We start from the raw sequence: 57,671 nt of genomic DNA, 5'->3' as shown, positions 1-57,671 counted from the left end.
CGGTGGCAAAAACAAAGTTAACGCCCTGCGCAGTCAGCAGCTTTAGCGTTTCTTTAGCAAAAGGAGACAAACGGTGGTCGGGAGAGAGTAGCGTACCATCTAAATCGGATGCAACAACCTGATACATAAGAAAATTCAACCTCTGGTCAGTAAAGGAGTAATCAATGGTGTCGATCGAAAAAGTCGACGATGGCATGTAGCGCGACTGAGCGCATGGCGTCCTTTTCAAACAGGATCTCATGATATGCGCCTTCTATGACAAGCGGTTTACCTCCCTCGCAAGGATGGCCCGCCGCGGCGCGAATAGTACAGAAACGGTCGTGAACGCGATTATCGACAACGCGCTCTTCTTCCGCCTGAAGCAGCAGCATCGGAGTGGCGTCATCACCTGCGCCAGCCAGGACCTGCTCACCCGCCAGAATGCCTTCCCGTACCCAGTGATGAGTAGGTCCACCCATGCGTAATTTTGGCTCATCCGCATAAAAACGCAGGTTGCGCCGGTAGCGTGCGCGACTGTGGGTTAGTACGTTAACGCTAAACGGCAGCGCGTGCCAGCGCCCGGTTCCCAGCGCGTAGCTCTCCCGAAAACGCTGATGGCCCTCAGCCCAGTCGAGGATCTGCCGTACCATCCAGTCCGGCAGATGAATGATAATACCGAACATCGGCGCGCATAGCGCAATAGCGTCACAGGCGCCCGGCGTACGCTGTAAAAATAGTGTAGCAATAGTCCCGCCCATCGAGTGCGCCAGAATATAACGCTTACGCCAGGGGCCTGGCTGGACTTCCTGCTCCCAGAATGCGGCAAAATCGTCAACGTAGTCGCTAAAATTAACCACATGGCCGCGATGCGTATCCGATAGCATACGGCCTGAATGCCCTTGCCCCCGATGGTCGATGATGAGCACATCAAATCCCATGTGGAACAGGTCATAGGCCAGTTCTGCATATTTCACGTAGCTTTCGATTCGGCCCGGACAAACCACGATAACGCGGTCATTTTCCGGCGCATGAAAACGCACAAAGCGAACCGGGATGTTATCTACACCGGTAAATTCCGCCTCCTCCCGTTGCCGCCAGAAATCAGTTAGCGGCCCCATAGAAAAAGCCGCAAACGCGTTTTCTCTCGTTTCCCAGTTCCTTTTTTGCCGAAACATCGGGTTTCCACCCCTGCTCACCGTGTAAAATCGTTTTTTATATGATTCATCGCACAACGCGACGACACCAGGTTATTGTGGCATAAAAATAAACACGCAGGGAATTTCTCATGACTTTCGAATGGTGGTTTGCCTATCTGCTAACATCAATAATTCTTAGCCTTTCACCGGGCTCTGGCGCCATCAATACTATGACCACCGCCATCAGTCATGGCTATCGCGGTGCCGCGGCCTCGATTGCCGGTTTACAAACCGGGCTGGGTATTCATATTGTGCTGGTAGGCGTAGGTCTCGGGACGCTATTTTCACGTTCTCTGCTGGCGTTTGAGATCCTGAAATGGGCAGGTGCCGCGTATCTTATCTGGCTCGGCATTCAACAGTGGCGTACGGCAGGCTCGCTGGATCTTAATACACTCGCACAATCGCAATCGCGCGGACGACTGTTTAAACGGGCGGTCTTCGTCAATCTGACCAATCCCAAGAGCATTGTTTTCCTGGCCGCACTGTTTCCCCAGTTTATTATGCCCGCGCAGCCGCAGATTGCGCAGTATGTGGTGCTTGGCGTCACCACTGTTGTCGTCGATATCATTGTGATGATTGGTTACGCCACCCTGGCAAAGCACATCGCTGCGTGGATCAAGGGACCAAAGCAGATGAAGGCCATGAATCGGGTATTCGGTTCGCTGTTTATGATGATAGGCGCGCTGCTGGCTTCAGCCCGCCACGCCTGAAGAGAGCGCGCATTTTCCATTAATATGTTGCCGCGAGTCGCATAACGTTGCGGGATACATCGCAAGCGGTGAAAGACATTTTCTTTCCGCGTAGCCGACCTGCCTGACCAGTGCCAGAATGCCGTCCAGGATCGTTATACAGGGACGGCACAACATGGCAAAAGCCACTACACCGCATGATGCGGTTTTCAAAACCTTTCTCTCACAGGTTGAAACAGCGCGAGATTTTATCCAGTTACACCTACCTGCGAAGTTACTTAGCCTTTGCGACCTTAGTACATTGCAGCTGGAGTCCAGTAGCTTTGTCGAAGATGATTTACGCCAGTATTACAGCGATATTCTCTATTCGCTGACGACCGCTGACGGCCAGGGCTATATACATATAGTAATTGAGCATCAAAGTTCGCCCGACAAGCATATGGCGTTTCGCCTGATACGTTATGCCATCGCGGCCATGCAGCGCCACCTGGAGGCAGGGCATACCCGATTACCGCTGGTTATTCCTGTTTTGTTTTACCAGGGTGAACGCAGTCCTTATCCATACTCAATGAACTGGCTTGATGATTTTCACGACCCAATGATTGCCCGACATGTGTACGGTGGTGCATTTCCGCTGGTAGATATTACCGTTATCCCTGACGATGACATCATGCTTCACCGCAGCATGGCGGCATTAACGCTGGTGCAAAAGCATATTCGCCGGCGTGACATGCTCCGTCTGCTGGACCTGCTTGCTGAGCTTTTGATGATGGAGCAGATGAGCAGACAACAAATAATGGCGCTGGTAAACTACATGATGCTTGCAGGAGAAAAAAAGAGTATTCAACCGTTATTATACGAACTGGCACAGCGGGTGCCGAAACATGGAGAGACACTGATGACCATGGCAGAAGAATTGCTTCAGGAGGGCATCCAGCAGGGTAAGCGTAACACCCTTCTGGAGGTGGCAAAATCCATGCTAGAGCATGGTATGAATAAAGCCACGATCGTGGAAATCACCGGCCTGTCACAGGACGAACTGCAGCAGCTTGAACAGTAAAAATGACCCACCCGATAAATGCCGGGTGGGCCGGTTGTTAGCGCGAAATAATCAGGTGAATACCGAAGCCTGCAAACAACACGCCGGCAAACCCATCAATCCATTTCGCCAGACGCTGATAGCCGCGACGCATAGTCGGTAGCGCAAACAGACTGGCAACCAGCGTAAACCACGCCAGCGTTTCAATGGCGATTAACACAAAAATGCCCCAGCGCTCAGGCGCGCCTACACTGTCGCTAACAAAAAGCGAGAAAACGGAGCCGAAGTAAATAATCGCTTTGGGATTGGCCAGATTGGTCATTAATCCTTTGAGGAAACTGCGCCCGCTTGCCGCCAGTTCAACCTTCGGCGCTGGCGCATCGACGGCGTCTTTTTTCAACGCGCCGCGCAGCATCTGATAGCCCATCCAGCAAAGATACAGACCACCACCCACCATAATAATGTTATGCAGCCAGGCCATTTTTTCGAGGATCAGATGCAGGCCCAACAGGGCGACGCCTGCCCACACCATGACGCCACAGGTAATACCCAATACGCCCATCATGGCTTCTTTACGGGAGCGGCTGACAGCCGTTTGGGAGACAAAGAAAAAGTCAGGGCCGGGGCTCATCAGGGCAATAAAATGCACAAAAGCCACGGTGAGGAATAACATCAACATGATTAACTCACGAGGAAATGGTTAGTGAGCTATCATCCTGCCACTTTTTGAGTCGGCTGACTACTCATCGTCATCACCATCCACGTGCGAGCGGATGAGCGCCATAAACTCTTTACCAAAACGCTCCAGTTTACGTACGCCAACGCCGTTGACGCTGAGCATTTCGCTGGGTGAAAGCGGCATCTGCTCGGCCATTTCGATAAGCGTTGCGTCGTTAAAGACCACGTAAGGCGGAATATTTTCTTCGTCAGCGATGGCCTTACGCAACTTACGCAGCTTGGCAAATAACTTGCGATCGTAATTGCCTACTGCCGCTTTCTGCATCACGCGCGGTTTCAGGGCGATAACACGCGGCACGGCGAGCATAAGCGGCTCACCGCGCAATATGGGACGCGCGGCATCCGTTAATTGCAGGGCAGAGTGCTGGGCGATGTTTTGCGTCACCATGCCAAGGTGAATAAGCTGGCGGATCACGCTGACCCAGTGTTCGTGGCTTTTGTCGCGTCCCATGCCATAGACTTTTAGTTTATCGTGATCGAATTCGCGGATGCGCTGATTATTCGCGCCGCGGATCACCTCTACCACATAGCCCATTCCAAAACGCTGGTTAACGCGCCCGACGGTTGAAAGCGCCACCTGAGCATCGTTAGAACCGTCGTACTGTTTCGGCGGGTCGAGACAAATATCGCAGTTGCCGCACGCAGCCTGACGACCTTCACCGAAATAATTGAGCAATACCAGACGACGGCAGGTTTGTGCCTCGGCGAACGCGCCCATTGCGTTCAGTTTATGGCGTTCAATATCCTGAAGTTGTCCGGCAGGCTTCTCTTCCAGACAGCGGCGCAGCCAGGCCATGTCTGCCGGATCGTAAAATAACATCGCTTCCGCTGGCAGTCCGTCACGTCCGGCGCGTCCGGTCTCCTGATAGTAGGATTCAATATTACGCGGGATGTCGAAATGCACGACAAAACGCACGTTGGGTTTATTAATACCCATACCGAAGGCCACGGTCGCTACCACGATTTGCAAATCATCGCGCTGGAATTTCTCCTGCACCTCAGCACGCACGGTGTGTTCCAGCCCGGCGTGATACGCTGCGGCACTAAAACCACGGCTTTGCAGACGCGCGGCGGTGTCCTCTACTTTTGCCCGGCTGTTACAGTAGATAATACCGCACTTGCCGCGCTGCTCCTGGGCATAGCGCAGCAGCTGATCGAGAGGCTTGAACTTTTCCATCAGCATGTAACGAATATTCGGGCGGTCGAAGCTGCTGATTTGAATGAGCGGATCGTTAAGCCCCAGCAGTCTGACAATATCCAGCCGGGTAGTATCGTCCGCTGTTGCGGTTAATGCCATAAACGGCAGCGCAGGAAAACGCTGGCGAAGATGGCCGAGGAGGGCATATTCCGGGCGGAAATCATGGCCCCACTGGGAAATACAGTGCGCTTCATCGACGGCGAGCATCACCGGATTCCAGTGCCCGAGATGATCAAGAAAGTTATCCAGCATCAGGCGTTCTGGTGCAATATAGAGCAAACGAATTTCGCCGTTTCGACAGCCCGCCATCACCTGCTGTTGCTGCTCGCGCGTTTGCGTTGAATTCAAACAGGCGGCTGATACCCCGTTTGCCAGTAGCTGATCGACCTGGTCTTTCATCAGCGAAATCAGTGGAGAGACCACCACGGTCAGCCCGTCGAGCAGAAGAGCAGGGATCTGATAGCACAGCGATTTACCGCCGCCCGTAGGCATAACAACCAGACAATCGCGTCCCGCCAGCGCCGTATGAATAATCTCTTCCTGGCCGGGGCGAAACTGCTGATAGCCAAAGGTTTCCCGTAAAACCTGTTTAGCCAGCGACTCCTGATTCAATACTTCCGCCTGCGCCACATCGACTCCAACCGCCTAAAATAAAAACAGGCGCTATTTTCAGCGCCTGAGAGGGAAACTGCAATGCCTGACACACAATCATTCGAGGCTGTTTCCGGTTTTTTGTAAATTCGCCTGCAAAATCAATATGTCGCCAGGCAATAATTACAGTGAATTAAAAGAGGTCGTTAAGCATTACGCCCACGCCGACCCGCGTTTGATTAAAGTTATAATCAATGAGCGACTCACCGTAGCCGCTGTACACCTGAGTATAAAGGCGTACATGCTTGCTTACCGGGTAGCTTACGCCCAGCTCTGCGCCACCATAGCCGGTATTCCAGTTATATTGACCTTTCGCACTCAGGATGGCATCACCTATCTCATACCCAAGTTTAAGCTGATAATACCCCATATACTTTGTGATATCCGGATTGTCATCCGTACTGCCTATGACGTACCAGGGTTTAACTTCAACCAGCCAGTTACCATTCTGCGCCATTAAACGGGTATAAGCGCGATTCCAGCTGCGTGATGTTGGATCGGAGCGACCATTGGAGTCATGGTTAAACCCGACTTCTACGTCACGTAATGACCAGTCGCCGAGGCGATAATCGGTGGCGAAACCGAGAAAGAGTTGCGGCTCGTAGTTTGTCTCGCGAAAAGGCGAAGACTCACCGCTATTTGATAGCTGCCACCAGGATTTTTGCGTATAGGATGCGCCCAGCACCGAATTCGGCCCAAGAATGCCGCGCCAGAACGGGAATGCCAGACTAAGCTGGAATTTCACTTCATCTTTACGCGCATTATCGGCCCAGTTATAGGTGTTGATTGCTTCTTTATTAAGGTCGCTGGTCCATGTGTAAAGCACATAGTTTGAGTCATACGGATACAGCGTGAAAGGATTATCGTGCTCCTGCAAAAGGTTAGCGATGACACTGCCCCGCACCGCAGGCGCATCGTGAACCTTTTTAACAGTGGCCTCCTGCGCGCAGACAAAAAAGGGCGCTAGCGCCGCGAACGCGGTCAACCGGGCCAAAGACTTACGCTTCAATTGAGTGCTCCTGAATAAAATTATTATGCTTGCCTGTAACTCACTAACATCCATTCTACCTATTTCTCATTTTTATGCCTATCAAAGCTGATTCCGAGCTGCCACCCAACAAGTTACAATCATAAAATCAACATATGATTAACAATCAGGAAATGGCTTCGCTATGTCATCTGCACTTACTGCTGAAGAGACGCTTCGTCTGGTCGGCGAAATCTTCGTCTACCATATGCCTTTCAATCGCGCCCTTGGGCTGGAGCTGGATCGCTATGAGAAAGCGTTCGCTCAGGTCAGTTTCAATAACCAGCCGATGATGGTGGGAAACTGGGCGCAAAGTATTCTGCACGGCGGTGTTATTGCCTCGGCGCTGGACGTGGCTGCCGGCCTGGTCTGTGTCGGCAGTACGCTTACCCGCCATGACACGATTAGCGAAGAAGAGCTACGTCAGCGCCTTTCGCGGATGGGTACCATCGATCTGCGCGTCGATTACCTTCGTCCGGGGCGCGGAAATCGCTTTACCGCAACCAGCTCATTGCTGCGAGCCGGGAATAAAGTCGCTGTCGCCCGGGTGGAATTACACAATGAAGAGCAGGTCTATATCGCCAGCGCAACTGCCACTTATATGGTGGGTTGAAGGCGTGAATTCGGGTAGACTGGTTTAACTTTTTTGTAACGAGTTTTTCTGATGGATGCTAAACAAACGCGACAGGGCGTGTTGCTCGCGCTGGCCGCTTATTTTATCTGGGGCATTGCCCCCGCCTATTTCAAGTTGATTTACTATGTTCCCGCCAATGAAATTCTGACCCACCGTGTCATCTGGTCATTCTTTTTCATGCTGGCCCTGATCAGCATTAGCCGGCAGTGGCCCCAGGTCAAAAAATTGCTGGCAACGCCGAAGAAAATCTTTCTGCTGGCGCTTTCCGCGGTGCTGATAGGCGGTAACTGGCTGCTGTTTATCTGGGCGGTGAATAATCATCATATGCTTGAAGCCAGCCTCGGCTATTTTATTAATCCGCTGGTCAATATCGTGCTGGGCATGATTTTTCTCGGCGAGCGTTTTCGCCGGATGCAGTGGATGGCAGTTATCCTCGCAGCCTGCGGCGTGCTGGTACAACTCTGGACATTCGGCTCCCTGCCGCTGATCGCCCTGGGGCTGGCGTTTAGCTTTGCCTTCTATGGCCTGGTGCGTAAGAAAATTGCCGTCGATGCGCAAACCGGTATGCTGGTTGAAACGTTATGGCTGCTGCCGGTAGCGGCAATCTGGCTGTTCGGTATTGCCGACAGCGCAACAAGCCATATGGGGCAGAACCCATGGTCACTGAATCTGCTGCTGATTGCCGCAGGCGTGGTCACCACTATCCCTCTGCTGTGCTTTACCGGTGCGGCGACGCGTCTGCGTCTCTCCACGCTGGGATTTTTCCAGTACATTGGCCCGACGTTGATGTTCCTGCTGGCCGTCGTATTTTATGACGAGCATCCGGGGGCAGACAAAATGGTGACCTTTGCCTTTATCTGGGTGGCGCTGGCGGTGTTTGTGATGGATGCGATATATACGCAGCGCAGAACGCGCAGGATAAGATAACGTAGCCGCCAGGCCGGATTGTTAACCGGCCTGGCGGGATGCTGTAGTTTACAGCCAGTTTTTACGCTTAAAGTACAGATACGGCGCCAGCCCGGCGAGGATCATAAAGATAATCGCGCCAGGGTAGCCAAAACTCCACCGCAGTTCCGGCATAAACTCAAAGTTCATTCCGTAGCTGGACGCCACCAGCGTCGGCGGCAGGAATACTACGGAAACCACCGAGAAGATTTTGATGATGCGGTTCTGTTCGATGTTGATAAAGCCCATCGCCGCCTGCATCAAAAAGTTCACTTTCTGGAACAGTGATTCATTATGCGGCAGCAGAGATTCGATATCGCGCAGGATCTCCCGCGCCTGCTCCAGTTGCCCACCTGGCAGACGCGCTTTACGCACCAGAAAGTTCAGCGCACGCTGAGTATCCATCAGACACAGACGCACCTTCCAGCCGATATCTTCCAGTTCTGCCAGCGTAGACAGGGCTTCATCGTATTCATCACCCTGATGGCCTTCCATGATCACCCGGCTCAGCTTTTCCAGATCGCTGTAGATGTTTTCGATTTCATCCGCCAGCTGTTCGATTTTGGTTTCAAACAAATCGAGAAGAAGCTCGTAAGCGTTACCGTCCACCATCTCCTGACTACGGGCGCGCATACGATATAAACGAAACGCGGGTAATTCACGTTCACGCAGCGTAAACAGCCGGCCCTCACGAATGGTAAACGCGACGGTAGAGTTACCGGCGTGATCTTCCGCATCTTCGTAAAAGAAGAAGGAGTGAATATGCAGACCGTCTTCGTCTTCAAAAAAACGGGCCGATGCCTCGATGTCTTCCAGTTCAGGGCGGGTGGCCAGATTCTGGCCCAAGTCCGTTTGCACGCGGTGTCGTTCTTCATCGTCCGGCTCGACTAAATCAACCCATACCGAGCTGGCAAGGTGATTGATTTCATCAGCTTCGAGACGAATCAGACGATTTTTTTCCAGTTGAAATGCGCTCAGCATGACCGGGACTCCCAATGCAAAAAATGATCGGACAGTTCGGTGGGCACACAGAAACTATTGGGTTTCAGACCATTAAACAGCCTGACTCAGCGCGACGGGATAACGAAAAGTCGCTGACAACCGCTAAGGCTATCAGCAAAAGGGGATAGCCTTAGGAGTTGATCCTGGATGACAGGATAATGAGCCAGTATGTACTGGGTGTGTCCAAGGCGAATGTCCTCTTAGCGTAATCGTGCGCGCATGTTACGCCAGCAGAATTTTGACGTCAACACGCAACGGAACGCCAGTGAGCAATAATTGCCCCTCAGACATTAAGGCTAGCAGAATATTACAAAATAGTGATATTTTTCTTAAGGTTACACGTTTTCAAGTTTCGCGTAGGCCGCCACCAGCCATTTGATCCCTTGTCCCTTGAAGGCAACCTGCAGGCGGCTGTGCTCGCCGCTGCCCTCAAGATTCACAATAGTGCCTTCGCCAAATTTGGCGTGACGGACGCGCTGACCCAGTTTATAGCCGGTATCGTTTTCAGAGACAGGGGTACCCATTCGTTGATGGCTGACCGGTCGGCTGATACTGGCGCGCAGGCGAACCTCTTCTACGCAGTCCTCTGGTAGCTCGCCAATAAAGCGTGAAGGCCGATGATAAACTTCTTTACCATACAAACGACGAGTTTCTGCGTAGGTCAGGGTGAGCTTTTGCATCGCGCGCGTAACGCCTACATACGCCAGACGACGTTCTTCTTCCAGACGCCCGCCTTCTTCAAGCGACATCTGGCTGGGGAACATGCCCTCTTCCACACCAACGATAAACACCTGCGGGAATTCCAGCCCTTTGGCCGAGTGCAGCGTCATCAGTTGTACCGCGTCCTGCCACGTATCGGCCTGCCCTTCACCGGCTTCCAGCGCGGCGTGGGACAGAAAAGCCTGAAGCGGCATCAGATCTTCGTCTTCGTCGTTGTAGCTGAACTGGCGCGTTGCCGTCACCAGTTCTTCTAAGTTTTCGATACGTGTCTGGCCTTTCTCGCCTTTCTCCTGTTCATACATGGTCCGCAGGCCGGAGTCTTTAATCACCCGGTCGGTCTGGACGTGCAGCGGCATGTCAGATGTTTCCTGCGCCAGCGCGTCGATCAGTTCCATAAAACGCTGCAAAGCGCTGGCGGCGCGCCCGGCAAGGGCTTTGTTCTGCAACAGTTCGCGGCACGACTGCCATAGCGTGAGCTGACGCTCGCGTGAGGTCTGGCGCACCACATCCAGCGTGCGATCGCCAATGCCGCGCGTCGGGGTATTGACCACACGCTCAAACGCGGCATCATCGTTACGATTCGCAATCAGGCGCAGATAAGAAAGCGCGTCTTTGATTTCCTGGCGTTCGAAGAAGCGCATTCCACCGTAAATTCGGTACGGCATACTGACCTGTAATAACGCCTCTTCCAGTACGCGTGACTGGGCGTTACTGCGGTAAAGAATAGCGCAGTGCTCCAGCGCTCCGCCGTTCTCCTGCCAGGTTTTAATCCGGTTCACGACGAAACGCGCTTCATCCAGTTCGTTAAACGCGCAGTACAGTGAAATCGGCTCGCCGTCACTGCCGTCGGTCCACAGTTTTTTGCCCAGACGCCCATTATTATTTTCAATCAGGGCGTTGGCTGCGCTCAGAATGTTACTGGTGGAGCGGTAATTTTGCTCCAGACGGATGGTCTGCGCACCGGGAAAATCGTTGAGGAAGCGCTGGATATTTTCAACCTGCGCGCCGCGCCAGCCATATATAGACTGGTCATCGTCGCCAACAATCATGACTTTGCCGGTATCACCCGCCAGCAGGCGGATCCAGGCATACTGAATGTTGTTGGTGTCCTGAAATTCATCCACCAGAATATTGGAAAAGCGTTCCCGGTAGTGCTGAAGAATATGCGGTTTGTTGAGCCATAATTCGTGAGCACGCAGCAGCAGTTCGGCAAAATCAACCAGTCCGGCGCGGTCGCACGCCTCCTGATAGGCCTGATACACTTTTTGCCAGGTCTGCTCTACGGGATTACCGTAGCTCTGAATATGGTGCGGGCGCAGCCCTTCGTCTTTCTGACCGTTGATGTACCACATGGCCTGACGCGGCGGCCACTGTTTCTCATCCAGGTTCATGGCTTTGATAAGACGCTTCAGCAGGCGAAGCTGATCCTCACTGTCGAGGATCTGAAAATCCTGTGGCAGTCCGGCATCAAGATGGTGCGCCCGCAGCAGACGGTGCGCCAGCCCGTGGAACGTACCTACCCACATTCCACCCTGAGTGGTGCCCATCAGTTGACCAATGCGGTGGCGCATTTCTGCCGCCGCTTTGTTGGTAAACGTGACGGCCATAATGGAATACGGCGAGTTGTTTTCTACACTCAATAGCCACGCGATACGGTGCACCAGCACCCGCGTCTTTCCGCTCCCCGCGCCCGCCAGCACCAGCATATTGCTGCGCGTTGCGCCCACGGCCTCGCGCTGTTTGTCATTAAGGCTATCGAGCAGGTAAGAAACGTCCATTGGCACCGCCGCGTTGAAAACAAGAAAACCACGCCCTGCCTGCGGGCAGTTCGCTTATCGGGAGGAAATGAGCATGGTGCTCACCGCCGAACCCCTGGGAATTTATACAATACTGCTGATGATTATATCAGCGTCGAGAGGGATGCCAACTGTGAAATTTCAATATGAGGCAGCAGGCGGCTATCGGTTGCCTGCATCAGGTCAGCATTTTCCGGTTTGATCCAGCAAGCCTGCATTCCACAGCGAATGGCGCCAGCGACGTCGGTGGTCAGGTCGTCCCCCACATGCAGGATTTCACCAGGCGGAAGATCCAGCCGCTCTGCCGCCAGATGATACATATCATGGTACGGTTTAGAGCGCCCATCCGGCCCGGCACGCAGTACAAATTCAAAATAGTCGCCGAGACCAAACCGTTCCGGCTGCGCATTACCGTTAGTGATCGCCACCAGCGGCCATTTTTTAGCCAGTGCAGCCAGCGTATCGTGCGTCGTCTGCGGCACCTCAATACGGCTTCGCCAGGTGGCAAAGTTCACCATCGCCGCCTCGGCTCCCGCCGTGGCCTCATCCTGGTTAAGCCCGACGTCCAGCATCATCTGCTCGACAGAACGACGACGCCACTCGGTGACATCGTGATAAATTTCCGGCTCGGTCTGGCGAAGCGCCTGACGCAAGCGCTGGAAGTCGCTGTTCTCCAGCGTCACCAGCGCCGGATGATAATTGCGTAAAAATGCCAGCGTCTCCTGCTCGGTTCGCAGGATCACCGGACGATTATCATAAAGGGTATCGTCCAGGTCGAACGTTAGCGCTGAGATGTGGCCCAGCGGTCGATAAAAACGCATTATTTCCCCCGTTTGGCGCGCGGATGCGCCGCGTCATATACTGAGGCAAGGTGTTGAAAATCAAGATGAGTATAAATTTGGGTGGTAGAGAGATTGGCGTGACCCAGCAGCTCCTGAACACCGCGCAGATCGCCACTCGACTCCAGCATATGGGTAGCAAATGAGTGGCGTAACTTGTGCGGATGAACATGACTGTTCAGCCCCTGCTTAATGCCCCACTCGGCAAAACGCTTCTGAACATTTCGCGCCGAAATTCGCTTGCCGAGCTTTGATAAAAAAAGCGCATTGTCGTCACTGCCGAATAATCCGCGTAAATCGAGCCAGTGCTCAATCCAGATCCTGGCGTTACGTCCGATGGGCAGACGGCGCTCTTTACTGCCTTTGCCCACTACCCATACTTCGCCTGTGTCGAGATCCAGATGTTTAATATCGAGACCCACTAATTCCGAAAGACGCAGCCCGGCACCGTACATCACCTCCAGCATCGCCCGATCGCGCACCGCCAGCGGATCGTTAAGATCGATATCCAGCAGGCGGTTCATATCATCGACATCAATATTTTTCGGCAAGTGGCGCGGGGCTTTTGGCGTTGAAATTCCCTTCGCCGGATTTGCTTTTAAGATGCCCTGGCTAATCTGCCAGTCGAAAAAGCTGCGCAGCGCTGAAAGACGTAATGCGAGGCTGGTGGGACCAAGCCCTTTACGGCGGCTACGTACGGCAAGATTACGCACCATTGCAGCATCGCACTGCGGCCACTCTTTCAGTCCCGCGTCTTCAGCAAGCGCAATAATCGCTTCAAGCTGGCGCTGATAGTTGAGCAGCGTAATGGGACTTAGCTGGCGCTCAACGCTGAGATAACGCAGAAAACGTGCCACCGATTCATGTAGCCGGGGAGCGCTCATATCCGTTCAATCCAGCGTTGCAGCAGACCAGGAAGCATCAGCGCAATTTCCTGCAGCAGCTGCGTACCCTGCCCGTTTTCATAATGGTGCGGATCGCGGCTGCTGAAAATCATCACCCCAAGATCGCCCTCATGCCCCAGTAGCGACAGTGCTACCGAGCCAATGGCTTTCGCCTCAGGCAGTATTAGCAGCAGTTCGGGCCCGTTTAGCGATCCCAGATAGTGGTTGTTCTGGCCCAGACGCTGAATACGCAGCGGCTCAAAAGCCTGACGATTGAGCGCAAGATGAGTAAAGCGTGACGGCGCGCCAATGCGCCAGCGGTCGGCAAACAGGCGGATAGTCGCGCCTGCCAGCCCCATTTCACGCGCCCAGCGATGCAGACGATTTAACATATCGTCGAGACTTTCAGCCGCCGCCAGACGATTTTGTAAATTCAACAAACGATGAAACAGGCTTTCGTTTGCGCAGGCCTGCTCCATCAGCAGCGTCATATCATCTTCCATCTGGTTGATGTAGTTACGTGCGCGAACCATATGCCACTCAACCAGCGAGACCGCACCGCGTACGGGGTGCGGCACCTGCATTCGCTCAACCAGCTGGGCATTGCGAATGAAAAATTCAGGATGTTGCAGCAGATAGTCCGCCACGATACTGTCGTCCAGTTCGGCCAGCGTATTCTGTTGCTCTTCCCCAATCTGTTTCATAAATGGATAAATCCGTCGTAAACATGTGTCGCCGGGCCGGTCATAAACAGCGGATGCCCCGACCCTTTCCAGGCAATATCAAGACGCCCACCGGGCAATTCGACCCGAACTTCTTCAGCCAGAAGACCTTGCAGGATACCAACGGCAACAGCCCCACAGGCACCGCTTCCGCAGGCTTGCGTCTCACCCGCCCCGCGCTCATAGACGCGCAGACGAATATGTTCCCGGCTAACGATCTGCATAAAACCCACGTTTGCCCGCTCCGGAAAACGTTCATGATTTTCCATGACTGGCCCTAACATTTCTACCGCCGCGGTAGCAACATCATCAACCTGAATCACACAATGGGGATTTCCCATTGATACCACGCCGCACAGTATGGTCTGCTCCGCCGTGCGCATAATATAGGTCTTTTCCGCCTTATTAGCGCGAAACGGCACCTGCGACGGCTCAAAATTGGGTTCGCCCATATTCACGCGCACCAGCTCGTTTTCCGTGACCGTCAGGACCATTCTGCCATTGGCCGTGCTGACGCGAATATCACGCTTATTGGTTAGCCCTTTCAGGCGCACAAAACGGGCAAAACAGCGTGCGCCATTGCCGCACTGTGAGACTTCGCTGCCGTCGGCATTGAAAATGCGGTAATGGAAATCAAGCTCGGGATCGTAAGGAGGCTCCACCACCAGCAGTTGATCGAATCCTACACCCAGATGCCTGTCCGCCAGACGACGGATCAGCTCTGGTGAAAAAAAGAGATTCTGCGTTACCGCGTCGACGACCATAAAATCATTGCCAAGGCCGTGCATTTTTGAGAACTGCATTATCTGCTCCATATGCGCGGTTACAGAATAAAACGATCAGTAGTTAACCTGTGAAGGACCGTCACCCGTTGCGCGATCGTTACGATCTGGCGTGGAGCTTTGCGTTTGCGGCTCGACCTTTTTCGTCGGCGGAGGCGCTTTATCATCAGCCGGTGGGAAATAGAGTGGTCCTTTCAGACCGCAGCCCGTCAGGCTGAAGAGCGTGAGTAAAACAGCCAGTGAACGGAAAACGTTTTTCATTGAGAGTTGCCTGTAAGTTCATGCTTTCTGTTGTCTATCATCGCAGGAGAAGAGGTAAAAGCAAGCGTTTAGCCACGATCTTTATAAAATCCGAAAAGCATCTTTAAACGGCAATTTTAACGAAAAGGTATAAAGCCGTAGGCGCTACAGCTGAAAAAGCATGATGTTAGGTTGTCAGGATGACGGGCGGAAAAATCTCAGCTGTTCGTGTAAAAATCTGATAACGCCTCACACGGCGTTACGAGTATGCATGCCTCTGTCGCCACGCTAACCTGTCCGCTTTTCCTGTATACTCTTGCCACAATTGATCAACGGGATGTCACTATGAACGACAGTGAATTTCATCGCCTTGCCGACGCGCTATGGCAAAACATTGAAGAACAGCTTGATGACTGGGATGGCGATAGCGATATCGACTGCGAGATTAACGGTGGCGTGCTGACGCTGACCTTTGAGAACGGCAGCAAAATTATTATCAACCGCCAGGAGCCGCTGCATCAGGTATGGCTGGCCACTAAACAGGGCGGCTACCATTTTGATCTGAAAGACGATGAGTGGGTATGCGATCGCAGCGGCGACATGTTCTGGGATCTCCTGGAGCAGGCTGCAACGCAACAGGCGGGTGAGGCGGTCAGTTTTCGCTAAGGTTGTTTATCCAAAGCGTGAGCCTCACCGTCGCGTGGCGAGTGAGGCTCAGGAAAAATACTGCTGCAGGAGCGGCGCGTCGTTATCCTGATTCGCAGGTGGAATAGTAATAGACTGGTTACGGAACGGGATCACCTGCATCCGGCCGTCGATTTTCACAATCTGGTAGAACTGCGGCAGGTTAAAGTTGATAAAACTGGAGCCGTAGGTAAAACGGTCATGCGATGAGGAGTAGAAGCGACTCACATCACGCACCAGCTCCTCTTTGCTGCCTTCACAGTGGTGATAAACTTCGGCGCGATTACTCTCATCAAGAATATAAATGTTGAAGCCGTTATCGTCGTTCGTTCCTTCAAAAAAGAACTGAATAATCCCTTCGCTGGCAAAACCGTCAACGACTGCCGGAAGTTCAACCTGGTGGGTTTCCACCTGAACGGACAGGCCGTGCAGTTTGTTATGAGAAATCGCACCGTAAAACTCAATAGCATTTTCCAGCTTTTGCACGGAAACGTTAAGGCGTTCAAAGAACAATCCCCACGTCTGACCGGCGACGCGCAGCGCTTTAAAACGGCCAGTCTCCTGACGAGTGCTGGAAAGGCGCAGTTCGATACACTCGGAAACCAGCTGCTGCACGCGGGTGCGGATCAGGCCACGCAGATGCTGGCTGTAGCAAAAGACGTCAACGCTGTCAGGCGGCGCGGCATCCTGATGCATTTTACCGAGAATCGTTTTTAACGCTTCGATCATGGCCTGCTCGCCGTTAAAGTGCAGCGTACGCACCTCGTTCCACGAGTTGCGATACAGCAAATCGACGCTGCCAACCAGGCAGTTTTGCTTCTCGCCAAAGCTGAAGACATCCAGCTTGCGGAAGTCAAAATGCACCACCTGATTGCGAAAAGCCGCCGTTGGATCGTATTCAAGGTTAACAATGATGGCCAGATGGCGGATCTCACACGGGCTGTAGAGCGCTTTCGGCGTTGGCGCAGGCAGGCGCAGCGGAAAATGATGAGAAACGTCGGCAACCATCTCCTGCAACTTCGCCAGATCGACAATGTCATTGCCTTTAATGAACAGGCGGGTGCGCGAGGTCAACAGACCGTTAAACCAGGCCCAGGCCACTAACTTGTTCAGATAGCGGTTATACTCCAGCGGCTGATGGCTGACGATAGATTCCATGTTCGGCGCACGATTGTACAGATACCAGCCGGTTCGGTTGGCACGGCCCGGCGGCACATGAATAAAGGTCAGATTTGGCTCTGAGAGATCCGGCGAGATTTGCGGATTAACCAGGGTGACTTTGCCAGGCAGCGCTTCAAAAGCGGCGTACAGCTTACGCGTCAGCACGCCAATATCCTGCGGACTGGCAGACACGCTCAGATTATTGCGGCGGGCAAAGCGGATAAGATTACGATAGCTTTGCATCATGGCATCAAGCAGTTCGTTATGCGCTTCGCGGACCTGATCGATTTTCCAGTTAGCCCGGTTATCCAGCATGGTGAGACGCTCTTCGTCCCATCCCCAACCGCTGACTAAATGACTGATAACTTCACGACGCCAGCCGACGCAGGCGCGCTCCCGGCTGAGCTTTTCACAGACTTTTAAGTAAAAACATCGACGCACGAGGTCGAGGCGCGTGGTGTCTTCAATGGCCGTCAGATAATGCGTGACGCGTTCCAGCATCATGCAGTAAGGGTCAAGACCAAAGGAGACAATTTCGCCATCGTGCAGGCGCTGTTTAATGTCTTTTGCCAGCAGGCGCGTATTGGGATACTCCCATGAATACGCCTCAAGCAGCAGGGTTTTCAGCACCGCTTTATACGGTGAGTCGATGCTCTTATAGAGCTGCCACAGGCTGGCACCGAAGTATTCCTCAGCGGACAGTGAGCTAAGCCCGCCCAGGTCCATCCACTCGTTCGGCGTCAGTACGCCCTGCGCATAAAGCGTCATAACGTAATCGTCGTAATGCTCTTCTTCATCGCCCGGCACCATATTCCACAGAATACGCTTGCCCGCGAGACGCACCGAGGTACGGTAAAATTCATCCAGCAGGAGGATATGCTGAGTCGAGCCGCAATCTTCGCCGCCCAGACTCCCGCTTTCATTATGACGGAAACGATTTTCGTCGATCAGGAAAAAGCTGACCTCAACGCCGAGGGAGGCAGCCCAGGATTCAAGCAGGCTACATTTGCGTTGCAGGAGCTGGCGTTCTTCGTTGTCGAGCCAGGCCTGGTGGCATACCCAAATGTCGAGATCGGATGAGCAGCTTTGCCCGACGGATGAGGTACTGCCCATGGAGTAAATGCCGGTGATCGGCAGTTCGCCTTTTGCCGTTTGTTGCGGCGGCATTCCCTGGTGCAGTTCGAGTTCGTCAAGATAGTGGCGTTGGGTTTCATCAGGCGTGTAGAAGCAGATGCCATGGGGAACGCTACCGTCAAGGTAACCCGGCATCAGCGGATGGTGATAATGCAGCAATGTCGGCAGTAGACTGTAAACCTGCTGAAAAGCGGGTCCCATAGCAGCAAGTGCGCGATCGACGCGCAGTTGGTTAATGGCATCCAGTCTCTGTTTTAACGTCTCAATATAGAGGTACAAGACATCTCGCCTGATGTTTGAAACCCGACTCTCTGAACACATAAACCGGCTCAAAGAAGGCTTCAGTGATTCAAATAAACGTCTTCGCTTGTCGTCCCTCTGATTCGGATGATACAGACGAACAAATGGCTTAAAACGTGATCAATCTAACACCTTGCGCATTGACCGTAAAGAAAGAAGCACGATATCCCCTTGCAGCATTGTTTGCAGGGTGTAAATCCTGGGCTACGCTTCCCCCTTCCCTCCCGCGAAAACTGACATCTCTGAGACAACAGTGTTAGGATGGGCCGGAGGTAATAATGACGGTAACAACCATGTTAGACAACGTTTTAAGAATTGCCACACGCCAGAGTCCGCTTGCGCTATGGCAGGCCCATTATGTTAAAGATCGCCTGATGGCTTGCCATCCGGGGCTTAATGTTGAACTGGTGCCGATGGTCACAAAAGGCGATGTGATCCTGGATACGCCGCTGGCGAAAGTGGGTGGTAAAGGGCTGTTCGTTAAAGAGCTGGAACTGGCGCTGCTGGACAACCGTGCCGATATCGCCGTCCACTCTATGAAAGATGTACCGGTTGAATTTCCGCTTGGGCTCGGGCTGGTAACCATTTGCGAACGCGAAGATCCGCGCGATGCTTTTGTCTCTAATCGCTATGACTCGCTTGATGCCCTGCCGGAAGGCAGCATCGTCGGCACATCGAGCCTGCGCCGTCAGTGCCAGATAGCGGCGCGGCGGCCGGATCTGATCATTCGTTCACTGCGCGGAAACGTGGGTACGCGCCTCGGCAAGCTGGATAATGGCGAATATGATGCCATTATTCTTGCCGTGGCTGGCCTGAAACGGCTTGGTCTGGAATCACGCGTGCGCGTTGCGCTGCCTGCGGAGCTGTCTTTGCCTGCGGTGGGCCAGGGCGCGGTCGGAATTGAATGCCGCATGGACGACGATCGCACCCGTGAATTGCTCGCGCCGTTAAACCACGTTGAAACCGCAATTCGGGTAAAAGCGGAGCGCGCGATGAATACTCGCCTGGAAGGAGGATGTCAGGTTCCGATTGGCAGCTATGCTGAGATTGTAGAAGGTGAAATCTGGCTGCGCGCGCTGGTCGGTTCGCCCGATGGCGCTCAGATGGTGCGCGGCGAACGCCGGGGTAAGCCAGAAGAAGCAGAGCAAATGGGCGTTTCACTGGCCGACGAGCTGCTGGCTAATGGCGCACGAGACATTCTGAACGCCGTTTATGATGGAGAATCACCGGCATGAGTATTCTGGTCACTCGCCCTGCCCCGCAGGGGGAACAATTAGTGAGCCGACTGTGCGCACTTGGGCAGGTGGCCTGGAACTTTCCGCTGATTGAATTTATGCCGGGCCGCGAATTGTCCGTATTGCACGACCGGCTGGCATGCCTTCGCGCTGATGACCTGGTCTTTGCCCTTTCCCGACATGCGGTCGAATTTGCCCAGGCGCAGCTTCAGCGCCAGAGCGCATCATGGCCCGGCCCGCCACGCTATTTTGCAATTGGACGGACGACGGCGCTGGCGCTGCATACCGTGAGCGGATACGAGATTCATTATCCTAAGGATCGGGAAATTAGCGAAGTGTTGCTACAATTACCTGAATTACAGGATGTTGCGGGCAGGCGTGCACTGATCCTGCGGGGCAATGGAGGACGCGAATTACTTGGGGAAACGCTGATGTCACGCGGCGCAGAAGTCATCTTTTGCGAGTGTTATCAACGTAGTGCAAAGCATTATGATGGTGCAGAAGAGGCCATGCGCTGGCAGCGCCGAGGTGTCACTACGCTGGTCGTCACCAGCGGAGAGATGCTGCAACAGCTCTGGTCACTGATCCCGGAATGGTACCGTGAGCACTGGTTACTCCGCTGCCGGCTTATAGTCGTCAGCGAGCGTCTGGCGCACCTCGCCCGGGAACTGGGCTGGCAAAATATTCAGGTCGCCGATAACGCTGACAACGATGCGCTGCTACGCGCACTACAATAAATCTCATAATGGGAAGCCATAATGACGGAACAACAACACTCCTCTGACGTGGTTGAAGAAACCAGGGAGGCCGTGGACACCGTGCCACAGCCACAGAAAACTGAGAAGAAACGCAAAACGAATACCGCACTCGTGCTGAGTGTGGTTGCGATTGCTATTGCGCTGGCATCCGGCGTCGGTTTATACAGCTGGGGAAAGCAGCAAGCGTCTAAGCAAACAGCAAACAGCGATACGCTGGTAGACCAAATTGCTGCCCTGCAAAAAACGCAGACGTCACAAAAAGCCGAGCTGGAAAGCGTTATTAAACAGCAGGCGGCCCAGCTCGCTGAGGCGAACAATCAGCAAAGCGAGCTGGCAAAGCAGCTTGATGACGTTCAGCAAAAAGTGGCCACCATTTCCGGTACCGATGCCAAAACCTGGCTGCTGGCGCAGTCCGATTTTCTGGTCAAACTGGCCGGGCGTAAGCTCTGGAGCGATCAGGATGTTATGACAGCAGCCGCATTATTGAAAAGTGCTGATGCCAGTCTCGCAGATATGAACGATCCGAGCCTGATTACCGCTCGCCGGGCAATTACCGAAGACATCGCCAGTCTTTCTGCGGTTTCGCAGGTGGACTACGACGGTATTATTCTCAAACTTAACCAGCTGGCGAACCAGATTGATAACTTGCGTCTGGCAGACAGCAACGACGATGGCACCCCGATGGATTCCGACAGCAGTGAGTTGTCCAGCTCCCTCGGCGAATGGCGCGTTAATCTGAAAAAAAGCTGGCAGAGCTTTATGGATAGCTTTATTACTGTCCGCCGCCGCGATGAAACCGCTGTTCCCCTGCTTGCGCCAAACCAGGATGTCTACCTGCGTGAAAACCTGCGTTCACAGCTGCTGGTAGCGACACAAGCCGTTCCGCGTCATCAGGATGAAGTGTATAAGCAAGCGCTGGATAACGTTTCTACCTGGGTTCGCGCCTATTATGATACGGATGATGCCGCCACTAAAGCGTTTCTGGAACAGGTAGAACAGCTCAGTCAGCAAAACATCACTATGGACATACCGGATACGCTGCAAAGCCAGCCGATCCTCGAAAAGCTGATGCAAACGCGCGTCCGTAACCTGCTGGCACAGCCTGCTGCCGATGCATCAGCGCCTGCACCGGCTGCTGAAACACCGCCTGCCGCTGCGCCACAAGGAGAGTAATCATGATCAAGGTACTCTTACTTTTTGCATTGCTGTTGGCGGGAATTGTGCTTGGCCCTGTCGTTGCCGGGCATCAGGGATATGTCCTTATCCAGACTGATAACTACAACATTGAAACCAGCGTAACGGGGCTGGTCATTATCCTGATCCTCGCGATGGTGGTGTTGTTCGTCGTAGAGTGGCTGCTGCGCCGTATTATGCGCACTGGCGCGCATACGCGCGGCTGGTTTACCGGTCGTAAACGCCGTCGGGCGCGCAAACAAACCGAGCAGGCGCTGTTAAAACTGGCAGAAGGTGATTATCAGCAGGTTGAGAAGCTGATGTCGAAAAATGCCGACCATGCTGAACAGCCGGTAGTGAACTATTTGCTGGCAGCAGAAGCGGCTCAGCAGCGCGGTGATGAAGCGCGCGCAAATCAGCATCTGGAACGTGCTGCCGAACTGGCTGGCAACGACGTGATCCCGGTGGATATCACCCGTACCCGCCTGCATCTGGCGCGTAATGAAAATCATGCTGCGCGCCACGATGTTGATCGTCTGCTGGAAGTGGCGCCGCGTCATCCGGAAGTGCTGCGCCTGGCCGAGCAAGCCTATACCCGTACCGGCGCATGGGGTTCCCTGCTGGAAATTATTCCGTCAATGGCGAAAGCCGACGTGGGTGATGATGAACATCGTGCCCTGCTGGAACAACAGGCGTGGATTGGCCTGATGGATCAGGCGCGTGCCGATCAGGGTAGCGAAGGGCTGAAAGCATGGTGGAAAAATCAAAGCCGTAAGACGCGTCGGCAAACGGCACTCCAGGTTGCCATGGCCGATCACTTAATCGAGTGTAACGATCATGATACTGCTCAGCAGATCATCATCGACGGACTAAAACGTCAGTACGACGATCGCCTGACCCTGTTGATCCCACGTCTGAAGACCAATAATCCGGAACAAATAGAAAAAATCCTCCGACAGCAGATTAAAACCGCAGGCGACCGGCCTTTGCTGTGGAGCACCCTCGGTCAATCATTGATGAAGCACGGCGAGTGGCAGGAAGCGAGCCTCGCTTTTCGCGCTGCGTTAAAACAACGTCCTGATGCTTTTGACTATGCGTGGCTTGCCGATACGCTCGATCGCCAGCGCAAACCTGAAGAAGCAGCGGAAATGCGGCGTGACGGGCTGCTGCTCACCCTGCAAAACAATAAACAGCCGTAATTTCTCCCGCCTCCGGCCATAAAAAAACGCCTGCTCTGAGTTCAGAGCAGGCGTTAAAACAGGTCTGTTTGACAACATAAATGGGTGCTTCACTCAACGTTATGTCCATGATGTTTGATGAGGCCGAAGCGACATCTGGCAGGTGGACGATAAGCACCATAAGTGGCTCTGCATCATTCCTGGTTTATGAGGCCCTGAGGCGAGCATAAGAGATGGAATGAGCATCTACGTTCGGAATTATCGCACAAGGCGCAGTAATCTGTCATCCTGCGTCAGCAAATCCGGAGTATTCTGCATTCACGCCATGGCGTACTGGCCTGAAACCCTGTTACACCAGTCTGCTAAATAACTTGAGCACACTCCCGGCCTCATCCTTCCCTCACTCGCGCCACTATCGTTAACAGCCACGCAGGCTCACCGCTCAGCAGGTGAGTGCTATTCGTTGTTTGCTGTTTATGGATCTAATGTGAATGATCGTTGCGGCAGGATGCCGATGCGGCATTTATTACGGAGGAAAGATCTCAGAAAACAAAAAACCCCGCCGAAGCGGGGTTCAAAATTGGTCGGCGAGAGAGGATTCGAACCTCCGACCCACTGGTCCCAAACCAGTTGCGCTACCAAGCTGCGCTACTCGCCGAAATACTGCTTTTTGACTTTTTAGTTCAATTTAAGTAGTGGTGCGAGGGGGGGGACTCGAACCCCCACATCCTAAGGACACTAACACCTGAAGCTAGCGCGTCTACCAATTCCGCCACCTTCGCATTCCACAAAACTCTTAAACTGTATAAAACTTTTAAATCTAATGGGGTGGCTGATGGGGCTCGAACCCACGACAACTGGAATCACAATCCAGGACTCTACCAACTGAGCTACAGCCACCACTGTAATCTTTTACGCGGTATTGAAACCACCGCAGCTCAAGCACCGGGTTATTGGTGCGCCCGACAGGATTCGAACCTGAGACCTCTGCCTCCGGAGGGCAGCGCTCTATCCAGCTGAGCTACGGGCGCTTAGCGCCGTTGCGGGGCTGGATATTACGGACTTACCCACCCCCTGTCTAGCCCCTTTTTTAAATAAAATGCGCGACCGACTATATTTTGCGCATTTTGTTGCTTATTACTTCACTTTTCGGGCAGAACTAACGTGATTAAGACCAAATACCTTATAAATAAGCGTAACGGCGGCCATAAACAGAATGCCGACCAATAGCGACATTCGCGTGTCTTCGTTAAAGCCCATGCCAATAAGCACACAAATCAGGAAAGCCATCGTTAAATAGTTAGCCCACGGGAACAGGATTGAGCGGAACGGATGGCTGGCAATCGCTTCTTTGTGCGCACGCCGAAAACGCAGCTGGCTTATTAGGATCACAAACCACGGTACCATCCCCGGTAACACGCTGGCGCTGTAGACATACACAAACACCCGCTGCGGATTCGGAATAATATAATTGAGGCACGAGCCAATCAGCAAAATCGCGATTGAGACGGCCACGCCCGCGACCGGCACGCCGCTGCGCGAGACTTTCCCCATCGCGGCAGGCAACTGACGATTATTTGCCAGCGCGTAGAGCATCCGTCCGCAGCTGTACATTCCGCTATTACAGCCAGAAAGCGCCGCGGTCAGCACCACGAAGTTAATGATCCCCGCTGCCGCCGTAATTCCAATTTTCGCAAAGGTCAGCACGAACGGGCTACCGTTCGAACCAATTTGATTCCATGGGAAAATGGTGACGATAACGAAAATTGCGCCAACGTAGAAAATCAGGATGCGCCATAACACTTTACCAACCGCACTACGCAGGGTGACCTGCGGATTTTTCGCCTCACCCGCAGTAATACCAATGAGCTCGACGCCCTGGTAGGATGCCACAACAATACACAGCGCCGTCAGGAAGCCTTTCCAGCCGCCAGCAAAGAAGCCGCCGTGCTCAGTCAGATTACCAAAGCCGATGCTCTGGCCGCCGTTACCAAAACCAAAGAAGATGACGCCCAGACCCACGACAATCATCACAATGATCGTGGTGACTTTGATCATCGCAAACCAGAACTCTATTTCACCGTATAAACGCACGGCCGCGAGGTTTGCCATTGCCACCAGCGCGACGGCAATCAGCGCCGGTATCCACTGCGCCATCTCCGGGAACCAGAACTGGACATAAACCCCTATCGCAGTAATTTCCGAGATGCCGACGGCCATCCACATAAACCAGTATGACCATGCGGTGAGATAGCCAAAAAACGGGCTCATATAGCGATGGGCATAGACCGCGAATGAACCGGCTACCGGCTCAAGGAAAAGCATCTCGCCCATTGAGCGCATGATAAAGAAGACGAACAGGCCGGCAATGATATACGCCAGCAGAACCGACGGTCCGGCCCATTTCAGGGTGCTGGCGGCCCCCATAAACAGGCCCACGCCGATGGTGCCCCCAAGAGCGATAAGTTCGATGTGACGGGCTTCAAGTCCTCGCTGAAGCGCCGGTTGTTTCTCAGACATAAATCCTCTGTGCTTGCAAATTTCCGGGCAGTGCCGGTTCTTGTTATGAGTGAAAATCATTCTTATTGCGCATAAACGCGCACGAATGGTTTAACAATTTTTGCAAAATGGCAAACAAAGGATGAAAAGAAGTGAGTGAATTGAACACTAAACAGCCAGAATGGGGAGATTACTACGGCGTCGGTTGAATAATGCCGACGCCCATTGAAAGAGGCCGGATACGCGGCGCGCTATCCGGCGGGGTGAAGCCGCGTTACATCTTGCCGGTATAGTGCCAGCCTAAATAGCGCAGCAGACGGATCTGGCGGCTAATACGGCTGGGCTGGGACAATAAGCGGTACAGCCACTCCAGTCCCAGATTCTGCCAGACCTTTGGCGCACGTTTTACATGACCGGTGAAGACATCATACGTGCCACCCACGCCCATATACAGCGCATCAGGATGGATCAGACGGCAATCGCGCATCAGGATCTCCTGCTTCGGCGAACCCATCGCGACGGTGACGATCTGTGCCCCGCTGTCGCGAATGCGCCCGAACAGCGCCTGCTTTTGTTCCGGTTTGAAATAGCCGTCCTGGCTGCCGACAATATTCACGTTCCACTGCGCACGCAGCTTTGCTTCGGTCTGCGCCAGTACCTCAGGTTTCCCGCCCAGCAAAAAGACCGGCGTACCTTCTGCACCCGCGCGTGCCATTAACGCTTCCCACAGGTCTGCGCCCGCCACGCGTGATACCTGCGCATCAGGATATTTTTTGCGCACCGAGCGCACTACGCTGATCCCGTCAGCATACTTAAACTCTGCCGCCTCAATCAGGCCGCGCACTTCGGCGTTGTCTTCCACTGCCAGCATTTTTTCCGCGTTAATGGCGACCAGCGTTCCCTTGCGTAGCGCACCATCGGCATAGAGGTAGTCCAGCGCATGTTGCATATCGCGCCAGCCTATCAGCTTCAGGCCGCGCAGAGTGTAAGACGGTGCAGCAGTCATATTCGTCATGAGTATCCTTATCAGACTTGAGGTTGCGGCAGCGAGCGAAAACGCCGGCGGATCAGACCTGCGCTTTCGAATAGCCAGTACAACAGTTTAGCGGCCAGCAGGCAGAGACCGAAAATCGCGAGGAAAAAGACCACCCGCGATACAAACGAATCCAGCCCCTCACGTGCCAGCACAATCATATTGAAGATAGCGCCAAAGCAGAAACTGTGCAGGATCGCTGCTTTATAGCGGTTTGTCTCGCAATTGCCCAGGGTGTACAGCCAGTCAAACCACTTAATAATCAGCCCCACTGTTACTGCACCCAGCGGAATAAACCACGCTCCACCCATAACGACCAGCGAGCCGATCAGCGTGGGTGAAATCGCCAGCCCGGAGTGGTTATTGAGCACTTCCCAGGTAAAGTAGTTTGCCGTATTTAGCACAATTCCCGGACGGTCTGGCCATAGCCAGGTGGGAATAAATACATAGAAATCACGCACGATCGGGGCCAGTCCCTGAAACTCGATCTTATCGTAATTTTGCAGCAGCAGCGCCAGGTTCTCCCACGGCGAAAAGGTGTCCCGCGTCAGATACAGGAAAGTATAAAATGCTTCATCACCGCTAACGTTCAGCCCATAGCGGCGCAGCGCCAGCCAGAACATACCCACGATACCAAACGCCCCAGCCGCCGCCAGCATCCACAGCGAAATCCAGCCGCGAATAATGCCGATGAACAGAAAAATGGCGAAGGCAATAATGATATTGGCGCGTGTACCGCCGACAATCATGTAGGTCAGCATGCCGAAGGCAATTGTACTGACGAGGAAAAATAGCCACGCCTGCTTGTCTTGCCGCAGGAAATAGAGCACCAGCATCGCCGGAATGAAAAAGTAGAAGAAGCGTTTGAGGGCAACGCCCGACACTTCGCTGGAGAAGATTTCACTGTACGAATGCAGCCTGAACAGCAGGAACCCGTTATGCATAAAGAAGATGCCGACGCTCAACAACGCAATACCCATCAGCAGGAGCCAGGTAAGATGCGTCTCTACCCGATTCATGGTGAATAACGGGCGGCGCGGCGTGACGCTGTCAGCAGCGCGTAATCGCGTTTTATACGTCACGTAGTAGACCGCATAGAAGCAAACCGCAGCCAGCAATGCCTGAAGCAGAATTTCTGGCGGCGCCACGCCAACGTCGAAACGGAATACCAGGATGCAGGTCAGCGGAAAGCCAAAGAAAAAGGTCAGCAGAAACAGCAGTGAGAAAAAGACGTTGAAGTTAAAGCGCACGCGACGAAACTCGAAGTACGTCAGCGTGGCAATAAACAGCGTCGAGAGCAACCAGACTATCAGCAGGCCGCAAAATTGCATCTGGCTCATGCTTTCTCTCCTGCCGCGATCCGCAGTGCGCGGTGCCACGGCTGTAAATAGTTTGGCCTGAAAAAGGTAATGCTGTTTTTATCTACGCGGGTAAGCTGGCGCTGAGCTTCACGTACTACTGCCTCATTGAGCGTATCGGTAGTAAACAGCACGGGTATATGGTTTTCCGTCATATCCTGCCAGAACGGATTTTCCCGATTCAGAACGCAGGGTACACCGGCCTGGATGAGCAAGCATAATGTGCCAATCCCCTGCTGACGGGCAAAAATAAAATAGCCCAGATCGCAGCGCGTTAGCAGCGCCAGATAGTCATTAAACTCCAGCTTCTCGCTGAGGATCTGCAAATTCTGCTCGCTGAACAACGCCCGTCCGGCCTGGCGAACCTCATCAATGTAAGCCTGATTATTGGGCGGGTAGCCCATTGGCACGATCGCATTTACCGTATCGCCAAACTGCTGGTGCACCGCGTTTAACGCAGCAATATGGTCGTTGCTACGGTCTCCCGAATTGCCAATCAGGATGGTTAGCTTGCCCTCACGGTGTATGGCATCTGCCATTGTATTCAGCGACGGCTCCATACGGGTCGGAAAGTAAAGCAGCTCACCGCGCACGTCCGGGTGACGCTTCGCAAACTCGCTCAGATCGCCACGGGTGGCGAAAACAGTGCCGACCCGGCCCTGCGCCAGTCGGCGAAGAGGGTAAAACAGACGGAATTTCAGCCCGCCAGAGACTTCATAGAGATCAGCACCCCAGATGTGCCAGCTCACCTGCTGCGGCTTAATGCCGCCGCTCAGCAGCGCCAGCCACAGGGCGGTATTAAACTGGCCGTGAAAGAAGAAGCGCTGCGCCCGGTCACCTTTTGCTCTGGCAATTACCGCTTCTGCCAGCGCCTTTTTGCCTGAATAGCAGGTCACTGTCAGCGCCGGGAACGCCGTTCCGGCGTCCGCAATGTTTCCCGCGACCATAAATTCGCGCGCATGTTCGCCAGTGGCGGCAAGCTCATCATTGAAGAACCGCAGAACGGTTTGGTTGTGATGCGGGATATCCGATCCCAGTACGTGTATCAGTGCTGTCATGCCCGTCTACGCCAAAGTAAAAATACGCCGCTACACAGCGTGAAATAAACGATATACGTTGCCATGTAGGCTTGTGCCGCGCCCAGTGCGCCATGCGCCGGGATTAACCAGTGTGAAAATGCCATGAGCAGGACAAACTGGCTGACTTCCGCCAGTATATAGAATCGCAGCGAGGCTTTGGCAATCACCAGATAGCCATAAACGTAGGCCCCCACTTTCAGCACATCGCCTACCAGCTGCCAGGCAAAAAGATCGCGCATGGCCGCAAATTTTGTTGAAAACAGTAGCCATATCGCAAAATCGCGCAGCAGCCAGACGGTTAAGCTCGCTACCGCTACCGCAGGCAGCACAAACTTTAGCGATCGAACAATTTCCCGGCTTATCTCCTGCTTTGTCGTAAGCCTTGAGAGGGTAGGCAGCAGATAAACGCTGAACGACGCGGTGATAAATTGCAGATATGCATCCGAAATACTGCTTACACCCTGCCAGATACCCACGTCATCCCAGCTGTAATGCGCTGCCAGCAGGTTTCGCATCACCACATAGGCGACCGGCAGCGTAACCGATGTAATTAGCGCCATCAGGGTAAACTTACCCAGCTGGCCCGCCAGCCATGAATCCCACTGCGGTTTGAGATAACGTAGCGGGACGGTGCCGCGTTTGATCAATACCAGCGCGGCCGGAATAGCCACCAGCGCAGGCACCAGTGCCAGCCCCAGCAATGCACCTTCGTAGCCGCCAAATCGATAGCAGCCGTAATAGGCGATAACGCCAATAATACTGCCGGCAATGAGCGCCAGCGCGTTACCGGCCGCGTCACGAAATCCCTTAATAAATGCCAGCAGCAGGTTTGCCCAGGCAATGCCCATCTGTACCAGCGCGACCAGGCGTACCAGGCCCTGGTAATGGGTATGGCCAAATAGCGCCTGACTGACGGGAGCCGCGGCCAGAAGAAATACCAGCGCCAGCAGCGTAGAGAAGCCCAGCACCATTGCGCTCGATGTGCCGACAACGTTACGCAGCTGCACCGGATCGTCATGGGCCTGCGCAACAAATTTCGTCACGCCGTTAAAGATCCCCGCCCCGGCGAGTACGCCAAGCACCGTTACCAGTTGGCGGAAGTTACCCGCCTGGCCCACACCTGCCGGGCCGTAAGAGACGGCCAGCAGTTTGACGACCAGCAGACCCGTACCGATTTTCACCAGCGTGGACGCGGCAGTCCACACTGAAGCCTTCGCCAGCGACATCTCAGGCGAAGTAACTTAATAACGAATTGATCACCGTGCGCTGATTGACGGGAGCCAGATTGAAGAACAGCGGCAGACGAAGTAAACGCTCGCTTTCACGGGTCGTGAAGCGGTCTTCACCCACAAACTGTCCAAAACGCTCGCCTGCCGGACAGTCGTGCAGAGGTATGTAATGGAATACGGCCAGAATCTCGGCTTCTTTCAGCCAGGCAATCAGGCGGCTGCGATCGTCAATGTCCCGCAGCTTGATATAGAACATGTGGGCATTATGCTCGCAGTCTGTCGGGCAGGACGGCAGTTCAATACGCCCTGCTTTTGCCAGCGGCAACAGCGCATCGTAGTAAGCCTGCCATAGCGTCAGACGCTGCTGATTAATGCGGTCCGCCGCTTCGAGTTGTCCCCATAAATAGGCCGCCTGTAAATCGGCCATCAGATAGCTGGAGCCAATATCACGCCAGGTATATTTATCAACCTGTCCGCGGAAAAACTGGCTGCGGTTGGTGCCTTTCTCACGGATGATTTCCGCCCGCTCAATCAGCTTGCGGTCGTTAATCAGCGTTGCTCCGCCTTCGCCACCCGCCGTATAGTTTTTGGTTTCGTGGAAGCTAAAGCAGCCTATGTGTCCGATGGTGCCCAGCGCACGGCCTTTATAGGTCGACATTACGCCCTGCGCCGCATCTTCGACCACAAACAGATCGTGTTTTTTAGCGATTGCCATAATGGTATCCATTTCGCAGGCCACACCCGCATAATGGACCGGCACAATGGCGCGGGTTTTCTCTGTGATGGCGGCTTCAATCAGCGTTTCGTCGATGTTCATGGTGTCCGGGCGGATATCCACGAAGACAATTTTCGCGCCACGCAGGACGAAAGCGTTGGCGGTGGAAACGAAGGTATAGCTCGGCATGATGACTTCATCATCCGGCCCGATATCCAGTAACAGGGCGGCCATCTCCAGCGACGCGGTACAGGACGGCGTCAGCAGCACTTTTGCGCTGCCAAAACGCTGCTCCATCCATTGCTGGCAACGACGCGTATAGCCGCCATCGCCGCACAGCTTGCCACTGCCCATTGCCGATTGCATATAATCGATTTCGGTTCCCACCACGGGAGGCGCATTAAATGGAATCATCTTGTCACCTGTATAGCCAGAAAGCGGTGCTTTCCACATTTGCACCGCTTTGAATGTAACGTTTAAGTGCGGCGGTGTTGCCCATTTGGGTCGCCACCCGCACTGTTTTTTTGCCGCGAGCCTGCGCCCAGTTCAGCGCGGCCTGCATCAGTTCGGCTCCCGCACCATGCCCGGCCAGCAGGCCGATACGCACGTCGGTATCATTCAGTTCACGTAGCGAAACATAGCCGCGAATATCACCATTAGCCGCCCGCAGCAGCAGGCATTGATGATCGAACGTGCCACGCACCGCGTTTTCTATCCACTGCGCGTAAAAGCGGCCGCTGGCGTCAGGCGCATACCACGGCGCGCGAAAACGGCTCAGCGCAAAAGCGTCTGCCGCTTTGTGGCGCAGGACCGGAATATCTGCCTCTGTTGCCACCGCAGCGTCAACGTCATCGCCTGCCGTTACCGGGACGATCAAATCAACTTCACCTTCCACCAGCCGAAAACCCAGTTGCTGAAATGCATCCAGCCAGTCAGGGCGATTAGCCGGAATTTTAGCCTGCACGCGTTCCCAGCCGGAGAGTGTTTCAGCACTCAACGCTGCAGCGCCTTCATCAACGCGCACAATGGCGCTTTGCAAACCAAAAAATTGGCTTTCCCAGTCGAGCGGCTCAACGCGGGCGTGAAGAATCAATGCCAGACGCCTTTGGTATCAACAATAAATTGTTGCGTCAGGCTGTCACCGTCGATCGCTTTAAATTCGTTATGATCGACCAGCATCACCAGCACATCTGCATCGTTCAGCGCCTGCTGTATGTCTGCCAGGGTACAGTGACCGGCCAGCTTTTTCGGTAACTCATGGATATTCGGCTCGACGACCAGCGTTTCGCCGCTGTGCCACTCGGCAATCAGCCTGGCAATTTCCATGGCGGGGCTTTCACGCAGATCGTCAATGTTGGGCTTAAAGGCCAGCCCAAAGCAGGCAATTTTGATGTCACCGGCCCGTTTTCCGCTGGCGGTCAGGCAGTCCGCTACCGCGGCTTTTACCTGATTGATAACCCAGTGCGGTTTATGGTCGTTGACTTCGCGGGCGGTACGGATAAGCCGCGCCTGCTCAGGATTTTGCGCGACGATAAACCACGGATCGACGGCGATACAGTGACCGCCAACGCCTGGCCCTGGCTGAAGAATATTCACCCGGGGATGACGGTTCGCCAGACGCACCAGTTCCCAGACGTTAATCCCCTGATCGGCGCAGATAAGCGAAAGCTCATTGGCAAATGCGATATTGACATCGCGGAAGCTGTTTTCAGTAAGCTTGCACATCTCGGCGGTGCGGGAGTTGGTTATCACGCACTCACCTTCAAGGAAGATGTTGTACAGCTCGCTGGCACGCGCGGAGCACACCGGCGTCATCCCGCCAATCACGCGGTCATTTTTAATCAGTTCCACCATCACCTGGCCTGGCAACACCCGCTCCGGGCAGTAGGCGATGTTAACATCTGCGTGCTCGCCGGCCTGCTGTGGAAAGCTCAGATCCGGGCGCATTTCTGCCAGCCACTGGGCCATTTGCTCAGTCGCACCCACCGGAGAGGTGGATTCGAGGATCACCAGCGCGCCTTTTTTTAGCACCGGCGCAATGGATTTCGCTGCCGCTTCAACGTAGACCATATCCGGCTCGTGATCGCCTTTGAAGGGCGTAGGCACGGCAATCAGCCAGGCATCGGCTTCAACAGGTGTGGTGCTGGCACGTAAATAGCCGCCTTCCACGGCCGCTTTAACCACGTTGTCCAGGTCTGGCTCGACAATATGAATTTGCCCGCGGTTGATAGTATCAACGGCGTGCTGGTTAATATCGATACCAATAACCTGTTTCTGTCGGGAAGCAAAAGCCGCAGCGGTAGGCAGGCCGATATAGCCCAGGCCAATAACAGAAATCGTATTAAAACTCATAGTGTTACCTGATTATTTTTCAGTGCATCCAAAATGCGTTTACACGCGTTGCCGTCACCGTAAGGGTTATGGGCGCGGCTCATCGCCTGATATTCGTCGTCGTCATGCAGCAGACGCGTTACCTGCTTAACGATGTCTTGTCGATCGGTACCCACCAGCCGCACGGTTCCCGCTTCAACAGCTTCAGGGCGCTCGGTAGTATCACGCATCACCAGTACCGGTTTACCCAGCGAGGGTGCTTCCTCCTGGATCCCACCGGAGTCGGTCAGGATCAACCAGGCGTGATTCATCAACCAGACAAATGGCAGGTAATCCTGAGGTTCAATCAGGATGACGTTATCAACGTGTCCGAGAATGCGGTTTACCGGCTCGCTAACATTCGGGTTCAGGTGAACCGGATAGACAATTTGCACATCGCGATTCTGCGCCGCAATCTCCGCCAGCGCCTCGCAGATCTGCTCGAAACCTTTACCGAAGCTTTCGCGACGGTGGCCGGTGACCAGAATCATCTTTTTACCATTGCCCAGGAAAGGATAACGGGCGGTCAATTCACCGCGCAGCGTTTCATCTGCCATAACCCTGTCGCGTACCCAGAACAGCGCATCAATCACGGTATTGCCGGTGACGAAAATTTGCTCATCAGCGGTGTTTTCATCGCGCAGATTCTGGCGCGAATTTTCCGTCGGCGCAAAGTGCCATGTGGCCAGGCGTCCGGTCAGCATTCGATTGCCTTCTTCAGGCCAGGGAGAATTCAGATCGCCGGTGCGCAGTCCCGCCTCAACGTGACCCACGGCAATCCGCTGGTAAAACGCCGCCAGACTGGTGGCAATGGTGGTGGTAGTATCACCATGGACCAGCACGACGTCCGGTTTGAACGATTCAAGAATAGGTTTTAAACCCTGCAAAATGCGGCAGGTGATCTCAGTCAGTCCCTGGCCCGGACTCATAATATTGAGATCATAATCCGGGACAATAGAAAAAAGGTGCAGCACCTGATCGAGCATCTCCCGATGCTGCGCAGTGACGCATACTTTTGCCTCAAAATGAGGATCCTTTGCCAGCGCATGAACCAGAGGAGCCATCTTGATAGCTTCTGGTCGTGTGCCAAATACAGTAAGTACTTTCACATCGATTCTCTTCGATTACGTAATGAAGGCCTCAGGGCCTTCATTACAGATGCGGCGTTTAGCGAACACGGCGGCGCACTAATGCCACCCCGGACCCCATTAACGCGCCGACAATGCCCCACATGATCATCAGGAAAGCACGACGTGGGCTATCACGTTTTACAGGTTCTTCCGGCGTTCGCAAATACCGGTAAGCCTGAAAACGCGGGTCCAGTACAGGGCCGACATTCAGCGTCGTTAACATGGCCCGATTCTGATCGTAATCCAGATCAAATTGGGGCCCTACAGCCTGCAAGTTTTCCAGCCTTGCCTGCAACATTGGCCGTCCCAGTAAAAACAGTTCTGAATCCGGTAACTCTTCGGCCGGGACATCCGTTTCACTGCGGGAGATATTATGCTGCTGCGCCACGTTTAACGCCTGCTCAATATTTTTCACCCGCCGTTCGTAAATCGTTTTGGCGACTTCTTCCTGACGCTTGACCTGCGCTTTCATTTGAATGGTGCGCGCAGCCCATGCGCCTTTAAGTTCATCATTCAGATGACCTGCCGCACGCTGGCTGGCGAAAGCCACATACTGACGCAATAAATTATTGGCGTCCGGCGCAGTTTCTGCCGTCAGCTTGACGCTATCACTGACGCTTTTAAGCGAATCACCCGGCATAAACTGAATATCGTTGATCAGATCGTCCAGCAGCGCGGCATCTGCCCGGGAATTACCCACCATACGTTGTTTGTAATAGTCGGTTTGTGACCAGAAATCCCGACGGGTATCCCAGGAGGCAAGCTGCATAATAAACTCTTTATACGCATCATCCATTACCGAAGGCTGCTCGACGGGTGCCTGGTTCGCTCTGGCATCCAGATTGCGTAAAAACTGCTGCTGCGAATAGTAACCGCCCAGCATATTTACGGTCGGCCTGTCAGTGATCGCCGTGGCACCCCACTCCTGACGAGCAAAGAAGGTATAAAGCAGAGCAATCAGGGCAAACAGCAGCGCCATTCCCACTATCCAAAATTTCCCTGCCCACAATGTACGAAACAGACCGCGAATATCCAGTTCATTCTCAGCGCTCACTGCCCGTGCTCCTGATAATGGTTGAGTCATCTCTTCCTCAGATTTATTTGGTTAATTTTGGATTGCTACCGCTGAGCCGACGTGCCCTGCGCTTCATACGTTTAATAAAACGTGCGACTTTCCAGGCCCGCTTGATGCAGTAGCCATACAGGAAGAATGCTAACAAAAACAGTATCAACATGACCCATTCTGGGACAATATGAGTCGCTTCGGCAATCACTCCAATGGCGGCCAGTAGCGCAGCGGCAAGCGTAATAAGAACAAAAGCCTGACGAGAAGTAAAACCGGCACGCATAATAAGATGATGAATGTGCTGACGGTCTGGTGAAAAAGGACTCATTCCTTTGCGCAGGCGGCGGTACATAATGGCCACCATATCCATCAGGGGAATAGCGATAATCCATAGCGCGGTAACCGGGCTGATAGGATGCGTTTTACCCTGGGTGGTTTCCAGCAGGATCCAGATAACCGTAAAACCAATCAGCGTGCTTCCTGCATCACCCATGAAGACTTTATAACGGCGACCGAGCGCGCCCAGGTTAAGTAAGATATAGGGAAGAATGGAGGCAATCATGGCGAAACACCACATCGCCAGACTGGTTTGCCCGTCAAACAGCAGGATCAGACCAATCGCCCCGAACGACACGCTCGACAGTCCGCCCAGCAGCCCGTCAATACCGTCAACCATGTTAAAAGCGTTAATCGCCGCCCAGACGGCAAACAGCGTGAGCAGAAAACCAAAAGGACCGAGCACCAGTTCCCACGGACCAAAAATATAGCCCAGGCTACTCAGGTGAAGATTTGCAATGCTTATCATCACAATGCCGACAATCGCCTGCACTGTGGCACGGAATTTAACGCTGATATCAAATCGATCGTCCAGCGCACCGACAAATACCAGTACGCCAGCACATATCAGATAAAGTGAGGCGTGAGGAATATAATAATTGATGATTTCGAAAGTGAAGCAAATTCCTGCGAAAACGGAAATCCCTCCCACAAGTGGGATCAGTCCCTGATGCCGTTTGCGAAAGTTAGGCTTATCAACCAGCCCTACCCTTATAGCTACCTTACGCGCAAAAAAAAGAAATAAGGTAGTGAACAGAAATATACTGATCAGATCAGCTGCTGCAGCCAGTAAATTCACAATTCACACTCTCAAAAAATAGTTGTATCAGAAGTATAACCACGAAGTAACCTATTCAGAAGGAAAACTCTAATCTGAACTCAGGATAATCTCAAAGATTTCAGTCAGACAGCGCCTTCTGCAGGCTCCTTGCCCTTTTAGTTTTATCTTTTAAAGCGTAGGCAACCAGAAACAAAAAAGCCACGCAAAAGCGTGGCGATTTTTTTGACAAATATTAACTTATGAACGTTTCATCATATCGAAGAAATCATCATTCGTTTTGGTCATTGCCAATTTATTAATGAGGAATTCCATTGCATCAATTTCGCCCATCGGGTGAATGATTTTGCGCAGGATCCACATTTTTTGCAGCTCTTCCTGCGTGGTGAGCAGCTCTTCTTTACGGGTACCGGAACGGTTGTAATCAATCGCCGGGAAGACGCGTTTTTCAGCAATCTTACGGGCCAGATGCAGTTCCATGTTACCGGTGCCTTTAAACTCTTCGTAGATGACTTCATCCATTTTAGAGCCGGTATCCACCAGCGCCGTTGCGATGATAGTCAGGCTACCGCCCTCTTCCACGTTACGCGCTGCGCCGAAGAAACGCTTCGGACGGTGCAGCGCGTTAGCGTCCACACCACCGGTCAGGACTTTACCTGATGCCGGAACAACGGTGTTATAAGCACGTGCCAGACGGGTGATGGAGTCGAGCAGAATGATCACATCTTTCTTGTGCTCAACCAAGCGTTTAGCCTTCTCGATCACCATCTCTGCAACCTGAACGTGGCGAGATGCCGGTTCGTCAAAGGTAGAAGCAACCACTTCCCCTTTCACCAGACGCTGCATCTCAGTCACTTCTTCCGGACGTTCGTCAATCAGCAGCACCATCAGCACACAGTCAGGATGGTTGTAAGCGATGCTCTGGGCAATATTTTGCAGCAGCATCGTTTTACCGGCTTTCGGCGGCGCAACGATCAGACCACGCTGACCACGACCAATTGGCGATGCCAGGTCCAGTACACGCGCCGTTAAATCTTCAGTAGAACCGTTACCACGTTCCATACGCAGACGAGAGTTTGCGTGCAGCGGGGTCAGGTTCTCAAAAAGGATTTTATTACGGGCGTTTTCCGGCTTGTCGTAGTTAACTTCATTGACTTTCAACAGCGCAAAGTAACGTTCGCCTTCTTTTGGCGGGCGAATCTTACCAGAAATGGTATCACCAGTGCGGAGGTTGAAACGGCGGATTTGGCTGGGGGAAACGTAGATGTCATCAGGACCGGCGAGGTAGGAGCTGTCTGCGGAGCGGAGGAAACCAAATCCGTCCTGCAATATCTCCAGGACACCGTCACCGAAGATATCTTCGCCACTCTTAGCATGCTGCTTCAGGATGGCAAAAATAATGTCCTGCTTGCGCATGCGAGCCTGGTTTTCCAGTCCCATATTTTCGCCGAGAGTAATCAGCTCAGAAACCGGCGTATTCTTTAATTCGGTAAGATTCATAATGGTGTGGGTTCTTAAACTCGGGGTAAATCTCGAACTTAGTGTTGTGAATGGTATGGCAGGGTCATCCATGCCTGTTAACGGCCATCGACTCATGTCTGTTCGCTGTCTGGTCACAGGAGAGTACGCAGAACTGAAACGACAAGACGGATTGAGCGACAAGCCCGGAAATTCTCTGCTTCTCTCGCGAATGACTTAAGACATCGGAAGCAGCGGGTAAAACAAGATATGTTTAAAACGAAGACAAAACTAACTTAGCACGACTCGGGCCGGGCGTCCAGAGATCCTGTCAATTTAAGGATCGCGGACGCCACGAAAAGAACAGCCTTACGCTAAGTTAGCGTCAAGGAACTCTTTCAGCTGACCTTTGGACAGCGCGCCCACTTTGGTCGCAGCCACTTCGCCATTTTTGAACAGCAGCAGAGTCGGGATACCGCGAATACCGTATTTCGGTGCGGTGCCCGGGTTCTGGTCAATGTTCAGTTTGGCAATAGTCAGTTTGCCCTGATACTCGTCAGCGATTTCATCCAGGATCGGGGCGATCATTTTACACGGACCGCACCACTCTGCCCAGAAATCTACGAGAACCAATCCTTCTGCTTTGAGTACATCCGTGTCAAAACTGTCGTCAGTCAGGTGAATAATTTTATCGCTCATATTTAACTCCACAGGAATAGGCCTGGCATGTTGGTGTAGCATTAAACAGCAACTGTTGTTGCATTAACCAACTAAAGGTTGACTTTATTTCACCGGATACGCTTTCGTAAAGCAATAGTAAGCTGATATTCTACCACACTATGAGCAAAACACATTTAACAGAACAGAAGTTTTCCGACTTCGCCCTGCACCCTAAGGTGATCGAAGCCCTTGAAGTTAAAGGGTTTCATAACTGCACGCCCATTCAGGCACTCGCCCTCCCGCTAACGCTGGCAGGTCGTGATGTTGCAGGGCAGGCGCAAACCGGTACCGGGAAAACGATGGCGTTTCTGACGTCAACGTTTCATTATCTTCTCTCTCACCCGCCGATCGACGGTCGTCAGGTGAATCAACCGCGCGCATTAATTATGGCTCCGACCCGCGAATTAGCGGTGCAGATCCATGCCGATGCAGAACCGCTGGCGCAAACCACAGGCCTGAAATTAGGTCTGGCTTACGGCGGTGACGGCTACGACAAGCAGCTTAAAGTGCTGGAAAGCGGCGTTGACATTCTGATCGGTACTACCGGTCGACTGATTGATTACGCTAAACAGAACCATATCAACCTGGGCGCGATTCAAGTCGTGGTGCTGGACGAAGCCGATCGCATGTACGATCTCGGCTTTATCAAAGATATTCGCTGGCTGTTCCGCCGTATGCCGGCAACGAACCAGCGCCTGAATATGCTGTTCTCCGCTACGCTGTCGTATCGCGTACGTGAACTGGCGTTTGAACAAATGAACAATGCTGAATACGTTGAGGTCGAACCGGAACAAAAAACCGGCCACCGTATTAAAGAAGAGCTGTTCTACCCGTCTAACGAAGAAAAAATGCGCCTGCTGCAAACGCTCATTGAAGAAGAGTGGCCGGATCGCGCAATTATTTTCGCCAATACCAAGCACCGCTGTGAAGATATCTGGGGCCACCTTGCCGCCGATGGTCATCGCGTTGGGCTGCTGACCGGCGACGTTGCGCAGAAAAAACGCCTGCGTATTCTCGACGAGTTTACCCGTGGCGATATCGACATCCTGGTGGCCACTGACGTTGCGGCCCGCGGTCTGCATATTCCTGCCGTAACTCACGTCTTTAACTACGACATGCCGGACGATTGTGAAGATTACGTCCACCGCATTGGTCGTACGGGTCGTGCCGGAGCAAGCGGTCACTCTATCAGCCTGGCGTGCGAAGAGTACGCGCTGAACGTTCCTGCGATTGAAACCTACATCGGTCATTCCATTCCGGTAAGTAAATACAATCCAGATGCGCTAATGACTGAGTTACCAAGGCCACTGCGTCTGACACGTCCGCGTCCGGGAAATGGACCGCGCCGTACTAACGCACCGCGCAACCGCCGTCGTCAGGGTTAACGAAAATGCCGTCTGCCGCTTCGCTTTACGCCGCCATCGATCTGGGATCGAATAGTTTTCATATGCTGGTCGTGCGCGAGGTGGCGGGAAGTATCCAGACCGTTGCCCGTATCAAACGGAAAGTCAGGCTGGCTGCGGGCCTGAGCAGCAGCAACGTGCTCGCGCCTGACGCGATGGAGCGCGGCTGGCAGTGTTTGCGCCTGTTTGCCGAGCGGCTGCAGGATATTCCGCAGTCACAAATTCGGGTTGTCGCCACGGCAACGCTTCGTCTTGCCGTCAATGCGGGCGAGTTTATCGCCCGGGCAGAGGAAATTCTCGGCTGCCCTGTGCAGGTCATTAAAGGCGAAGAAGAAGCCCGTCTGATTTATCAGGGTGTCGCCCACACCACCGGGGGTGCGGACCAGCGGCTGGTGGTCGATATTGGCGGGGCCAGTACCGAACTGGTCACCGGTACCGGCGCGCAAACAACGTCGCTCTTCAGTCTTTCAATGGGCTGCGTCACCTGGCTTGAGCGCTATTTCTCCAGTCGTAACCTGGGCAAAAGCAATTTTGATGAGGCAGAAAAAGCGGCACGCGACGTCCTGCGCCCGATTGTCGATGAATTACGCTATCACGGCTGGAAGATTTGCGTCGGCGCGTCAGGCACGGTGCAGGCGCTACAGGAAATCATGATGGCACAGGGAATGGACGAGCGCATCACGCTTCCCAAACTTGAGCAGCTGAAACAACGAGCGATTCAGTGCGGCCGGCTTGAAGAGTTAGAAATTGAAGGGTTGACCCTGGAACGCGCGCTGGTGTTCCCAAGCGGCCTTGCGATCCTGATTGCAATTTTCAGTGAGCTGAATATCCAGTGTATGACGCTGGCTGGCGGCGCACTGCGCGAAGGTCTGGTGTATGGAATGCTGCATCTTACCGTCGATGAAGACGTTCGTAGTCGCACCATGCGTAATATCCAGCGCCGTTTTATGGTGGATAGCGATCAGGCACAGCGTGTCGCCAGACTCGCATCCCATTTTGCCAGCCAGCTCGAAGAAGCATGGGATCTGGAGCTAATCAGTCGCGAACTGTTGGTAAATGCCTGCTTGTTGCATGAAATCGGCCTGAATGTCGATTTTAAATCTGCGCCACAGCACGCCGCTTATCTGGTCAAAAATCTCGATCTGCCCGGTTTTACACCGGCACAGAAAAAATTATTGGCTACGTTATTACTGAACCAGACAAACACGATCGATCTTTCATCGCTGCATCAGCAGAATGCCGTTCCGCCACGGGTTGCCGAGCATCTGTGCCGCCTGCTGCGTCTGGCTATTTTGTTTGCCAACCGCCGTCGGGACGATCTGGTGCCGGATATCGCGCTGAATGCCAGCGGTGAAAAGTTAACGCTGCGCCTGCCTGAGGGCTGGTTGAATAACCATCCGCTGGGCGCCGAGCTTGTCGAGCAGGAAAGCCAGTGGCAAAGCTATGTCCACTGGCCGCTGGACGTGGTTTAGTGGCTAACCAGCACCTGCTGCGGTAACCAGCCTTCAACGATTTTCTTTGTGACGGGATGAGTATAGCGACTCCAGACAAAGCCCTGGCTTTGTCCCCATGACAGCGCCTGAATTTTATCGCCGTTCACAAGAAAGGCATTAACCGGACAGTTTTTATTGGGTGCCCAGTAGAAGGGTTGGCGCTTTTCGGTACTCTTTATATAACGTTCGCTGGCATCCCCCGCTACGTCGAAAGGATTTGGAGTAAATCCGCCGGTCGGATCGTCATGTAGGTTTTGAATAGCCTGAAAACACTGATTATCCAGCGCACGACAGGTGCGATATTCTTGTAAGACGTTAGCATCCGGGGTGAGTTTGACGGGATGTTCCGCATCAGCACTTTCATCCCATAACTCGCCGCTGTCCGGATGATAAACCACCCAACCGTACTGGCCTGCGCCAGGCGCACCTTCCGTTTTCGCCTCGCGCTTATTGAAGATTTGAATAAACTCCACGCCTTTACGATCGTCATGCTCTTCAATAAGAAAGTCGAGATCGTCCGGTTCTGGATGCAAACTGGCGATCATCTGCTGATTAGTACTGGCCAGCAGCTTCTTTAGCGGAAGACTACAGCTTCTGGCCGGCTGCGCGCCGGGAGCATCACTTAGCACCACATTAGTGATCGTTGCACTTAACGCAGAGAACGCCACGAACGGCATGGAAAATGAGAAAATAAAAATGGCTTTTTTCATGTATCTTCCCTACTGACCTTTCGCTTTGGCCATCATTGCCCGGATGTTAGCGATACTCGCCTGCCCTTTTTGCATCCGCTCTTCAGCCGTGACCACTTTACGCTCCTGCTCCCACAATAAATCATCCTGGGGCAGCTCCAGTAAAAAGCGGCTCGGCTCCGGACGTATCAACTCGCCATATTGACGGCGTTCTTTGCACAACGTAAAGATAAGCTCTTTCTGGGCGCGGGTAATGCCGACATAGGCCAGGCGGCGCTCCTCATCCACATTATCTTCATCAATACTGCTTTGATGCGGTAGCAATCCTTCTTCCATGCCGACCAGAAAGACATACGGAAATTCCAGCCCTTTGGAGGCGTGTAGCGTCATAAGCTGAACCTGATCCAGTTCTTCATCTGATTCGCCGCGCTCCATCATGTCACGCAGGGTAAAGCGCGTGACCACCTGGGTCAGGGTCATTGGCTCGTCGATTTCACTTCCTTCCAGCATTTCAGTCATCCAGCTAAAAAGCTGATTAACGTTTTTCATGCGCATTTCTGCGGCTTTTGGGCTGGGAGAAGTTTCAAACAGCCAGGATTCGTAATCAATCCCGTGGATCAAATCGCGCACCGCTGCCACTGGCTCCCGCTCCGCCAGGCGCTGAACATCGCCCAGCCAGTGAGTGAAGCGGGTGAGGGATTCGTAGCCGCGTCCACTAAGCGTCTGGGTCAGTCCCATATCAAAACTGGCGCTAAACAGACTTTTGTTACGGCTATTCGCCCATTCCCCCAGCTTTTGCAGGGTTGCCGGACCGATTTCACGTTTGGGCGTATTCACGATGCGCAGAAATGCGCTGTCATCATTAGCGTTGGTCAGCACGCGCAGATAAGCCAGTAAATCTTTAATTTCCGGTCGGGAGAAAAACGAGGTGCCGCCAGAAATTTTGTACGGAATGCGGTTTTGCATCAGGAATTTTTCAAACACCCGCGACTGATGATTACCGCGATACAAAATCGCATAGTCTTTATACTGCGTTTTATTAATAAAGTGATGGGCAATAAGCTCGCCGGTCACCCGTTCCGCTTCGTGCTCTTCATTATTGGCGCTGAGCACTTTCAGCTCGGTACCGTACCCCAGTTCGGAAAACAGACGCTTTTCAAACACATGTGGGTTATTGGCAATCAGGATATTCGCCGCTTTCAGGATACGTCCGGACGAACGGTAATTCTGCTCCAGTTTTATCACTTGCAGTGCCGGGAAATCTTCATTCAACAGCACCAGGTTTTGCGGTCGCGCACCGCGCCAGGAATAGATGGACTGATCGTCATCGCCGACCACGGTAAAACGTGCACGACTGCCCACCAGCAGCCTGACCAACTCATACTGGCTGGTATTGGTGTCCTGATATTCATCCACCAGCAGGTAGCGGATCTTATTCTGCCAGCGCTCGCGTACTTCTTCATTACGTTGCAGTAACAACGTTGGCAGCAGGATCAGATCGTCAAAATCCAGTACGTTACAGGCTTTCATATGCGCATCGTACAGGCCGTAGCAGTGAGCAAAGATCCGATCGCGCTCGCCTTTTGCCTGGGCTGCCGCCTGCGCGGGGGTCATTAGATCGTTTTTCCAGTTTGAGATCGTCGAGATCAACTGTTGCAGCACGACCTTATCATCCTCGATTATCCCCTCACTCAGATCCTTAAGCAGCGCAACCTGATCGGTATCGTCGAAGAGTGAAAAACTGGATTTCATGCCCAGCGCCGCGTACTCGCGCTTAATAATCTCAAGCCCGAGAGTATGGAACGTGGAAATCATCAGCCCACGTGCTTCTTTACGCCCCAGCGTCTGGGCCACGCGCTCTTTCATTTCGCGGGCCGCTTTATTGGTAAACGTAACTGCCGCGATGTGCCGTGCCTGATAACCGCAAACGCGGATCAAATGGGCAATTTTGTTGGTGATCACGCGGGTCTTGCCGGAGCCAGCACCCGCCAGCACCAGGCAGGGGCCGGTGACGAATTCGACGGCTTGTTGTTGTCCGGGGTTTAAACGCATAGAGTCACTCAATGAAAGTCGGGAGGGAAGAAAAAGTGCGTGGTAGTATAGCGACTGAAATCTTTATGACTCAAGGCACAATCATGGCAAAAACAGCGGCAGCAATGCATATCCTTGTAAAGGAAGAGAAACTGGCTTTAGATCTTCTGGAGCAAATTAAAAACGGCGGCGATTTTGAAAAGCTGGCGAAAAAGCACTCTACTTGTCCGTCAGGTAAAAAAGGCGGTCACTTAGGTGAGTTCCGTCAGGGCCAGATGGTACCGGCATTCGATAAAGTCGTGTTCTCCTGCCCGGTGCTGGAGCCGACCGGCCCGCTGCACACTCAGTTCGGCTATCACATCATTAAAGTGCTGTACCGAAATTAAAATAAAGCCCGGGGGTGTGAACCCCCGGGCTTCATCCTCCCGGAAAACTTTATATCGGGGGACCCCACCCCCGCCAGTATGCGTATTTTAACCCGCGACAGCGATACGTTTCATATCCGTCATATAGCCACGCAGCTTTTTACCCACCTCTTCAATGGCATGGTTACGAACGGCTTCGTTAACATCACGCAGTTGCGCGTTATCAACTTCAGTCCCTTCGGTCGCTTTACCCAGATCGCCCGGTTGCAGCGTGGTCATAAACTCTTTCAGCAGCGGTACACACGCGTAAGAGAACAGATAGTTGCCGTATTCAGCGGTATCAGAGATCACCACGTTCATTTCATACAGACGCTTACGGGCAATAGTATTGGCGATCAGCGGCAGCTCGTGCAGTGATTCATAGTACGCCGATTCTTCGATAATGCCGGAATCGACCATGGTTTCGAATGCCAGCTCAACGCCCGCTTTTACCATCGCGATCATCAGGACGCCCTTATCGAAGTACTCCTGCTCGCTGATTTTGCCCTCAAACTGCGCGGCAGTTTCAAACGCGGTTTTACCGGTCTCTTCACGCCAGGTCAGCAGATTTTTGTCATCGTTTGCCCAGTCAGCCATCATGCCGGAGGAAAACTCACCGGAGATAATGTCATCCATGTGTTTCTGGAACAGCGGAGCCATGATCGCTTTTAACTGCTCAGACAGGGCATAAGCACGCACTTTTGCCGGATTAGACAGGCGGTCCATCATCAGAGTAATGCCGCCCTGCTTCAGGGCTTCGGTGATGGTCTCCCAGCCGAACTGAATCAGTTTCTCGGCATAGGCCGGGTCAGTCCCTTCTTCCACCAGCTTATCAAAACACAGCAGTGAACCGGCCTGCAACATACCGCACAGGATGGTCTGCTCGCCCATGAGATCGGATTTTACTTCCGCAACGAAAGACGACTCCAGTACGCCTGCACGATGACCACCGGTCGCCGCAGCCCAGGCTTTCGCAATGGCCATACCTTCACCCTTCGGATCGTTTTCCGGGTGAACAGCAATCAGCGTTGGCACACCGAAACCACGTTTGTACTCTTCGCGGACTTCAGTACCCGGGCATTTCGGGGCCACCATAACCACGGTGATGTCCTGGCGAATTTGCTCGCCCACTTCAACGATGTTAAAACCGTGCGAGTAGCCCAGCGCCGCACCGTCTTTCATCATCGGCTGTACCGTGCGTACCACGTCAGAGTGCTGTTTATCTGGCGTCAGGTTAACCACTAAATCGGCCTGCGGGATCAGCTCTTCGTAAGTCCCTACTTTAAAGCCATTTTCCGTCGCTTTGCGCCAGGAAGCGCGTTTCTCCGCGATGGCTGCTTTACGCAACGCGTAAGAAATATCCAGACCGGAGTCACGCATGTTCAGGCCCTGGTTCAGGCCCTGAGCGCCACAGCCGACGATGACCACTTTTTTACCCTGAAGATAGCTTGCGCCATCGGCAAATTCGTCGCGGCCCATAAAGCGGCATTTGCCCAGCTGTGCCAGCTGCTGGCGCAGATTCAGTGTATTAAAGTAGTTAGCCATGATGGTGTACTCCGTGATGTTGTGTCTTATTGTTCGCTTTTGCGATATTGAACTTACTATATGACAGGAAATTTATTGCGGAAATTGATATATTCACAACGTCACGTTGCAATTTATGCAACGTAAACGGGTGAGGAGCAACCTGTGGATTTACGCGATCTCAAAACGTTTTTACATCTGGCCGATAGCCGCCATTTTGGCCGTAGCGCCCGGGCGATGCACGTCAGTCCCTCCACGCTTTCACGCCAGATCCAGCGGCTTGAAGAGGATTTGGGGCAGCCGTTGTTTATTCGTGATAACCGTACCGTCACGCTGACCGAGGCGGGGGAAGAATTGCGTGTTTTTGCGCAGCAGACGTTGCTTCAGTATCAGCAGTTGCGCCATACCATGGATCAGAAAGGTCCGTCGCTCTCCGGCGAGTTACATCTGTTTTGCTCTGTTACCGCCGCTTACAGCCACCTGCCGCCGATCCTTGACCGCTTTCGCGCCGAACATCCTTCCGTTGAAATCAAGCTCACCACCGGAGACGCCGCCGACGCCATGGAGAAGGTCGTCACCGGCGAGGCCGATCTGGCGATTGCAGGTAAACCGGAAACGCTACCCGGCGCAGTTAACTTTGCCATTCTGGAGGATCTGGCGGTGGTACTTATTGCACCGGCCCTGCCTTGTCCGGTACGTAATCAGGTTGTGGTGGCAGCGCCAGACTGGTCGACCGTTCCCTTCATCATGGCCGATCAGGGGCCGGTACGCCGCCGCATAGAATTGTGGTTCCGGCGGCATAAAATCAGTAATCCGGTGATTTATGCTACCGTTGGCGGTCATGAAGCGATGGTTTCAATGGTCGCGCTCGGCTGTGGCGTAGCACTGTTACCCGAAGTCGTGCTGGAAAACAGCCCGGAACCGGTACGTAATCGCGTCATGATCCTGGAGCGTAACGATGAAGAATCGCCGTTTGAGCTGGGCGTTTGCGTACAGAAAAAACGGCTGCACGAACCGCTTATTGAAGCCTTCTGGAAAATTGTTCAGAGTTAATAGGGAACTGAAATGCATAAAAAAACAGTGCTGTTATCGGTGTTAATGGCGATTTGCTTTGATGTACAGGCTAAACCAAAAGGCATTACTGTGCAGGATGTAAAGCATCTGGCATTGAAGCAGTGTCTGAGCCAAAATTATGGCGATCTGACGCCCGCTGATACGTTTTCCGCCCCCTCTCATGATGCTTCCTTTAAGGTGGAAAGCTACGCGCTGGGGAATGCCGGCGTCTGGGACGCGTTTTCACAGTTTGTTTCCAGAGAAACCCAGGACTTCGATAAATTAACGATGTCGCTAAAAGACGAAAGCGGCAAAGCGAATAACGTGCTGGCACAGTGCATGGCGTTTTATGAGTCACAGACGCTGGATAAGTACGTGCGCGAAACAGTAATGAAGTGACACACTCTCCGCAAGGCCGGAGAGTGTGATGACGTTAAAAGGGCGCATTATGCCAGGAAAAAGCGAAACGCCGGGTTGGTGGTTTCGTCATGGCACTCATAGCCCAGTTCTTTCAACCGGGTTTCGAAGTCCGGCTCGTGCTCGCCCAGCTCAAACGCGGCCAGGACGCGACCATAGTCCGTACCGTGGCTGCGGTAATGAAACAGCGAAATATTCCAGTGCGTACCGAGAGTATGCAGAAATTTCAGTAGTGCACCGGGGGATTCCGGAAACTCAAAGCTGAACAGCCGTTCCTGAAGCGGTTTTGACGGACGACCGCCGACCATATAGCGTACGTGCAGTTTTGCCATTTCGTCGTCGGAAAGATCGACTACGCCGTAGCCCCCCTCGGTCAGCAGTTGCAAAATTTCCCTACGTTCTTCTGTCCCGCGACTTAAGCGGACGCCAACAAAAATACAGGCGTCTTTAGCATCGGCGAAACGGTAGTTAAATTCGGTAACCGAACGCCCGCCCAGCAGCTGGCAAAACTTCAGGAAACTGCCCTTCTCTTCCGGAATAGTGACCGCCAGCAGCGCTTCCCGCTGCTCACCCAGCTCGCAGCGCTCGGAAACATAGCGCAGACCGTGGAAATTCACGTTTGCGCCGGACAGCACATGCGCCAGACGTTCACCGCGAATATCATGTTGCGCGATGTATTTTTTCATTCCTGCCAGCGCCAGCGCACCGGACGGTTCCGCCACTGCGCGCACGTCCTCAAACAGATCTTTCATTGCCGCGCAGATGGCATCGCTATCGACGGTAATAATATCGTCAAGATATTCCTGGCACAGGCGGAACGTTTCATCACCGATACGTTTCACCGCAACACCTTCAGCGAAGAGACCGACGCGCGGCAAATCCACCGGATGCCCGGCGTCCAGCGCGGCTTTCAGGCAGGCTGAGTCCTCTGCCTCAACGGCAATCACTTTGATCTGCGGCATCAACTGTTTGATCAGTACGGCCACACCCGCTGCCAGCCCGCCGCCGCCAACCGGAACAAAAATGCGGTCAAGGTGTGCATCTTGCTGAAGCAGCTCGAGCGCCAGCGTACCCTGCCCGGCAATCACCATTGGATGATCAAACGGCGGCACCCAGGTAAGCCCGTGCTGCTGCGCCAGATCAATCGCTTTGGCTTTCGCTTCATCGAAGTTTGCCCCGTGAAGCAGAACTTCGCCGCCAAAACGACGTACGGCATCGACTTTGATATCTGCTGTAGCCACCGGCATGACGATCAGCGCTTTCACCCCCAGACGCGAAGCGGAGAAAGCTACGCCCTGCGCGTGGTTGCCCGCAGATGCCGTGATCACACCGTGTGACTTCTGTTGTTCGGTCAGGCCAGACATCATGGCATACGCGCCGCGCAACTTAAAACTGTGCACCGGCTGACGATCTTCACGCTTTACCAGGATGACGTTATCAAGCCGGGCGGAGATTTTGTCCATCTTTTGCAGCGGCGTGACCTGCACGGCTTCATATACTGGCGCACGCAGCACCGCTCTGAGGTATTCCGCCCCCTCTGGAGCGGAAGAAAGAGGCTGTGAGTCGGCCATCATTAGCCTCCGAGTTTGGATTTATCGCGTACTGCGCCTTTATCCGCACTGGTGGCGAGGCTGGCGTAGGCACGCAGAGCAAAAGAGACCTGACGTTCACGTGCTTTTGGCGTCCAGGCGTCAGCACCGCGTGCGTCCTGCGCTTCACGACGCGCCGCGATTTCCTGATCGCTTACTTGCAGCTGGATGCCGCGATTCGGGATATCGATAGCAATCATGTCACCGTCTTCAATCAGCGCGATATTACCGCCGCTGGCAGCTTCCGGAGAGACGTGACCGATAGAAAGACCGGATGTGCCGCCAGAGAAACGTCCGTCCGTGATCAGCGCGCACGCTTTGCCGAGACCCATTGATTTCAGGAAAGTGGTCGGATAAAGCATCTCCTGCATGCCCGGACCGCCTTTTGGCCCCTCATAGCGGATCACGACTACATCACCGGCAACGACTTTTCCACCGAGAATAGCCTCAACCGCATCGTCCTGGCTTTCATAGACTTTTGCCGGGCCGGTAAATTTCAGAATGCTGTCATCAACGCCTGCTGTTTTCACGATACAGCCGTTTTCGGCAAAGTTACCGTACAGTACGGCCAGCCCGCCATCCTGACTGTAGGCATGTTCGAGCGAGCGAATGCAGCCTTGCGCGCGGTCATCGTCGAGCGTGTCCCAGCGGCAATTCTGTGAGAAGGCTTTTGTGGTACGAATACCCGCGGGTCCGGCACGATACATACTTTTGACCGCCTCATCCTGAGTGATCACCACGTCATATTGCTCAATGGTCTCTGGCAGCGTCAGGCCCAGAATATTTTTTACATCGCGGTTGAGCAGTCTGGCGCGATCCAGCTCGCCCAGGATGCCGATAACGCCCCCCGCACGGTGAACATCTTCCATATGGTATTTTTGGGTGCTTGGCGCGACTTTACATAATTGCGGCACCTTGCGGGAAAGCTTATCGATATCACTCATGGTGAAATCAATTTCAGCTTCCTGCGCCGCGGCCAGCAGATGCAGAACCGTGTTTGTGGAGCCACCCATCGCGATATCCAGCGTCATGGCATTTTCAAACGCGGCTTTATTGGCGATATTGCGCGGCAGCGCGCTGGCATCATCCTGCTCATAGTAGCGTTTGGTCAGCTCAACAATGCGCTTACCGGCATTGAGAAACAGCTGCTCACGGTCAGCATGGGTCGCCAGAAGGGAACCATTTCCCGGTTGCGATAATCCCAGCGCTTCAGTCAGGCAGTTCATTGAGTTGGCGGTGAACATCCCGGAACACGATCCACAGGTTGGGCAGGCGGAACGTTCAACCTGATCGCTCTGCTCGTCAGACACTTTCGGATCGGCACCCTGAATCATGGCATCCACCAGATCCAGTTTGATGATTTGATCGGAGAGCTTGGTTTTACCGGCTTCCATCGGACCACCGGAGACGAAGATCACCGGAATGTTCAGGCGCAGTGAGGCCATCAGCATTCCGGGAGTGATTTTATCGCAGTTGGAAATACAGACCATGGCATCGGCGCAGTGCGCATTGACCATATATTCTACGGAGTCAGCGATCAATTCACGCGATGGCAGTGAATAAAGCATTCCCCCATGCCCCATGGCGATACCGTCATCCACCGCAATGGTGTTGAACTCTTTCGCCACGCCACCTGAGGCCTCAATTTGCTCCGCAACCAGTTTACCCAGGTCGCGCAGATGCACGTGGCCTGGCACAAACTGGGTGAACGAGTTGACGACCGCGATAATCGGCTTACCGAAATCATCATCAGTCATTCCGGTGGCGCGCCACAGCGCACGTGCTCCGGCCATATTACGGCCATGGGTGGTAGTGGCGGAACGATACTTAGGCATGCTTTATTTACTCCCGTCTGACTATTAAATGGGACGGTGCGTGCCGTCCCATATTTATATTTAGCGATTAACCTGATCCAACCAGCCCCATTTATCGTCGGTTTCACCGGTAAAGAGGCCAAAGAAGGCTTGCTGAATACGTTTGGTGACCGGACCACAGCGGCCCTCACCTACCTGAATGCCGTCAACGCTGCGAACCGGCGTAATTTCTGCCGCCGTACCGGACATAAAGACTTCATCGGCCAGGTATAGCGATTCGCGAGACAATACCTGCTCGCGAACCTCAATGCCGAGCTCCTGTGCCAGCTTAATAATCGCATCGCGCGTAATGCCAGGCAGCGCAGAAGAGGTAAACGGTGGGGTAAACAGGATGCCATCTTTGACTTCAAACAGGTTTTCACCCGCGCCCTCGGAAATATAGCCGTTTACATCCAGCGCGATGCCTTCCTGATAACCATGACGGCGTGCTTCGCTGCCCACCAGCAGAGAGGAAAGATAGTTGCCACCTGCTTTAGCTGCTGTCGGAATGGTGTTCGGCGCAACGCGGTTCCACGAAGAAACCATCGCGTCAATTCCCTGATCCAGCGCATCTGCGCCCAGGTAAGCCCCCCACGGGAAGGCAGCAATGATGACGTCCGTGGTATACCCTTCCGGCGGGTTTACGCCCATGCCAACATCACCTACAAAGACCAGCGGACGAATATAGGCGCTGGTCAGATTGTTTTTGCGGATCACTTCGCGGCAAGCTTCCATCAACTCATCAACGCTCTGGGAAACCGGGAAACGATAGATTTTGGCTGAATCACGCAGACGCTGCATGTGTTCGCGATGGCGAAACACCACGGGTCCTTTGTGAGAGTCGTAGCAACGGATACCTTCAAATACTGAAGTACCGTAGTGAAGCGCGTGAGACATCACGTGAACTTTCGCGTCTTCCCAACGAATCATCTCGCCATTGGACCAAATGTAATCAGCTTTTTTCGTCGTCATTTTTCTTCCTTTGCGCTCAGGCGCGGATTTGTTGTGATGTAGTTGTTCGTTGCTGTATCTCGACACGAGCGACGTCGACCAGTTTATTCAACTGACTAAACAGTAATTCGACGGGCCGGGGGCTGGCAACGGTCAATTCAATATTTATATTCTGTGCATCGACGGCGGTTTCCATATTCATGGCACAAATCTGGAAGCCACGATGGCGAACCACGCGTAAAACACGTTCTAATGTTTCCGGATTGAAGCGTGCCTCTACGGCGACATGATGGTGCATCATGATAATTTCTCCAGCATTTGTGAGTTACTGGCACCGGGTGGAACCAGCGGCCAGACGTTCTCAAGTTCGTCGATTGAGACATGAAGCAGGTATGGCCCTTCGCTGTTCAGCAAGGTATCGAGGGCGGCTTCAACCTGGTCTTTACGCGTGATGTGCTGCCCGGGGATACCAAAAGCGCTGGCCAGCATCAGAAAATCAGGATTATCGGTCAGGATGGTTTCGCTATAACGTTCCTGGAAAAACAACTGCTGCCACTGGCGAACCATGCCTAAACGCTGGTTATCAATTAATACGATTTTCAATGGCAGCTGCTTGCGTTTTACGGTGCCCAACTCCTGCACGTTCATCATGAAGGAGCCGTCACCGGAGATACAGATAACCGTATCATCAGGACGCGCGACTTGTGCACCTACCGCGGCAGGTAAACCAAATCCCATCGTGCCTAACCCGCTGGAGGTAATGAAGTTTTCCGGGCGGTTATAGGTCATGTGCTGTGCTGACCACATTTGATGCTGTCCAACATCGGTTGTGACGACGCAGTCGGCAGGCTTACGGTCAGACAGCTGTTTTAACAGCAGCGGGGCATAGATAGCCTCGCCGGGATGATCGTAACGCCAAGCGTGTTCACGACGTAAATTCGCGCTGTACTGCCGCCACGCTTCAATGGCTAACGGCTGTTGTAAGGCAGGCAATAATACGTTCAGATCGCCCTGTAATCCGACATGTACCTGACGCAGTTTATTCATTTCCGCCGGGTCGATATCCATATGGATAACTTTTGCGTGTGGCGCAAAGGTATTCAGCTTGCCGGTGACACGATCGTCAAAACGTGCACCGACGGCAATCAGTAAATCGCACTCTTGTATCGCAAAGTTCGCGGCTTTGGTGCCGTGCATACCTAACATGCCCAGATAGTGCGGCTCGTTCGGCTCTACTGCGCCTAAGCCCTTCAGGGTGCAGGTAGAGGGCATCTGCGTCACGGCGATAAATTCACGCAGCGCCGGAACGGCCTGGGCCATACCGACACCGCCGCCCACGTACAGCATCGGCTTGTGTGCCTGTGCCAGCATTTTTCGCGCCAGCTCAACGTCAGCATGCGGAAACGTCGTATCGTTTTCAACAGTGGAAAAATGCGGTTCCAGCTCGCCTGTGGCTAACTGAATGTCTTTTGGAATATCGACCAGCACTGGACCAGGGCGGCCTGAGTTTGCCACCTGAAAGGCTTCCGCTATCACGCGCGGCAACTCTTCCAGCGACTGCACTAAAAAGCTGTGTTTCGTGCAGGCCAGCGACAAACCGAGGACGTCCACTTCCTGAAATGCATCGGTGCCCATAAACGGCGCGGAGACCTGGCCTGTGATAGCAACAACAGGGACAGAGTCTAAAAGTGCATCAGCCAGTCCAGTGATGAGGTTGGTTGCACCCGGACCAGAAGTGGCGATACACACGCCGGTTTTACCGGTTGAACGGGCATAGCCGATAGCCGCTATCGCCGCGCCCTGCTCGTGACGACACAACAGGTGTTCCAGGCCACCGTCATACAGCGCGTCATACACTGGCATGATCGCACCGCCGGGATAACCAAAGACGGTGTTGACGCCCTGCGCTCGCAACGCATGTACCACCCATTGTGCTCCATTCATAGTGACTTCCCCGTTGTAGATCGCGAGAAACAGAATTTTATGCTACTAACCATTATCTGCTCCTCTCTTCTGTTTTTAAGGTCAAAAAAAACCCCCGGACCTTTCGGTGCGGGGGTCTTAGTTCGTTAAGGCTTGATTCTTAAGCCTTTCCTCGTCCAAGTGCAGCCCCGCACGGTGGGATAATAATCACCACCACGCTAATCACGACCAGGCTAATCACTCGTAGAAGGGCTTTCATTTGTATGCTTTCTGGCTTCTTGTTCGAAGGAATACCTAAAGAGTTATCACAGATTTCATAAACAACACAATGTTTTTTTAAAATGAATTTTCTGAGCAGGATAACACTTTAGTAAAAAATCTTTGTTTTTTATGAGAAAAATGGCAAATGAAAATAATTCACCTGTTGGCGATAAAAGAGGAAGGTTTACCGTTTCGATTAACTTTGCGCGGGCGGTTCAGAGAAAGTTGTAATGTTTCATGGATGAGCAAACAGACGGGAACCTGCTTCGCAGATCGATAAGGTGATTATTAACAGCGTTCCTTTTGAGGACTAATCTTCCCTGCCAGGAGGATCTATGTCGCTATCGATTGTTTTTACACGCGCTGCGCTCGGGGTTTCAGCACCGCTTATCACCGTAGAAGTTCATATCAGTAATGGTCTGCCCGGGCTGACAATGGTTGGCCTGCCGGAGACCACCGTCAAAGAGGCGCGCGATCGGGTCCGTAGTGCAATAATCAACAGCGGTTATACCTTCCCGGCAAAGAAAATTACTATTAATCTCGCGCCGGCTGATTTACCTAAAGAGGGTGGCAGGTACGATCTCCCCATCGCGGTTGCGCTTCTGGCAGCCTCTGAGCAGCTCAGCACTTCCCGACTGGGCCAATATGAGCTTGTGGGCGAGCTGGCGCTTACAGGCGCGTTACGGGGGGTTCCTGGCGCAATCTCCAGCGCTATAGAGGCGATTAAAACCGGACGGCAAATTATTGTTGCTCAGGAAAATGCCGCAGAGGTGGCGCTGACAGGCGGGCGGGATTGTTTTGTTGCCACTCATCTTCAGGAGGTATGTGCCTTTCTTGAAGGCAAGCACGAGTTACCCCTTCCCTCTGCTGAGAATACCTCTCTGCCACCTTATACAGAGGATCTTGCTGATGTTATTGGACAAGAGCAAGGGAAACGAGCACTGGAAATAACTGCTGCCGGAGGCCATAACCTGCTGCTTATTGGCCCTCCGGGTACCGGAAAAACCATGCTGGCCAGTCGCCTGAATGGGCTTTTACCGCCGCTAAGTAATCAGGAGGCCCTGGAGAGTGCAGCGATCCTTAGTCTGGTCAATGCCAGCAACCTGCATAAGCATTGGCGCTGTCGGCCTTTTCGTTCTCCCCATCACAGCGCCTCACTTACGGCCATGGTTGGTGGAGGCTCAATTCCTGCGCCCGGTGAAATTTCGCTGGCGCATAATGGCATTCTGTTTCTGGATGAATTGCCTGAATTTGAACGACGCGTACTGGATGCGTTACGTGAACCTATTGAGTCAGGCCGAATTCATATTTCGCGCACCCGAGCGAAGATCACCTATCCGGCACGCTTTCAACTAATTGCAGCAATGAATCCCAGCCCTACAGGACATTATCAGGGTAAACATAACCGCTGTTCGCCCGAACAGACGCTACGCTACCTGGGCCGCCTGTCAGGTCCCTTCCTCGATCGTTTTGATATGTCGCTGGAAATCCCGCTTCCTCCACCCGGTTTACTAAGTCAGCCGGTAAAAAGAGGCGAAAGCAGTGAGGAGGTACGACAGCGCGTCATTGAGTCTCAGGAGCGTCAGCACAGCCGACAGCGCACATTAAATGCCCGGCTCGACAGCAACGCATTACGTGAACACTGCCGATTACGTGATGAGGATGCACTCTGGCTGGAGCAGACGCTAACGCAGCTCGGGCTCTCAATTCGCGCCTGGCAGCGTTTGCTCAAGGTCGCACGTACTATTGCTGATATTGAACGGTGCGAACGGCTGGAACGCCATCATTTGCAGGAAGCACTGGGCTATCGGGCTATTGATCGACTGCTGATTCATCTTCAAAAGATGATGACGTAAAAAAGGGGCTTACGCCCCTTCTGACTTAATCTTCTGATTCAGTATAGTCTTCTGCACCTTCCACCTGAGGTTTACCACCAGACAGGGTATGAAAGCGCTTAGGACGCTTAATGCGCGTCATATACTTGGACCACACACGCTCTGCTTCCGTAACCGGTTCACGCTGACCGCGGCAGACCGCGACAAATTGAACTTCTTCTTCGGTTGCGGGTTCACGTTTACCCAGGTCAAGCTCGTTAAAGGCATAACCATGGCGTTCAAGCAGTTGAGCCTCTTTGATGGTGAAATCACCGTGACGAGAGAACCCACGTGGGTAGTATTTGTTGTCGAAATATCGATTAGTCGTCGTAAAGCTTTCCGCCATCCTACACGCTCCTAATTCTTCTGGCCGAGCTATTTATGGCGCGGAGTATTAGTTACGCTTGACAGAGTGTAAAACAAAACATTTAAATCATAACGACAAAATTTTTTGCGGAGAAAGATGTGGATACGGAATTATTAAAAACTTTTCTTGAAGTGAGTAAAACTCGCCATTTTGGACGTGCCGCAGAAGCGCTGTATCTGACGCAATCTGCAGTGAGTTTCCGTATTCGTCAGCTTGAAAATCAGCTTGGTGTGAATCTTTTTACCCGCCATCGCAATAATATCCGCCTGACGGCGGCAGGTGAAAAGCTTTTACCCTATGCCGAAACGCTAATGAATACCTGGCAGGCTGCGCGTAAGGATGTCGCAAACACATCTCGTCACAATGAATTTTCTATCGGAGCCAGTGCTTCGCTATGGGAGTGCCTGCTGACAGAATGGTTAGGAAAATTGTATCAGGCGCATGAAGGTTTGCAGTTTGAGGCACGAATTGCTCAGAGACAATCTCTGGTAAAACAACTGCATGAACGGCAGCTGGATCTGCTGATTACGACAGAAACGCCTAAAATGGATGAGTTCAGCAGCCAGTTACTGGGGCATTTTACACTGGCACTGTATTGCGCATCAGCCTCACAGTTGAAGGCCGATCTTAATTACCTGCGTCTGGAATGGGGTGCCGATTTCCAGCAGCATGAGCAAGGACTGATTGCCAGCGATGATATTCCTGTCCTGACGACCAGTTCTGCTGATTTAGCGCGTCGGCAACTGGCAGGATTAAATGGCTGCACATGGCTGCCCGTAAGCTGGGCAGAAGAAAAGGGAGGAATGCATACGGTGACTGACAGCATGACGCTGACGCGTCCTTTGTATGCAATCTGGTTGCAAAACAGCGATAAGCAGTCGCAGATCCGTGAAATTTTGAAGGTTGTTGTTTTTGAGTGATGTTTATTCCCGCTGAAAGGCGGGAGCCTGACAAGGCTGGAGGTATAATTTGCCAGGTTACTGGCCGAATTTTAGGCAAAAAAAATCCTTTGCCGAAGCAAAGGATAATTTTCTGGCAGGGGCGGAGAGACTCGAACTCCCAACACCCGGTTTTGGAGACCGGTGCTCTACCAATTGAACTACGCCCCTAATTAGGGTGGCGGAACGGACGGGACTCGAACCCGCGACCCCCTGCGTGACAGGCAGGTATTCTAACCGACTGAACTACCGCTCCACCGAATTTCTTTACTGTAATACTCCCGGTTGTCACCCCGGTCTACTGCTAATTTGATGCCTGGCAGTTTATGAATTACGTTGTAATTCACCCTTCGGGCCGTTGCTGCGCAACGTTCAAAAGCGTTCGCTTTTGTCCTACTCTCTGTCGAGTAGTGAACTGCCACAAAG

The 57,671-nt window shown here is 53.2% G+C and carries 53 protein-coding genes, 6 tRNA genes and 1 pseudogene (1 of these 60 running past the window's edge); 16 read left to right on the top strand and 44 right to left on the bottom strand.

Annotated features, from left to right (window positions below; genetic code table 11):
• A protein-coding gene (yigL, locus tag AC791_RS05750; RefSeq protein ID WP_049839540.1) for a sugar/pyridoxal phosphate phosphatase YigL crosses the window boundary here: on the bottom strand, window positions 1-127 show its beginning. It extends 674 nt beyond the left edge of the window; only the first 127 of its 801 coding nucleotides appear in the window; it begins with the start codon at window positions 125-127; the stop codon falls past the left edge of the window.
• A gap of 34 nt (window positions 128-161) precedes the next feature.
• On the bottom strand, window positions 162-1,154 hold the full coding sequence (pldB, locus tag AC791_RS05745) for a lysophospholipase L2 (RefSeq protein WP_049839539.1): 993 nt from the start codon (window positions 1,152-1,154) through the stop codon (window positions 162-164).
• 110 nt (window positions 1,155-1,264) lie between these two features.
• On the opposite strand from pldB, the gene rhtB reads away from it, so the two are divergent.
• Window positions 1,265-1,885: a homoserine/homoserine lactone efflux protein gene (rhtB, locus tag AC791_RS05740; protein ID WP_049839538.1), complete on the top strand. Its 621-nt coding sequence runs from the start codon at window positions 1,265-1,267 to the stop codon at window positions 1,883-1,885.
• A gap of 154 nt (window positions 1,886-2,039) precedes the next feature.
• Window positions 2,040-2,924, top strand: coding sequence for an Rpn family recombination-promoting nuclease/putative transposase (locus AC791_RS05735; protein ID WP_049839537.1), 885 nt, complete (start codon window positions 2,040-2,042; stop codon window positions 2,922-2,924).
• 37 nt (window positions 2,925-2,961) lie between these two features.
• On the opposite strand, the gene rhtC is transcribed toward AC791_RS05735, so the two are convergent.
• The 3 genes from rhtC to pldA all read right to left on the bottom strand — a co-directional run bounded on the left by rhtC (window position 2,962) and on the right by pldA (window position 6,484).
• Complete coding sequence (gene rhtC, locus AC791_RS05730; RefSeq protein WP_049839536.1) at window positions 2,962-3,582, bottom strand: threonine export protein RhtC; 621 nt, start codon at window positions 3,580-3,582, stop codon at window positions 2,962-2,964.
• 60 nt (window positions 3,583-3,642) lie between these two features.
• Complete coding sequence (gene recQ / locus AC791_RS05725) at window positions 3,643-5,469, bottom strand: ATP-dependent DNA helicase RecQ (RefSeq protein ID WP_049839535.1); 1,827 nt, start codon at window positions 5,467-5,469, stop codon at window positions 3,643-3,645.
• A 154-nt stretch (window positions 5,470-5,623) separates the two neighbouring features.
• Window positions 5,624-6,484 carry a phospholipase A gene (gene pldA / locus AC791_RS05720; protein ID WP_049839564.1) on the bottom strand — a complete coding sequence of 287 codons (861 nt, stop codon included), beginning with the start codon at window positions 6,482-6,484 and terminating at the stop codon, window positions 5,624-5,626.
• A gap of 178 nt (window positions 6,485-6,662) precedes the next feature.
• Here pldA and yigI point away from each other — a divergent pair, with 178 nt between their 5' ends.
• Together yigI and rarD are read left to right on the top strand one after the other, a co-directional pair.
• A complete protein-coding gene (gene yigI / locus AC791_RS05715; protein ID WP_049839534.1) occupies window positions 6,663-7,130 on the top strand; it encodes an acyl-CoA thioesterase YigI in 468 nt (155 codons plus the stop codon).
• A 51-nt stretch (window positions 7,131-7,181) separates the two neighbouring features.
• Complete coding sequence (gene rarD, locus AC791_RS05710; RefSeq protein ID WP_049839533.1) at window positions 7,182-8,078, top strand: EamA family transporter RarD; 897 nt, start codon at window positions 7,182-7,184, stop codon at window positions 8,076-8,078.
• A gap of 48 nt (window positions 8,079-8,126) precedes the next feature.
• Here rarD and corA read toward each other — a convergent pair whose 3' ends face one another.
• The 8 genes from corA to lptM form a co-directional block, all read right to left on the bottom strand.
• The gene (gene corA / locus AC791_RS05705; protein WP_049839532.1) at window positions 8,127-9,077 is read right to left on the bottom strand and encodes a magnesium/cobalt transporter CorA; all 951 of its coding nucleotides are present in this window, start codon (window positions 9,075-9,077) and stop codon (window positions 8,127-8,129) included.
• A 151-nt stretch (window positions 9,078-9,228) separates the two neighbouring features.
• Window positions 9,229-9,285: a YsgD/CorL family protein gene (gene ysgD / locus AC791_RS20730; RefSeq protein ID WP_228136886.1), complete on the bottom strand. Its 57-nt coding sequence runs from the start codon at window positions 9,283-9,285 to the stop codon at window positions 9,229-9,231.
• A gap of 148 nt (window positions 9,286-9,433) precedes the next feature.
• Window positions 9,434-11,596 (bottom strand): DNA helicase II, encoded by a 2,163-nt coding sequence (gene uvrD, locus AC791_RS05700; RefSeq protein ID WP_049839531.1) that lies wholly within the window; start codon window positions 11,594-11,596, stop codon window positions 9,434-9,436.
• Between the two features lie 122 nt (window positions 11,597-11,718).
• A complete protein-coding gene (gene yigB / locus AC791_RS05695; protein WP_049839530.1) occupies window positions 11,719-12,435 on the bottom strand; it encodes a 5-amino-6-(5-phospho-D-ribitylamino)uracil phosphatase YigB in 717 nt (238 codons plus the stop codon).
• Window positions 12,435-13,337 (bottom strand): tyrosine recombinase XerC, encoded by a 903-nt coding sequence (gene xerC / locus AC791_RS05690; RefSeq protein WP_049839529.1) that lies wholly within the window; start codon window positions 13,335-13,337, stop codon window positions 12,435-12,437. The genes yigB and xerC overlap by 1 nt, the downstream gene beginning before the upstream one ends.
• Window positions 13,334-14,041 carry a DUF484 domain-containing protein gene (locus AC791_RS05685; RefSeq protein WP_049839528.1) on the bottom strand — a complete coding sequence of 236 codons (708 nt, stop codon included), beginning with the start codon at window positions 14,039-14,041 and terminating at the stop codon, window positions 13,334-13,336. Before AC791_RS05685 ends, xerC begins: the two co-directional genes overlap by 4 nt.
• The gene (gene dapF, locus AC791_RS05680; protein WP_049839527.1) at window positions 14,038-14,862 is read right to left on the bottom strand and encodes a diaminopimelate epimerase; all 825 of its coding nucleotides are present in this window, start codon (window positions 14,860-14,862) and stop codon (window positions 14,038-14,040) included. The genes AC791_RS05685 and dapF overlap by 4 nt, the downstream gene beginning before the upstream one ends.
• A 36-nt stretch (window positions 14,863-14,898) precedes the next feature.
• Entirely contained in the window at window positions 14,899-15,102 is a 204-nt protein-coding gene (gene lptM / locus AC791_RS05675; protein WP_049839526.1) for an LPS translocon maturation chaperone LptM, read from the bottom strand.
• Window positions 15,103-15,426: 324 nt separating this feature from the next.
• Here lptM and cyaY point away from each other — a divergent pair, with 324 nt between their 5' ends.
• The gene (cyaY, locus tag AC791_RS05670; protein WP_049839563.1) at window positions 15,427-15,747 is read left to right on the top strand and encodes an iron donor protein CyaY; all 321 of its coding nucleotides are present in this window, start codon (window positions 15,427-15,429) and stop codon (window positions 15,745-15,747) included.
• A gap of 48 nt (window positions 15,748-15,795) precedes the next feature.
• On the opposite strand, the gene cyaA is transcribed toward cyaY, so the two are convergent.
• Window positions 15,796-18,339 carry a class I adenylate cyclase gene (gene cyaA / locus AC791_RS05665; protein ID WP_049839525.1) on the bottom strand — a complete coding sequence of 848 codons (2,544 nt, stop codon included), beginning with the start codon at window positions 18,337-18,339 and terminating at the stop codon, window positions 15,796-15,798.
• A gap of 314 nt (window positions 18,340-18,653) precedes the next feature.
• On the opposite strand from cyaA, the gene hemC reads away from it, so the two are divergent.
• Genes hemC through hemY form a run of 4 tightly spaced genes read left to right on the top strand, consistent with a single transcriptional unit; the run spans window position 18,654 to window position 22,725 of the window.
• Entirely contained in the window at window positions 18,654-19,595 is a 942-nt protein-coding gene (gene hemC / locus AC791_RS05660; RefSeq protein WP_049839562.1) for a hydroxymethylbilane synthase, read from the top strand.
• Window positions 19,592-20,332 (top strand): uroporphyrinogen-III synthase, encoded by a 741-nt coding sequence (hemD, locus tag AC791_RS05655; protein ID WP_049839524.1) that lies wholly within the window; start codon window positions 19,592-19,594, stop codon window positions 20,330-20,332. The genes hemC and hemD overlap by 4 nt, the downstream gene beginning before the upstream one ends.
• A gap of 21 nt (window positions 20,333-20,353) precedes the next feature.
• Window positions 20,354-21,526 (top strand): uroporphyrinogen-III C-methyltransferase, encoded by a 1,173-nt coding sequence (gene hemX, locus AC791_RS05650; protein ID WP_049839523.1) that lies wholly within the window; start codon window positions 20,354-20,356, stop codon window positions 21,524-21,526.
• A 2-nt stretch (window positions 21,527-21,528) separates the two neighbouring features.
• Complete coding sequence (gene hemY, locus AC791_RS05645) at window positions 21,529-22,725, top strand: protoheme IX biogenesis protein HemY (RefSeq protein ID WP_049839522.1); 1,197 nt, start codon at window positions 21,529-21,531, stop codon at window positions 22,723-22,725.
• A gap of 560 nt (window positions 22,726-23,285) precedes the next feature.
• Here the strand turns inward: hemY and AC791_RS05640 are convergent.
• The 18 genes and pseudogenes from AC791_RS05640 to trxA form a co-directional block, all read right to left on the bottom strand.
• Window positions 23,286-23,362 (bottom strand) — tRNA-Pro (locus tag AC791_RS05640).
• 38 nt (window positions 23,363-23,400) lie between these two features.
• A tRNA-Leu gene (locus AC791_RS05635) sits at window positions 23,401-23,486 on the bottom strand.
• Window positions 23,487-23,528: 42 nt separating this feature from the next.
• Window positions 23,529-23,604: transfer RNA gene (locus tag AC791_RS05630), tRNA-His, on the bottom strand.
• A 54-nt stretch (window positions 23,605-23,658) separates the two neighbouring features.
• A tRNA-Arg gene (locus AC791_RS05625) sits at window positions 23,659-23,735 on the bottom strand.
• Window positions 23,736-23,841: 106 nt separating this feature from the next.
• Window positions 23,842-25,224 carry a bifunctional threonine/serine APC transporter ThrP gene (thrP, locus tag AC791_RS05620; protein ID WP_049839521.1) on the bottom strand — a complete coding sequence of 461 codons (1,383 nt, stop codon included), beginning with the start codon at window positions 25,222-25,224 and terminating at the stop codon, window positions 23,842-23,844.
• A gap of 253 nt (window positions 25,225-25,477) precedes the next feature.
• A complete protein-coding gene (wecG, locus tag AC791_RS05615) occupies window positions 25,478-26,218 on the bottom strand; it encodes a lipopolysaccharide N-acetylmannosaminouronosyltransferase (protein WP_049839520.1) in 741 nt (246 codons plus the stop codon).
• 11 nt (window positions 26,219-26,229) lie between these two features.
• The gene (wzyE, locus tag AC791_RS05610) at window positions 26,230-27,576 is read right to left on the bottom strand and encodes an ECA oligosaccharide polymerase (protein WP_049839519.1); all 1,347 of its coding nucleotides are present in this window, start codon (window positions 27,574-27,576) and stop codon (window positions 26,230-26,232) included.
• Window positions 27,573-28,652 carry a TDP-N-acetylfucosamine:lipid II N-acetylfucosaminyltransferase gene (locus AC791_RS05605; RefSeq protein ID WP_049839518.1) on the bottom strand — a complete coding sequence of 360 codons (1,080 nt, stop codon included), beginning with the start codon at window positions 28,650-28,652 and terminating at the stop codon, window positions 27,573-27,575. Before AC791_RS05605 ends, wzyE begins: the two co-directional genes overlap by 4 nt.
• Window positions 28,649-29,899 (bottom strand): lipid III flippase WzxE, encoded by a 1,251-nt coding sequence (gene wzxE / locus AC791_RS05600; RefSeq protein ID WP_049839517.1) that lies wholly within the window; start codon window positions 29,897-29,899, stop codon window positions 28,649-28,651. Before wzxE ends, AC791_RS05605 begins: the two co-directional genes overlap by 4 nt.
• A 1-nt stretch (window position 29,900) precedes the next feature.
• The gene (rffA, locus tag AC791_RS05595; RefSeq protein ID WP_049839516.1) at window positions 29,901-31,031 is read right to left on the bottom strand and encodes a dTDP-4-amino-4,6-dideoxygalactose transaminase; all 1,131 of its coding nucleotides are present in this window, start codon (window positions 31,029-31,031) and stop codon (window positions 29,901-29,903) included.
• A 4-nt stretch (window positions 31,032-31,035) separates the two neighbouring features.
• Window positions 31,036-31,710: a dTDP-4-amino-4,6-dideoxy-D-galactose acyltransferase gene (rffC, locus tag AC791_RS05590; protein ID WP_049839515.1), complete on the bottom strand. Its 675-nt coding sequence runs from the start codon at window positions 31,708-31,710 to the stop codon at window positions 31,036-31,038.
• Complete coding sequence (gene wecC, locus AC791_RS05585) at window positions 31,707-32,969, bottom strand: UDP-N-acetyl-D-mannosamine dehydrogenase (protein WP_049839514.1); 1,263 nt, start codon at window positions 32,967-32,969, stop codon at window positions 31,707-31,709. Before wecC ends, rffC begins: the two co-directional genes overlap by 4 nt.
• Window positions 32,966-34,096, bottom strand: coding sequence for a non-hydrolyzing UDP-N-acetylglucosamine 2-epimerase (gene wecB, locus AC791_RS05580; RefSeq protein ID WP_072094295.1), 1,131 nt, complete (start codon window positions 34,094-34,096; stop codon window positions 32,966-32,968). The genes wecC and wecB overlap by 4 nt, the downstream gene beginning before the upstream one ends.
• Before the next feature lie 58 nt (window positions 34,097-34,154).
• Window positions 34,155-35,201: an ECA polysaccharide chain length modulation protein gene (gene wzzE / locus AC791_RS05575; RefSeq protein WP_049839512.1), complete on the bottom strand. Its 1,047-nt coding sequence runs from the start codon at window positions 35,199-35,201 to the stop codon at window positions 34,155-34,157.
• Between the two features lie 13 nt (window positions 35,202-35,214).
• Entirely contained in the window at window positions 35,215-36,318 is a 1,104-nt protein-coding gene (wecA, locus tag AC791_RS05570) for a UDP-N-acetylglucosamine--undecaprenyl-phosphate N-acetylglucosaminephosphotransferase (protein ID WP_049839511.1), read from the bottom strand.
• Window positions 36,319-36,537: 219 nt separating this feature from the next.
• Complete coding sequence (rho, locus tag AC791_RS05565; protein WP_049839510.1) at window positions 36,538-37,797, bottom strand: transcription termination factor Rho; 1,260 nt, start codon at window positions 37,795-37,797, stop codon at window positions 36,538-36,540.
• A gap of 87 nt (window positions 37,798-37,884) precedes the next feature.
• Window positions 37,885-37,989, bottom strand: a pseudogene (locus AC791_RS20945) (hypothetical protein); the annotation flags it as partial.
• A 135-nt stretch (window positions 37,990-38,124) separates the two neighbouring features.
• Window positions 38,125-38,454: a thioredoxin TrxA gene (trxA, locus tag AC791_RS05560; protein ID WP_049839509.1), complete on the bottom strand. Its 330-nt coding sequence runs from the start codon at window positions 38,452-38,454 to the stop codon at window positions 38,125-38,127.
• A 140-nt stretch (window positions 38,455-38,594) separates the two neighbouring features.
• On the opposite strand from trxA, the gene rhlB reads away from it, so the two are divergent.
• Both rhlB and gppA read left to right on the top strand, forming a co-directional pair.
• Window positions 38,595-39,860 carry an ATP-dependent RNA helicase RhlB gene (rhlB, locus tag AC791_RS05555; protein WP_049839508.1) on the top strand — a complete coding sequence of 422 codons (1,266 nt, stop codon included), beginning with the start codon at window positions 38,595-38,597 and terminating at the stop codon, window positions 39,858-39,860.
• Window positions 39,861-39,865: 5 nt separating this feature from the next.
• Window positions 39,866-41,350: a guanosine-5'-triphosphate,3'-diphosphate diphosphatase gene (gppA, locus tag AC791_RS05550; protein ID WP_049839507.1), complete on the top strand. Its 1,485-nt coding sequence runs from the start codon at window positions 39,866-39,868 to the stop codon at window positions 41,348-41,350.
• Here the strand turns inward: gppA and AC791_RS05545 are convergent.
• Window positions 41,347-42,081 carry a hypothetical protein gene (locus tag AC791_RS05545; protein WP_049839506.1) on the bottom strand — a complete coding sequence of 245 codons (735 nt, stop codon included), beginning with the start codon at window positions 42,079-42,081 and terminating at the stop codon, window positions 41,347-41,349. The two genes, gppA and AC791_RS05545, sit on opposite strands and share 4 nt — an antisense overlap.
• Window positions 42,082-42,090: 9 nt before the next feature.
• A complete protein-coding gene (rep, locus tag AC791_RS05540; protein ID WP_049839505.1) occupies window positions 42,091-44,112 on the bottom strand; it encodes a DNA helicase Rep in 2,022 nt (673 codons plus the stop codon).
• Between the two features lie 83 nt (window positions 44,113-44,195).
• Here rep and ppiC point away from each other — a divergent pair, with 83 nt between their 5' ends.
• Window positions 44,196-44,477, top strand: a complete 282-nt coding sequence (gene ppiC, locus AC791_RS05535) for a peptidylprolyl isomerase PpiC (RefSeq protein ID WP_024555327.1) — start codon at window positions 44,196-44,198, stop codon at window positions 44,475-44,477.
• An 87-nt stretch (window positions 44,478-44,564) separates the two neighbouring features.
• On the opposite strand, the gene ilvC is transcribed toward ppiC, so the two are convergent.
• Window positions 44,565-46,040 carry a ketol-acid reductoisomerase gene (gene ilvC, locus AC791_RS05530; protein ID WP_049839504.1) on the bottom strand — a complete coding sequence of 492 codons (1,476 nt, stop codon included), beginning with the start codon at window positions 46,038-46,040 and terminating at the stop codon, window positions 44,565-44,567.
• 144 nt (window positions 46,041-46,184) lie between these two features.
• On the opposite strand from ilvC, the gene ilvY reads away from it, so the two are divergent.
• Window positions 46,185-47,072: an HTH-type transcriptional activator IlvY gene (gene ilvY, locus AC791_RS05525; protein ID WP_049839503.1), complete on the top strand. Its 888-nt coding sequence runs from the start codon at window positions 46,185-46,187 to the stop codon at window positions 47,070-47,072.
• 12 nt (window positions 47,073-47,084) lie between these two features.
• Window positions 47,085-47,471 carry a hypothetical protein gene (locus AC791_RS05520; RefSeq protein ID WP_049839502.1) on the top strand — a complete coding sequence of 129 codons (387 nt, stop codon included), beginning with the start codon at window positions 47,085-47,087 and terminating at the stop codon, window positions 47,469-47,471.
• Between the two features lie 47 nt (window positions 47,472-47,518).
• On the opposite strand, the gene ilvA is transcribed toward AC791_RS05520, so the two are convergent.
• The 6 genes from ilvA to ilvL form a co-directional block, all read right to left on the bottom strand.
• Entirely contained in the window at window positions 47,519-49,060 is a 1,542-nt protein-coding gene (gene ilvA / locus AC791_RS05515; RefSeq protein WP_148677768.1) for a threonine ammonia-lyase, biosynthetic, read from the bottom strand.
• Between the two features lie 2 nt (window positions 49,061-49,062).
• Window positions 49,063-50,913 carry a dihydroxy-acid dehydratase gene (ilvD, locus tag AC791_RS05510; RefSeq protein ID WP_049839500.1) on the bottom strand — a complete coding sequence of 617 codons (1,851 nt, stop codon included), beginning with the start codon at window positions 50,911-50,913 and terminating at the stop codon, window positions 49,063-49,065.
• Between the two features lie 60 nt (window positions 50,914-50,973).
• Window positions 50,974-51,903, bottom strand: a complete 930-nt coding sequence (locus tag AC791_RS05505) for a branched-chain amino acid transaminase (protein ID WP_049839499.1) — start codon at window positions 51,901-51,903, stop codon at window positions 50,974-50,976.
• A 16-nt stretch (window positions 51,904-51,919) separates the two neighbouring features.
• Entirely contained in the window at window positions 51,920-52,183 is a 264-nt protein-coding gene (ilvM, locus tag AC791_RS05500; protein WP_049839498.1) for an acetolactate synthase 2 small subunit, read from the bottom strand.
• Window positions 52,180-53,826 (bottom strand): acetolactate synthase 2 catalytic subunit, encoded by a 1,647-nt coding sequence (ilvG, locus tag AC791_RS05495; protein WP_049839497.1) that lies wholly within the window; start codon window positions 53,824-53,826, stop codon window positions 52,180-52,182. Before ilvG ends, ilvM begins: the two co-directional genes overlap by 4 nt.
• Window positions 53,827-53,965: 139 nt before the next feature.
• Window positions 53,966-54,064 (bottom strand): ilv operon leader peptide, encoded by a 99-nt coding sequence (ilvL, locus tag AC791_RS19590; protein ID WP_015966468.1) that lies wholly within the window; start codon window positions 54,062-54,064, stop codon window positions 53,966-53,968.
• A 337-nt stretch (window positions 54,065-54,401) separates the two neighbouring features.
• Between ilvL and AC791_RS05490 the strand changes: the two genes are divergently transcribed.
• Window positions 54,402-55,922, top strand: a complete 1,521-nt coding sequence (locus AC791_RS05490; protein WP_049839496.1) for a YifB family Mg chelatase-like AAA ATPase — start codon at window positions 54,402-54,404, stop codon at window positions 55,920-55,922.
• Window positions 55,923-55,947: 25 nt separating this feature from the next.
• Here AC791_RS05490 and AC791_RS05485 read toward each other — a convergent pair whose 3' ends face one another.
• Window positions 55,948-56,286 (bottom strand): DUF413 domain-containing protein, encoded by a 339-nt coding sequence (locus AC791_RS05485; RefSeq protein ID WP_049839495.1) that lies wholly within the window; start codon window positions 56,284-56,286, stop codon window positions 55,948-55,950.
• A 119-nt stretch (window positions 56,287-56,405) separates the two neighbouring features.
• Between AC791_RS05485 and hdfR the strand changes: the two genes are divergently transcribed.
• Window positions 56,406-57,227: an HTH-type transcriptional regulator HdfR gene (gene hdfR / locus AC791_RS05480; protein ID WP_049839494.1), complete on the top strand. Its 822-nt coding sequence runs from the start codon at window positions 56,406-56,408 to the stop codon at window positions 57,225-57,227.
• Window positions 57,228-57,340: 113 nt separating this feature from the next.
• Here hdfR and AC791_RS05475 read toward each other — a convergent pair.
• Window positions 57,341-57,416, bottom strand: a tRNA-Trp gene (locus AC791_RS05475).
• A gap of 8 nt (window positions 57,417-57,424) precedes the next feature.
• Window positions 57,425-57,501, bottom strand: a tRNA-Asp gene (locus tag AC791_RS05470).
• Window positions 57,502-57,671 lie beyond the last annotated feature (170 nt).

Origin of the sequence: Klebsiella sp. RIT-PI-d, assembly GCF_001187865.1 — a bacterium.
Classification (GTDB): Bacteria; Pseudomonadota; Gammaproteobacteria; order Enterobacterales; family Enterobacteriaceae; genus Superficieibacter.
Note: the sequence above shows the minus strand (reverse complement) of the source record. Positions and strands in the feature narration are given on the sequence as shown.

Bases quoted from the DNA above. Each gene is read 5' to 3' on its own strand.
- hemC (WP_049839562.1), top strand. From the start codon at position 18,654: ATGTTAGACAACGTTTTAAGAATTGCCACACGCCAGAGTCCGCTTGCG.
- gppA (WP_049839507.1), top strand. From the start codon at position 39,866: ATGCCGTCTGCCGCTTCGCTTTACGCCGCCATCGATCTGGGATCGAAT.
- rep (WP_049839505.1), bottom strand. From the start codon at position 44,112: ATGCGTTTAAACCCCGGACAACAACAAGCCGTCGAATTCGTCACCGGC.
- corA (WP_049839532.1), bottom strand. From the start codon at position 9,077: ATGCTGAGCGCATTTCAACTGGAAAAAAATCGTCTGATTCGTCTCGAA.
- AC791_RS05505 (WP_049839499.1), bottom strand. From the start codon at position 51,903: ATGACGACGAAAAAAGCTGATTACATTTGGTCCAATGGCGAGATGATT.
- rho (WP_049839510.1), bottom strand. From the start codon at position 37,797: ATGAATCTTACCGAATTAAAGAATACGCCGGTTTCTGAGCTGATTACT.
- dapF (WP_049839527.1), bottom strand. From the start codon at position 14,862: ATGCAGTTCTCAAAAATGCACGGCCTTGGCAATGATTTTATGGTCGTC.
- ilvG (WP_049839497.1), bottom strand. From the start codon at position 53,826: ATGAATGGAGCACAATGGGTGGTACATGCGTTGCGAGCGCAGGGCGTC.
- uvrD (WP_049839531.1), bottom strand. From the start codon at position 11,596: ATGGACGTTTCTTACCTGCTCGATAGCCTTAATGACAAACAGCGCGAG.
- pldB (WP_049839539.1), bottom strand. From the start codon at position 1,154: ATGTTTCGGCAAAAAAGGAACTGGGAAACGAGAGAAAACGCGTTTGCG.
- cyaY (WP_049839563.1), top strand. From the start codon at position 15,427: ATGAACGACAGTGAATTTCATCGCCTTGCCGACGCGCTATGGCAAAAC.
- rhlB (WP_049839508.1), top strand. From the start codon at position 38,595: ATGAGCAAAACACATTTAACAGAACAGAAGTTTTCCGACTTCGCCCTG.
- ilvM (WP_049839498.1), bottom strand. From the start codon at position 52,183: ATGATGCACCATCATGTCGCCGTAGAGGCACGCTTCAATCCGGAAACA.
- rhtB (WP_049839538.1), top strand. From the start codon at position 1,265: ATGACTTTCGAATGGTGGTTTGCCTATCTGCTAACATCAATAATTCTT.
- trxA (WP_049839509.1), bottom strand. From the start codon at position 38,454: ATGAGCGATAAAATTATTCACCTGACTGACGACAGTTTTGACACGGAT.
- ilvD (WP_049839500.1), bottom strand. From the start codon at position 50,913: ATGCCTAAGTATCGTTCCGCCACTACCACCCATGGCCGTAATATGGCC.
- wecC (WP_049839514.1), bottom strand. From the start codon at position 32,969: ATGAGTTTTAATACGATTTCTGTTATTGGCCTGGGCTATATCGGCCTG.
- lptM (WP_049839526.1), bottom strand. From the start codon at position 15,102: ATGAAAAACGTTTTCCGTTCACTGGCTGTTTTACTCACGCTCTTCAGC.
- ilvL (WP_015966468.1), bottom strand. From the start codon at position 54,064: ATGAAAGCCCTTCTACGAGTGATTAGCCTGGTCGTGATTAGCGTGGTG.
- hemY (WP_049839522.1), top strand. From the start codon at position 21,529: ATGATCAAGGTACTCTTACTTTTTGCATTGCTGTTGGCGGGAATTGTG.
- wzyE (WP_049839519.1), bottom strand. From the start codon at position 27,576: ATGAGCCAGATGCAATTTTGCGGCCTGCTGATAGTCTGGTTGCTCTCG.
- yigI (WP_049839534.1), top strand. From the start codon at position 6,663: ATGTCATCTGCACTTACTGCTGAAGAGACGCTTCGTCTGGTCGGCGAA.
- wzxE (WP_049839517.1), bottom strand. From the start codon at position 29,899: ATGTCGCTGGCGAAGGCTTCAGTGTGGACTGCCGCGTCCACGCTGGTG.
- rffA (WP_049839516.1), bottom strand. From the start codon at position 31,031: ATGATTCCATTTAATGCGCCTCCCGTGGTGGGAACCGAAATCGATTAT.
- AC791_RS05485 (WP_049839495.1), bottom strand. From the start codon at position 56,286: ATGGCGGAAAGCTTTACGACGACTAATCGATATTTCGACAACAAATAC.
- AC791_RS05735 (WP_049839537.1), top strand. From the start codon at position 2,040: ATGGCAAAAGCCACTACACCGCATGATGCGGTTTTCAAAACCTTTCTC.
- ppiC (WP_024555327.1), top strand. From the start codon at position 44,196: ATGGCAAAAACAGCGGCAGCAATGCATATCCTTGTAAAGGAAGAGAAA.
- yigB (WP_049839530.1), bottom strand. From the start codon at position 12,435: ATGCGTTTTTATCGACCGCTGGGCCACATCTCAGCGCTAACGTTCGAC.
- rhtC (WP_049839536.1), bottom strand. From the start codon at position 3,582: ATGTTGATGTTATTCCTCACCGTGGCTTTTGTGCATTTTATTGCCCTG.
- hemD (WP_049839524.1), top strand. From the start codon at position 19,592: ATGAGTATTCTGGTCACTCGCCCTGCCCCGCAGGGGGAACAATTAGTG.
- AC791_RS05490 (WP_049839496.1), top strand. From the start codon at position 54,402: ATGTCGCTATCGATTGTTTTTACACGCGCTGCGCTCGGGGTTTCAGCA.
- rarD (WP_049839533.1), top strand. From the start codon at position 7,182: ATGGATGCTAAACAAACGCGACAGGGCGTGTTGCTCGCGCTGGCCGCT.
- wecG (WP_049839520.1), bottom strand. From the start codon at position 26,218: ATGACGAATATGACTGCTGCACCGTCTTACACTCTGCGCGGCCTGAAG.
- AC791_RS05545 (WP_049839506.1), bottom strand. From the start codon at position 42,081: ATGAAAAAAGCCATTTTTATTTTCTCATTTTCCATGCCGTTCGTGGCG.
- hemX (WP_049839523.1), top strand. From the start codon at position 20,354: ATGACGGAACAACAACACTCCTCTGACGTGGTTGAAGAAACCAGGGAG.
- ilvA (WP_148677768.1), bottom strand. From the start codon at position 49,060: ATGGCCGACTCACAGCCTCTTTCTTCCGCTCCAGAGGGGGCGGAATAC.
- ilvC (WP_049839504.1), bottom strand. From the start codon at position 46,040: ATGGCTAACTACTTTAATACACTGAATCTGCGCCAGCAGCTGGCACAG.
- thrP (WP_049839521.1), bottom strand. From the start codon at position 25,224: ATGTCTGAGAAACAACCGGCGCTTCAGCGAGGACTTGAAGCCCGTCAC.
- wzzE (WP_049839512.1), bottom strand. From the start codon at position 35,201: ATGACTCAACCATTATCAGGAGCACGGGCAGTGAGCGCTGAGAATGAA.
- xerC (WP_049839529.1), bottom strand. From the start codon at position 13,337: ATGAGCGCTCCCCGGCTACATGAATCGGTGGCACGTTTTCTGCGTTAT.
- AC791_RS05520 (WP_049839502.1), top strand. From the start codon at position 47,085: ATGCATAAAAAAACAGTGCTGTTATCGGTGTTAATGGCGATTTGCTTT.
- AC791_RS05685 (WP_049839528.1), bottom strand. From the start codon at position 14,041: ATGAAACAGATTGGGGAAGAGCAACAGAATACGCTGGCCGAACTGGAC.
- AC791_RS05605 (WP_049839518.1), bottom strand. From the start codon at position 28,652: ATGACAGCACTGATACACGTACTGGGATCGGATATCCCGCATCACAAC.